Origin of the sequence: Flavobacterium sp. NKUCC04_CG, assembly GCF_019345525.1 — a bacterium.
Lineage (GTDB): Bacteria > Bacteroidota > Bacteroidia > Flavobacteriales > Flavobacteriaceae > Flavobacterium.
In genome coordinates, this window is record NZ_JAHKRA010000007.1 from 115,344 (window position 1) to 173,014 (window position 57,671).

General features: G+C 37.5%; 52 protein-coding genes and 1 tRNA gene (2 of these 53 cut by a window edge). 19 read left to right on the forward strand and 34 right to left on the reverse strand.

Going from position 1 to position 57,671, the window contains the following annotated elements:
• The 4 genes from KO524_RS07490 to KO524_RS07505 form a co-directional block, all read left to right on the forward strand.
• Positions 1-677, forward strand: partial view of a diphosphomevalonate/mevalonate 3,5-bisphosphate decarboxylase family protein gene (locus tag KO524_RS07490; RefSeq protein ID WP_219292532.1) — the 3' portion only. It extends 403 nt beyond the left edge of the window; the window shows 677 of its 1,080 coding nt (coding positions 404-1,080); the start codon falls outside the window, past its left edge; the stop codon is at positions 675-677.
• Between the two features lie 316 nt (positions 678-993).
• On the forward strand, positions 994-1,356 hold the full coding sequence (locus tag KO524_RS07495; protein WP_219292534.1) for a hypothetical protein: 363 nt from the start codon (positions 994-996) through the stop codon (positions 1,354-1,356).
• A 23-nt stretch (positions 1,357-1,379) separates the two neighbouring features.
• Positions 1,380-1,973 carry a penicillin-binding protein activator LpoB gene (locus KO524_RS07500; RefSeq protein WP_219292536.1) on the forward strand — a complete coding sequence of 198 codons (594 nt, stop codon included), beginning with the start codon at positions 1,380-1,382 and terminating at the stop codon, positions 1,971-1,973.
• Between the two features lie 11 nt (positions 1,974-1,984).
• Complete coding sequence (locus tag KO524_RS07505) at positions 1,985-3,418, forward strand: COG3014 family protein (protein ID WP_219292539.1); 1,434 nt, start codon at positions 1,985-1,987, stop codon at positions 3,416-3,418.
• A gap of 176 nt (positions 3,419-3,594) precedes the next feature.
• Here the strand turns inward: KO524_RS07505 and KO524_RS07510 are convergent, their stop codons facing one another.
• The 3 genes from KO524_RS07510 to KO524_RS07520 all read right to left on the reverse strand — a co-directional run bounded on the left by KO524_RS07510 (position 3,595) and on the right by KO524_RS07520 (position 6,166).
• Positions 3,595-4,230 carry a carbonic anhydrase gene (locus KO524_RS07510; RefSeq protein ID WP_219292541.1) on the reverse strand — a complete coding sequence of 212 codons (636 nt, stop codon included), beginning with the start codon at positions 4,228-4,230 and terminating at the stop codon, positions 3,595-3,597.
• A gap of 2 nt (positions 4,231-4,232) precedes the next feature.
• A complete protein-coding gene (locus KO524_RS07515) occupies positions 4,233-5,789 on the reverse strand; it encodes a SulP family inorganic anion transporter (RefSeq protein WP_219292543.1) in 1,557 nt (518 codons plus the stop codon).
• Positions 5,790-5,866: 77 nt separating this feature from the next.
• Positions 5,867-6,166 (reverse strand): hypothetical protein, encoded by a 300-nt coding sequence (locus tag KO524_RS07520; RefSeq protein ID WP_219292545.1) that lies wholly within the window; start codon positions 6,164-6,166, stop codon positions 5,867-5,869.
• A 280-nt stretch (positions 6,167-6,446) separates the two neighbouring features.
• On the opposite strand from KO524_RS07520, the gene KO524_RS07525 reads away from it, so the two are divergent.
• The 4 genes from KO524_RS07525 to KO524_RS07540 all read left to right on the forward strand — a co-directional run bounded on the left by KO524_RS07525 (position 6,447) and on the right by KO524_RS07540 (position 9,745).
• A complete protein-coding gene (locus KO524_RS07525) occupies positions 6,447-6,797 on the forward strand; it encodes a cysteine-rich CWC family protein (RefSeq protein ID WP_219292547.1) in 351 nt (116 codons plus the stop codon).
• A gap of 71 nt (positions 6,798-6,868) precedes the next feature.
• The gene (locus tag KO524_RS07530) at positions 6,869-7,807 is read left to right on the forward strand and encodes a mevalonate kinase (protein ID WP_219292549.1); all 939 of its coding nucleotides are present in this window, start codon (positions 6,869-6,871) and stop codon (positions 7,805-7,807) included.
• A 53-nt stretch (positions 7,808-7,860) separates the two neighbouring features.
• Positions 7,861-8,781: a geranylgeranylglycerol-phosphate geranylgeranyltransferase gene (locus tag KO524_RS07535; protein WP_219292551.1), complete on the forward strand. Its 921-nt coding sequence runs from the start codon at positions 7,861-7,863 to the stop codon at positions 8,779-8,781.
• Between the two features lie 91 nt (positions 8,782-8,872).
• A complete protein-coding gene (locus KO524_RS07540; RefSeq protein WP_219292553.1) occupies positions 8,873-9,745 on the forward strand; it encodes a pseudouridine synthase in 873 nt (290 codons plus the stop codon).
• A 78-nt stretch (positions 9,746-9,823) separates the two neighbouring features.
• Here the strand turns inward: KO524_RS07540 and KO524_RS07545 are convergent, their stop codons facing one another.
• From KO524_RS07545 to KO524_RS07565, 5 genes are all read right to left on the reverse strand, one after another.
• The gene (locus tag KO524_RS07545; RefSeq protein ID WP_219292555.1) at positions 9,824-10,585 is read right to left on the reverse strand and encodes a hypothetical protein; all 762 of its coding nucleotides are present in this window, start codon (positions 10,583-10,585) and stop codon (positions 9,824-9,826) included.
• 11 nt (positions 10,586-10,596) lie between these two features.
• Positions 10,597-11,262, reverse strand: a complete 666-nt coding sequence (locus KO524_RS07550; RefSeq protein WP_219292557.1) for a hypothetical protein — start codon at positions 11,260-11,262, stop codon at positions 10,597-10,599.
• A gap of 171 nt (positions 11,263-11,433) precedes the next feature.
• Positions 11,434-12,930, reverse strand: a complete 1,497-nt coding sequence (gene lnt / locus KO524_RS07555; RefSeq protein ID WP_219292559.1) for an apolipoprotein N-acyltransferase — start codon at positions 12,928-12,930, stop codon at positions 11,434-11,436.
• Between the two features lie 283 nt (positions 12,931-13,213).
• Entirely contained in the window at positions 13,214-15,355 is a 2,142-nt protein-coding gene (locus tag KO524_RS07560; RefSeq protein WP_219292561.1) for a M3 family metallopeptidase, read from the reverse strand.
• A gap of 42 nt (positions 15,356-15,397) precedes the next feature.
• Positions 15,398-16,993: a hypothetical protein gene (locus KO524_RS07565; RefSeq protein WP_219292563.1), complete on the reverse strand. Its 1,596-nt coding sequence runs from the start codon at positions 16,991-16,993 to the stop codon at positions 15,398-15,400.
• A 318-nt stretch (positions 16,994-17,311) separates the two neighbouring features.
• Between KO524_RS07565 and KO524_RS07570 the strand changes: the two genes are divergently transcribed.
• Positions 17,312-18,400 carry a hypothetical protein gene (locus KO524_RS07570; protein ID WP_219292565.1) on the forward strand — a complete coding sequence of 363 codons (1,089 nt, stop codon included), beginning with the start codon at positions 17,312-17,314 and terminating at the stop codon, positions 18,398-18,400.
• 113 nt (positions 18,401-18,513) lie between these two features.
• Here KO524_RS07570 and KO524_RS07575 read toward each other — a convergent pair whose 3' ends face one another.
• From KO524_RS07575 to KO524_RS07595, 5 genes are all read right to left on the reverse strand, one after another.
• Positions 18,514-19,044 carry a YceI family protein gene (locus tag KO524_RS07575; protein ID WP_219292567.1) on the reverse strand — a complete coding sequence of 177 codons (531 nt, stop codon included), beginning with the start codon at positions 19,042-19,044 and terminating at the stop codon, positions 18,514-18,516.
• 20 nt (positions 19,045-19,064) lie between these two features.
• The gene (locus tag KO524_RS07580) at positions 19,065-19,796 is read right to left on the reverse strand and encodes a pirin family protein (RefSeq protein WP_219292569.1); all 732 of its coding nucleotides are present in this window, start codon (positions 19,794-19,796) and stop codon (positions 19,065-19,067) included.
• Positions 19,797-19,989: 193 nt separating this feature from the next.
• Positions 19,990-20,568 carry a Crp/Fnr family transcriptional regulator gene (locus tag KO524_RS07585; RefSeq protein ID WP_219292571.1) on the reverse strand — a complete coding sequence of 193 codons (579 nt, stop codon included), beginning with the start codon at positions 20,566-20,568 and terminating at the stop codon, positions 19,990-19,992.
• Positions 20,569-20,579: 11 nt separating this feature from the next.
• Positions 20,580-21,746, reverse strand: a complete 1,167-nt coding sequence (purT, locus tag KO524_RS07590) for a formate-dependent phosphoribosylglycinamide formyltransferase (RefSeq protein WP_219292573.1) — start codon at positions 21,744-21,746, stop codon at positions 20,580-20,582.
• A gap of 138 nt (positions 21,747-21,884) precedes the next feature.
• On the reverse strand, positions 21,885-23,078 hold the full coding sequence (locus KO524_RS07595) for a pyridoxal phosphate-dependent aminotransferase (protein WP_219292574.1): 1,194 nt from the start codon (positions 23,076-23,078) through the stop codon (positions 21,885-21,887).
• A gap of 112 nt (positions 23,079-23,190) precedes the next feature.
• Here KO524_RS07595 and rsmG point away from each other — a divergent pair, with 112 nt between their 5' ends.
• Entirely contained in the window at positions 23,191-23,820 is a 630-nt protein-coding gene (gene rsmG / locus KO524_RS07600) for a 16S rRNA (guanine(527)-N(7))-methyltransferase RsmG (protein WP_219292576.1), read from the forward strand.
• 63 nt (positions 23,821-23,883) lie between these two features.
• On the opposite strand, the gene KO524_RS07605 is transcribed toward rsmG, so the two are convergent.
• The 8 genes from KO524_RS07605 to map form a co-directional block, all read right to left on the reverse strand.
• Positions 23,884-24,102, reverse strand: a complete 219-nt coding sequence (locus tag KO524_RS07605; protein ID WP_219292579.1) for a DUF5808 domain-containing protein — start codon at positions 24,100-24,102, stop codon at positions 23,884-23,886.
• 180 nt (positions 24,103-24,282) lie between these two features.
• The gene (locus tag KO524_RS07610; RefSeq protein ID WP_255555196.1) at positions 24,283-25,152 is read right to left on the reverse strand and encodes a universal stress protein; all 870 of its coding nucleotides are present in this window, start codon (positions 25,150-25,152) and stop codon (positions 24,283-24,285) included.
• A complete protein-coding gene (locus tag KO524_RS07615) occupies positions 25,152-26,747 on the reverse strand; it encodes a BCCT family transporter (protein WP_219292581.1) in 1,596 nt (531 codons plus the stop codon). The genes KO524_RS07610 and KO524_RS07615 overlap by 1 nt, the downstream gene beginning before the upstream one ends.
• A 331-nt stretch (positions 26,748-27,078) precedes the next feature.
• The gene (gene pruA, locus KO524_RS07620) at positions 27,079-28,704 is read right to left on the reverse strand and encodes an L-glutamate gamma-semialdehyde dehydrogenase (RefSeq protein WP_219292583.1); all 1,626 of its coding nucleotides are present in this window, start codon (positions 28,702-28,704) and stop codon (positions 27,079-27,081) included.
• Between the two features lie 112 nt (positions 28,705-28,816).
• A complete protein-coding gene (apaG, locus tag KO524_RS07625) occupies positions 28,817-29,203 on the reverse strand; it encodes a Co2+/Mg2+ efflux protein ApaG (RefSeq protein WP_219292585.1) in 387 nt (128 codons plus the stop codon).
• Positions 29,204-29,273: 70 nt separating this feature from the next.
• Positions 29,274-30,527: a DUF5103 domain-containing protein gene (locus tag KO524_RS07630; protein ID WP_219292587.1), complete on the reverse strand. Its 1,254-nt coding sequence runs from the start codon at positions 30,525-30,527 to the stop codon at positions 29,274-29,276.
• An 83-nt stretch (positions 30,528-30,610) separates the two neighbouring features.
• Positions 30,611-31,384, reverse strand: coding sequence for a class I SAM-dependent methyltransferase (locus KO524_RS07635; protein ID WP_219292589.1), 774 nt, complete (start codon positions 31,382-31,384; stop codon positions 30,611-30,613).
• 7 nt (positions 31,385-31,391) lie between these two features.
• A complete protein-coding gene (gene map, locus KO524_RS07640) occupies positions 31,392-32,210 on the reverse strand; it encodes a type I methionyl aminopeptidase (RefSeq protein WP_219292591.1) in 819 nt (272 codons plus the stop codon).
• Positions 32,211-32,510: 300 nt separating this feature from the next.
• Here map and KO524_RS07645 point away from each other — a divergent pair, with 300 nt between their 5' ends.
• Complete coding sequence (locus KO524_RS07645; RefSeq protein ID WP_219292593.1) at positions 32,511-33,776, forward strand: acetyl-CoA hydrolase/transferase family protein; 1,266 nt, start codon at positions 32,511-32,513, stop codon at positions 33,774-33,776.
• Between the two features lie 719 nt (positions 33,777-34,495).
• Here the strand turns inward: KO524_RS07645 and gpmI are convergent.
• Positions 34,496-36,016, reverse strand: a complete 1,521-nt coding sequence (gene gpmI / locus KO524_RS07650; RefSeq protein ID WP_219292595.1) for a 2,3-bisphosphoglycerate-independent phosphoglycerate mutase — start codon at positions 36,014-36,016, stop codon at positions 34,496-34,498.
• 166 nt (positions 36,017-36,182) lie between these two features.
• Between gpmI and KO524_RS07655 the strand changes: the two genes are divergently transcribed.
• Positions 36,183-36,929, forward strand: a complete 747-nt coding sequence (locus KO524_RS07655) for a murein L,D-transpeptidase catalytic domain family protein (RefSeq protein ID WP_219292597.1) — start codon at positions 36,183-36,185, stop codon at positions 36,927-36,929.
• Between the two features lie 110 nt (positions 36,930-37,039).
• Here KO524_RS07655 and KO524_RS07660 read toward each other — a convergent pair whose 3' ends face one another.
• Positions 37,040-38,620, reverse strand: a complete 1,581-nt coding sequence (locus tag KO524_RS07660) for a murein L,D-transpeptidase (protein ID WP_219292599.1) — start codon at positions 38,618-38,620, stop codon at positions 37,040-37,042.
• Between the two features lie 226 nt (positions 38,621-38,846).
• On the opposite strand from KO524_RS07660, the gene KO524_RS07665 reads away from it, so the two are divergent.
• Positions 38,847-40,715, forward strand: coding sequence for a TonB-dependent siderophore receptor (locus tag KO524_RS07665; RefSeq protein WP_219292601.1), 1,869 nt, complete (start codon positions 38,847-38,849; stop codon positions 40,713-40,715).
• A gap of 160 nt (positions 40,716-40,875) precedes the next feature.
• Here the strand turns inward: KO524_RS07665 and KO524_RS07670 are convergent, their stop codons facing one another.
• The 9 genes from KO524_RS07670 to KO524_RS07710 form a co-directional block, all read right to left on the reverse strand.
• Positions 40,876-42,120, reverse strand: coding sequence for a WG repeat-containing protein (locus KO524_RS07670; RefSeq protein ID WP_219292603.1), 1,245 nt, complete (start codon positions 42,118-42,120; stop codon positions 40,876-40,878).
• 75 nt (positions 42,121-42,195) lie between these two features.
• Positions 42,196-42,942 (reverse strand): SDR family NAD(P)-dependent oxidoreductase, encoded by a 747-nt coding sequence (locus KO524_RS07675; RefSeq protein WP_219292605.1) that lies wholly within the window; start codon positions 42,940-42,942, stop codon positions 42,196-42,198.
• 78 nt (positions 42,943-43,020) lie between these two features.
• Positions 43,021-45,318, reverse strand: coding sequence for a hypothetical protein (locus KO524_RS07680; RefSeq protein WP_219292607.1), 2,298 nt, complete (start codon positions 45,316-45,318; stop codon positions 43,021-43,023).
• A 110-nt stretch (positions 45,319-45,428) separates the two neighbouring features.
• Positions 45,429-46,001, reverse strand: coding sequence for a pentapeptide repeat-containing protein (locus tag KO524_RS07685; protein ID WP_219292609.1), 573 nt, complete (start codon positions 45,999-46,001; stop codon positions 45,429-45,431).
• A gap of 78 nt (positions 46,002-46,079) precedes the next feature.
• Positions 46,080-46,499 carry an SH3 domain-containing protein gene (locus KO524_RS07690; RefSeq protein ID WP_219292611.1) on the reverse strand — a complete coding sequence of 140 codons (420 nt, stop codon included), beginning with the start codon at positions 46,497-46,499 and terminating at the stop codon, positions 46,080-46,082.
• Positions 46,500-46,522: 23 nt separating this feature from the next.
• Positions 46,523-47,008 (reverse strand): BON domain-containing protein, encoded by a 486-nt coding sequence (locus tag KO524_RS07695; RefSeq protein WP_219292613.1) that lies wholly within the window; start codon positions 47,006-47,008, stop codon positions 46,523-46,525.
• 394 nt (positions 47,009-47,402) lie between these two features.
• Complete coding sequence (locus tag KO524_RS07700; protein WP_219292615.1) at positions 47,403-48,542, reverse strand: glutathionylspermidine synthase family protein; 1,140 nt, start codon at positions 48,540-48,542, stop codon at positions 47,403-47,405.
• An 8-nt stretch (positions 48,543-48,550) separates the two neighbouring features.
• Positions 48,551-48,907 (reverse strand): hypothetical protein, encoded by a 357-nt coding sequence (locus tag KO524_RS07705; protein ID WP_219292617.1) that lies wholly within the window; start codon positions 48,905-48,907, stop codon positions 48,551-48,553.
• Positions 48,907-49,206: a hypothetical protein gene (locus tag KO524_RS07710; protein WP_219292619.1), complete on the reverse strand. Its 300-nt coding sequence runs from the start codon at positions 49,204-49,206 to the stop codon at positions 48,907-48,909. The genes KO524_RS07705 and KO524_RS07710 overlap by 1 nt, the downstream gene beginning before the upstream one ends.
• Positions 49,207-49,372: 166 nt before the next feature.
• On the opposite strand from KO524_RS07710, the gene KO524_RS07715 reads away from it, so the two are divergent.
• The gene (locus tag KO524_RS07715) at positions 49,373-50,248 is read left to right on the forward strand and encodes an AraC family transcriptional regulator (RefSeq protein ID WP_219292621.1); all 876 of its coding nucleotides are present in this window, start codon (positions 49,373-49,375) and stop codon (positions 50,246-50,248) included.
• Positions 50,249-50,291: 43 nt separating this feature from the next.
• Here the strand turns inward: KO524_RS07715 and KO524_RS07720 are convergent.
• A tRNA-Trp gene (locus KO524_RS07720) sits at positions 50,292-50,362 on the reverse strand.
• Positions 50,363-50,408: 46 nt separating this feature from the next.
• Entirely contained in the window at positions 50,409-50,759 is a 351-nt protein-coding gene (locus KO524_RS07725) for a DUF983 domain-containing protein (protein ID WP_219292623.1), read from the reverse strand.
• 464 nt (positions 50,760-51,223) lie between these two features.
• Here KO524_RS07725 and KO524_RS07730 point away from each other — a divergent pair, with 464 nt between their 5' ends.
• From KO524_RS07730 to KO524_RS07750, 5 genes are all read left to right on the forward strand, one after another.
• Positions 51,224-52,090, forward strand: a complete 867-nt coding sequence (locus KO524_RS07730; RefSeq protein WP_219292625.1) for an AraC family transcriptional regulator — start codon at positions 51,224-51,226, stop codon at positions 52,088-52,090.
• Between the two features lie 93 nt (positions 52,091-52,183).
• Complete coding sequence (locus KO524_RS07735) at positions 52,184-54,124, forward strand: oleate hydratase (protein WP_219292627.1); 1,941 nt, start codon at positions 52,184-52,186, stop codon at positions 54,122-54,124.
• A 360-nt stretch (positions 54,125-54,484) separates the two neighbouring features.
• The gene (locus KO524_RS07740; protein ID WP_219292629.1) at positions 54,485-55,759 is read left to right on the forward strand and encodes a DNA cytosine methyltransferase; all 1,275 of its coding nucleotides are present in this window, start codon (positions 54,485-54,487) and stop codon (positions 55,757-55,759) included.
• Positions 55,760-55,874: 115 nt separating this feature from the next.
• The gene (locus KO524_RS07745; protein WP_219292631.1) at positions 55,875-57,251 is read left to right on the forward strand and encodes a Sau3AI family type II restriction endonuclease; all 1,377 of its coding nucleotides are present in this window, start codon (positions 55,875-55,877) and stop codon (positions 57,249-57,251) included.
• Between the two features lie 244 nt (positions 57,252-57,495).
• On the forward strand, positions 57,496-57,671 hold the 5' end (the start) of the coding sequence (locus KO524_RS07750; RefSeq protein ID WP_219292633.1) for a SulP family inorganic anion transporter. Its footprint extends 1,354 nt past the window's final position; the window shows 176 of its 1,530 coding nt (coding positions 1-176); the start codon lies at positions 57,496-57,498; the stop codon falls past the right edge of the window.

A 57,671-nucleotide genomic window follows, 5' to 3' on the forward strand; every position in this document is an offset into this window, starting at 1 on the left:
TAATGCAGTTGGAAAAGGCATTAAATCCAAACTTAACGGAAGAGTTCTTTAATCAAAAGGCTTCATTCTTGGCTCGTTTGGGCTCTGGAAGTGCTTGTAGAAGTATCTCCGGCGAGGTAGTCGTGTGGGGAACTCATCCTGAAATTTCCGGTAGTTCTGATTATTTCGGTGTGCCTTTTGACGGGCAGTTACATACTGTTTTTAAGAATTATCAAGATGTAATTTTATTAGTAGATAAAGGAGAGAAAAAGGTTTCAAGTACCGTAGGTCATGATTTAATGCATAATCATCCCTTTGCTCAACAACGGTTTGAGCAGGCTCCTGAGAATTTATCCAAATTAAAGAAAGCTCTTGAATCTGGTGATTTGGAGACTTTTATTGCCATAGTAGAAAGTGAGGCATTGACCTTGCATGCGATGATGATGACTTCGATGCCTTATTTTATTCTGATGAAACCGAATACGCTGCAGATTATTGAATGTATATGGAGTTTTAGAAGTCAATTTAAAGTGCCTCTGTGTTTTACATTAGATGCGGGTGCCAATGTTCATCTATTGTTTCCGAAGAAAGATTGTGAGAAGGTATTAGAATTTGTTGAAAATACCTTAGCTCCTTTATGTCAAAATGGGCATTATATAGTAGATGAGATGGGCTTTGGAGCCAAAAAAATGCTGTAGTCACTATTTTATTGAGTACTAAAGAGGCCTTGTTGTTCTCTAAATTAAAAGTGGTATTCTTTTTGTATTACTATATTATAGAAGGTTGGCAATTTTATCATTTTATTTTATTAAATTTGAGAGAGTGCCATAAGTAGTTTATCGGTATTTTGTTTTATATAATAAAGCGTTTGCTGGTAGGGTGTTGATTTGAAAGCGACGGTTGTCGAAAGGTTAATTAGTCGTTGTCAGGTCAAAGTTTATGGGTGTTTTTTGCAAGTCAATTCCTTGGAGATAAAATGCTAGCTTTAAAGCTTAATGAAAATAATATTTAGATATGAAACAGTTATTAAAAATTTTGGTTTTTTCTGTTACCGTCTTAAGTACAGTTTCTTTATTCGCTCAAGTTGCGGATCAAAATCCTAATTTTAGAGAAAGTGAGGATAAATATTTGCGCATCAATGATAGTCTTTCGGAAACTTTGGGTACGACATTACAACAGACTTATAAAGCGCGAGATTGGTATGATGAAAGAGAAGAGCGCAAAGCGTTAAGACGAACACGAAATCATGAGGCTCGAATGAATCGTACTTATTATTCGGATTATAATTCACCGTATTATTACAATTCGTGGAACAGTTGGAGAAGATATGTTCCCAATATCGGTTTTAGATCGGGAGATTTTTGGTTTTCATTTTAAAAATTTAATTTATAAATAAGATTATGCAGTTAAAACGTATCGCAATAGCAGCACTTATGGTTGCTTCAGGTGTATTTATTTCTTCTTGTGGAAGACAAGTAACTCGAGTTAGTACAGAAGAAACCATTGATATTAGTGGGCGCTGGAACAATACAGACTCTCGTGAGGTAGCTGAAGAAATGACTAATAAAATATTAAACGATCCTTGGATTGGAAATCATACGGAAGAACATCAAGGTAAAAAACCGGTGGTGATTGTCGGGATGGTATTGAATAAAAGTCATGAACATATCGATGCGGAAACATTTGTAAAAGATGTGGAGCGTACGTTTATACAATCGCAACGAGTGCGTTTGGTGCAAGGCGGAAAGAAAAGAGAAGAATTACGTGCAGAAAAAGCAGATCAGCAGACCAATGCATCGATTTCAACCATGAAGAAATTCGGTTTAGAAAACGGTGCGGATTATATACTTCAAGGGTCAATTAATTCTATAGTTGATTCGCATAAAAAGAAAAAAGTGGTTTATTATCAAGTTGATTTAGAATTGACTAATATTCAAACCGGTGAAGTGGTTTGGATTGGAGATAAAAAAATTGCGAAATACGTCAAAAACTAAACCTCATTTAAATGATTAATCATCGAGGTATAGCTCATATTAAGAGAACATCAACGCTTTTTGTGTTGATGTTTTTCGTATTTAGTTGTGCCACATATCACGAACGTATTGCGGAATATTACCAAAATGTAGCCTCAGGCGACATCAAACAAGCCGACAAAATATTAGAGAAAAACGCCTTACTGAAAAAGCCGCGTAACAAATTGTTGTATCTGATGGAGAAAGGGCGTGTGGCTCATTTGAACGGTGATTATGTCAATAGTAATCGGTATTTTAATGAGGCCGATTTGTTGATTGAAGTAGGGCTAAAGAGTACTTCTGATGCTTTGGTAGGAGCTGTGCTTAATCCGATGTCTCAAAATTATAAAGGAGAAGATTTTGAAATTTTTATGCTTCATTATTATAAGGCATTAAATTATTTGTACTTAGGACAAACTCAAGAAGCTATTGTCGAAGCAAGGCGTATTAGCTTGCAAAATCAAGCTCAAGGCGATAAGTTTAATGAAAAGAATACGCGCTATAGTAAAGATGCTTTTTCTTTAATCTTACAGGGTTTAATTTATGAACAAGATAAGGACTATAACAACGCATTTATAGCATATCGGAATGCTGTTGAGGTTTTTCAGGCTAGCGACGATAAAACTTATTATGGTGTAGTGTTGCCTGAAAACTTAAAATATGATGTGATGCGAATGGCTTCTAAAGTAGGTTTTACCAGCGAACTTCAAAAATTTGAAAAACAATTCAATCTGAGCTTTAAGGATTATGATGCTGGAGCAGCGGGAGAGTTGGTGGTTTTTTGGGAAAATGGTGTAGCACCAATCAAAATTCAGAAAGATTTGGTCTTTACACTTGTAAAAGGGTCTAACGGTAGCATGTTTTTTACCGATGTTGCAGGTGGATTAATCATTCCTTTTGATTTTAGTATCGGTGGTGGTGGATCCAGTTTGGATGCCGTTCACAGTTTAAGGGTTGCTTATCCAGAATATGTTTCTAGAGTGCCGCTTTATAATTCGGCAAAAATCACTTCAGCTGATGGGCAAACCTTTAGTTTTGAAAAAGTCGAAGATATTGACCAACTGGCAGTTCAAACTTTAAAAGAGCGATTTGGAAAAGAAATGGGACAAATATTGACGCGTTTGGCCATTAAGAAAGGGGCGGAATACGCTTTGAGTTCTTCGGCAAAATCAAGTGATGGAAATAATGCGGTTTTGGAAGGATTGGGCATTGGTGTGCAATTGTTTAATATGATTTCTGAAAAAGCCGATACCCGAAACTGGCAAACCCTTCCGTCGCAAATTAATTATGTTCGCGTTCCTCTAAAAGCAGGTAATAACGTTATTGAAATCGACTTAAGGAAGCATAATGGTGAGTTGGTTAAGGATCAAATACATGTCGAATCCAACGGTCAAATGCAGTTCTATAATTATACTACTCTAAAATAAGAGATTTAGAATACAGTCGTCTTGAACTCGCAAAAGTCAACGATATAAAAAAGGGGGTATCTGTACAGATAACCCCTTTTTTGATTAACGGTTTTTTTAAGTGCAGAGATTTCGTCAGCAATGTTTAGCTAGGAAGCGGTCTTTAGAACTCGCGAGTTCCAAGCTTCCATTCCGATTTAAATAAACTTCTGCGTCAGTATTTCTACTTTTCCGCTTGATACATCATAGTGTGCACCAACAATTCCGATTCGGTCTTGCTCCAATAAGGATTTTAATACCTCACTTTGTCTTGGAATCGCTCTTACAGACTGAATTATATGCTCTTTGGTGACTTCAGAAATCAATTCTTTTTCGGAATATTCTTCCCACTCCTCGCGTTGTTTGATCGTTTCTAAAGCTGGACTAATTTTAGCCAGTACATTGGTTAATTTACCTAACTTCTTTTCTTGGCAAGCTCCTGTGATAGCGCCACATTGGCTGTGACCTAGTACGAGAATTAATTTTGTTCCAACTAATTTACAGGCATACTCAAGGCTTCCAATAACCTCGTCTGTGACGATATTACCTGCGATACGGATACTAAAAATATCTCCGATTCCTTGGTCAAAAATGTGTTCAATAGGTGTACGGCTGTCCATACAACTCAATACGATAGCGTGCGGATGTTGTCCGTTTTTGGTCTCTTCAATTTGGCTTAAAAAATTACGATTGAATTTTAAGTTGCTTACAAAGCGATTATTTCCTTCGATTAAGATGTTTAAACTTTCTAAAGGTGATGTTTTGGCTAATATTTCTGCTGTTATGGTGTTCATAATTAGATGGATTTTCTATGTTGAAGAATAATGTTGTTTTTTGGGTTTTCGGCATGGTATTTCTTGTGAAAACCACTTATTTGAACTTTGATGTTCTTTTCTTTTGCGTGTGCATTGATAAAGTCTTCAATCAGTTCGACGATATCGATATGAATATAAACGGATTGTTTAGCATCGATATAAGCTACAGAGTTTTTCGGCAAGCTGTGTAAACGGGTTTTAATCGCAGACTTATTAAGGAAAGAAACCTCTTCTGCCAATTTGATATGGTGGAAAACAGGCGTATCTAGATCGTTTCTCTTTTCGTATTTAAAAGCTTTTTTTAAGTTTCCAAACAATAAAAAAGCAACGCTGGTGGCAAGTCCAACAGCAACACCGATTAAAAGATCAGATAGGACAACCATGGCAAAAGTAGCTGCAAACGGCACAAATTGCGTATATCCCTTTTTCCAAAAGTGAATAAACAATACGGGTTTGGCCAATTTATATCCCACCAATACCAATACAGCTGCTAGCGTAGCTAGCGGTATTAAGTTCAGTACAAAGGGTATAGCTAAAATGGCTAATAGTAAAAATACTCCGTGTATGATTGTACTGGTTTTGTAGACTCCTCCTGCATTGATATTGGCAGAAGATCGAACGACTACTGATGTCATGGGTATACCGCCAATTAAGGCACTTAATACATTTCCAATTCCTTGCGCTTTTAACTCTCTATTGGTGTCTGTGTTTCGCTTTAAAGGGTCCAAACGATCCGATGCTTCAATACACAATAGGGTTTCTATGGAAGCAACCAGTGCAATGGTACAGCCGATAATCCATACCGCTGGATTTAAAAACCCACTCCAATCGGGTAGTACTAGGATATTGGCGAGTTCCGAAGCATTTTGAAACGTTGGAATCGAAACCAGGTTAGAGCCGCTAATAGCAAAACTCGAGTTGGTTTGAATCCAGATAAAGTTAATCAAGATAGCTACGGCTACGGCTACTAAGGCCCCAGGGAGCATTTTGATTTTCTTTAAAAAGGGGTTTTTTTCCCAAAAGAGCAAAATACCCAGTGATATTACCGTGAGGATTACAGCTCCAAAATGAATTTGATTAAGGATGCTGCCATCGTTAAATAAGGTCGATAGGGAAGTAACTCCGAATATTAAAGGAATTTGTTTGATGATGATGATGACACCGATTCCGGCGAGCATTCCCTCAATGACATTACTCGGAAAAAAATTGGCTATAGTACCGGAGCGTAGGTAGCCGAGCACAACTTGAAGTACTCCAGCGATGATACCGGCACATAAAAACAATTGGAACGAACCCAAATCGGTAATGGCACTCAATATAATAGCAGATAAACCTGCTGCGGGTCCGGTTACGCTGATGTTGGAATTGCTTAAAAATCCGACAACGATACCACCGATAATCCCGCTGATAATTCCTGCAATAGGAGGTGCACCCGATGCTAAAGCAATTCCCAAACAAAGGGGTAGGGCCACTAAAAAAACGACAAGCCCGGGCGCAAAACTGGTTTTCAGTTTTGTAAATATATGTGTGTTATTCATTTTTTTTAGATAAAATTTGACAATAGGGGATTGTGTAAAAAAAATATTTTTTACAGCCTATAGAATACGGTCAAAGTTTATGCTAAGTCAGGAGGGGGATAGGGAATCTCACGTATATCTATACGAGGTAACCTATCGTTAGTATGTACAGTCGGTGCATTTTTTGCAGAGGCTGTGCGGTTTAAGGTAAGATCTGTTAAATGATCGAGTATGTTAAAAGGGTGATGCTCTTCTTCGGTATTGGTGATGGGCTTTTTGTTTTCTTCTGAAATACTGATCGTAGGAATGTTTAGGTCAATATCGAGCGCAACCGCAATAGTCGGCAATGCGAGGAAATTGATAAAGAAACCTAATACAAGTAAACTCAGTATTTTCATAAATGGGTATGCGACGTTTTTCGAGTGTAAAAGTGAAGTCTATTTCTTTTGTAGATTATGGATGAACACACAAAATTTAATAAACTCACTATTATTTGGGTGTAAAAATATATTTTTCATTGCTTTTTGACTGTTTTATTCTTGTTAAACTTAAATTAAATTTATAGGTGTGGTTTTTACAGCTGTTGTACTCAGTTAATTTTCTATTGTAATGTTAAATTGTTTTATGCTGTTGTATTATTGCAATATACTTGTAGTTTATTAAAAATAAGAGCAGCTATTGAAACCACAGATTTGTACCCATTGTAAAGCACCTATTGTTTGTGCGGCAGAAGAAATTGAAAATTGCGATTGTCAAAAACTGACTCTGCGCCCCGAAACCATTGCTTTTTTAGGAACCACTTTTCATAAGTGCTTGTGTAACTCCTGCTTAAAAAAAATGGATGAGATGGTCGCTTTTTCGCTGGTAAATGAATTTCCAAAACGCCGTAGTGAAATGGTAGAAGGGGTTCATTATTATATCGAAAACGAATATTTTGTGTTTACCGAACAGTATCATTTGATGAAAGGACAATGCTGCCAAAACGGCTGTAGGCATTGTGTATATGGTTTTAAAAGCCAGTTTCTATAAAAATCAGTTAATAAAGCGATTATCTTTTAAAAAATGCGTATTTTTGTATTCAAAATATCACTTTTACCGCTATGAAAGGACCATTATTTTATTCGAAAATATTACTATTTGGAGAGTACGGAATTATCAAAGATTCCAAAGGACTTTCCATCCCTTATAACTTCTATAAGGGAGCCTTGAAAATGGGTGATACACCTACTGAGGAGACTGAAAAATCCAATCAGAGTCTGCGTAATTTTGCAGCCTACTTAGAAGATTTACAAGAGAGCAAACCCGAATTGGTTGTTTTTAATTTGGAGGAATTGCACCTCGACCTTGCAAACGGTATGTACTTTGATTCCAGTATCCCACAGGGATATGGAGTAGGGAGTAGCGGTGCCTTGGTTGCTGCGATTTACGATCGTTATGCTCAAGATAAAATCACGGTTTTAGAGAATTTAACCCGTGAAAAATTGATACAGCTCAAAACGGTTTTTGCAGAAATGGAATCTTTTTTCCATGGAACCAGCTCTGGGTTAGATCCTTTAAATAGCTATCTGAGTTTGCCGATTTTGATTAATTCCAAAGACAATGTAGAGCCTACCGGATTACCTTCTCAAAGTACTCAGGGTAAGGGTGCTGTGTTTTTGTTGGATTCCGGTATTGTAGGAGAAACCGCTCCGATGATTACCATCTTTATGGAAAATCTAAAAGATCAAGGGTTTAGAAAAATGCTAAAAAATCAATTTGTAAAATATACCGATGCTTGTGTTGAAAGTTTTTTACATGGCGATATGAAAGCCCTTTTTTCAAATACTAAAAAATTGTCTAAAACGGTTTTAAACAATTTTAAACCGATGATTCCGGAACAATTCCATCAGATATGGGCACAGGGAATAGAGTCTAACGACTACTATCTTAAATTGTGCGGATCTGGAGGCGGCGGATATATACTTGGGTTTACTCAAGATTTAGAAAAAGCTAAAGCCTCTTTAAAAGACTATGAGCTTGAAGTGGTGTACCAATTTTAATTTTTTTATTTAACAACCTTAACCTTCGCTAAAGGCGAATAAACATTAAACTCATGCTTTCAAGGAAAACAAAATTGATATTGATGAAAATATTCAGTTTCTTTTCTGTAGTTCGTGGGTATAATATATTCGTTATAGTCGTAGCGCAATATTTGGCGTCTATATTTATTTTATCGCCGAATAAACGGGCTTTGGATGTGCTTTTGGATCCCCAATTGTTTATCATCATTTTTTGCTCCACCTTGGCGATAGCGTCGGGTTATATCATCAATAATTTCTACGACCAAGAGAAAGATCTTATCAATAGACCCAAAAAAAATATGTTGGATCGTTTGGTAAGTCAGAGAACTAAATTACGGGTTTACTTTTTTCTCAACTTTGTTTCTGTAGGACTGGTAACCGTGGTGTCTTGGCATGCTGGATTGTTCTTCTCAGCTTATATTTTTCTGTTGTGGTTTTATTCACATAAACTCAAAAGATACCCGATTATTGGGAACCTAACCGCCTCTTTTCTGGTTGTATTTCCTTTTTTTGGTATCTTGATGTATTTTAAAAACTATTACGAAGGTATTTTTTTACATGCGTTATTTCTATATCTTATAGTCTTGATTCGAGAAATAGTTAAGGATATGGAAAACATCAAAGGCGATTTGGCCAACGGATATCAAACCTTTCCAGTTCGATTTGGCGAAAATACGGCCAAGCGAGTGATCACTTATCTGGTGGTACTTACCGTGCTTCCCGTTTACTTTTTAGTAGAAGAGCATCAAGTGGGATACATGAGTATTTATTTTTATTTTAGTTTGATTGTTTTACTGTTTTTTACGTTTAAACTTTGGAAATCACAAACCATTCTACAATATCATCAGTTGCATATCAGTCTAAAACTGCTGATTTTATTGGGTGTTTTTTCTATAGTTTTAATCAATCCGAGTGTTGTAATTAACGGCAAACAGCTCTTTAACGGATTGTAAAGCAGTACAGTGTAAAAATTTTTATCGCAATTCGCGAAAAAACTAATTAATAGTAGTCTATTTAAATGGTATCTTTGCAAAAATAAGTAATATGAATAACGGTAAGGGAAGCGACAAAAACGCTAAGAAAAGCTCTAGTAAGAATAAGCCAAAGGGGAAAACTTTTAAAAAGGATGTTAAGAAATCAACATTCGTTAGTGCGAAACCGGTGGTTGAAAGAAAACCTAAACAGAAGAAAGTCACTTCTTTAGATGAAGATAGTATCCGATTAAATAAATATATTTCAAACTCAGGAGTTTGCTCAAGAAGAGAAGCAGACATCTACATTGTTTCTGGTAACGTAAAGGTTAACGGAGAGGTAATTGTAGAAATGGGGTTCCAAGTTAAACCGGGCGATGTCGTTAATTTTGATGGTGCAGTAATCAATCCGGAGAAAAAAGTCTATGTATTGTTGAATAAACCTAAAGGTTTTTCGACGATATCAGAAGAAATTGTTAGTCCAGAAAATGTATTGACTTTGGTGAAAGGAGCATCCAAAAGCATGTTGAGCCCAATCGGAAGAATGGACAAAACGACTTTGGGCTTGTTGTTGTTTACCAACGATACCGAAATGATTCAAAAGTTTACAACTGCCAACCAACGTTCTTCTAAAATGTATCAAGTTTCTTTAGATAAAAATCTAAAGTTTGAAGATTTAGAAAAATTGGAAAAGGGATTGACCCTGGATGGTCATAAAGTTTATATCGAAGAGATTAACTATGTGGACGATCAACCTAAAACGGAAATTGGAATCAAATTAAAAGCGACCAATGTAAAAACGGTACGTAATTTATTTGAATCATTAAGTTATAATGTACTGAAAGTAGACCGAGTGGTATTTGCTGGGTTAACCAAGTTCAACCTTCCAAGAGGAAAATGGAGAACTTTGACTACTCAAGAAATCATCAACTTGAAAAACGCATAAAACAAAAACTCGTTAGTGAAGACTAACGAGTTTTTTGTTTTTATGGAACAGGATAAAACGCTCTTTTTCTTTAAAGATTTATTTTTGGAGTAGGCATTCGGTTGATAGCATGGAGTAAACAATGACAGAGGGCTTTTTTAAACCGTTATAGGCAAAATTAGTACGCAGTATAAATAGATTTATTTGGGCACCATTAGGTAGCTTTTCTAGATTTTCTTCCGTAAATACATAAGAACCTTTGTCTTCTACAACCCAACCCTCCGTGATGTAATTTCTATTTTTCTCCATAATATCCCAACGCATTTGTGTGGTAGGTTTATAAGTAAGCCAGATCACAACTCCTTTCTCATTTTTTGCATCGGTATTCCAGGTTATTGTACTACCGGGCTTTAGAGCATAGTCCGGTTCTTTTACATACAACAACTGTGGCGTATATAAACTGTAACTCTTATTGTCGATAGCGTACTTTAAATGTTTGCCGTAAAGACGCTCAGTAAGTTGCGAATCAGTAGTATTGATGATGTCGAGAGGGCTTCCATTGTCGTCAAAAAAATGAATGGGATAAATAGGCGAATCAGCAGTTGCACTAATTATAATTCCTTTATCTTCTTCCTCAGGTTGTTGATAATATATAGTAGAATTATTTTGTATTAAAACCGTACCGGGTGCCATGGGTCTTGCCATCTCTGCGATATAGTCGTAATAAGTCATTAATCCTTCTTTGTAATTGGATTTCAATGGGTTGGTGTCTAATTGTTCATCCTGTGAGCAAGAAGAAAGGCTTAGTATATTTAAGAACACTAGTATTAAATATAGTAAATTTCTAAAGTGTGTTTTCATAGATAAAGAATTTATTTGTTTTGTTCGATTAATTGATTGATTCCCAATAGGTCGGGATTAATAGTTCCTTTGTAGCGGGGATCGTGGTTGAATCCGTCCAAATTAACAGTGAATTGTGTTGTTATGGTTCGTTCTGCTCTCATATTGACTATATCCGCTGTTTTTCTTCCGCCATTTATATTTATGGTGCCGACATATTTTACTCTAGTTGGGGAGTTAAAGTAGTCTCCTGGTCTAGGTTGGTTAAATTGCAAGCCTCCTTGAACTTCCCCCGTTTCATAATATTCTACTTGTACGGTAGCTATATAAGTTGGATGAGGCATCTTTATTTTCATATTATGGTTTGTTCTGTTTTCTGGAGCTAAAGCACCTTCCCAACTCCATGTTGGGCAATTAGGTGCAGTCACAGTGACCATGCAGTAAAAGTTATTTGTTTCTGTTAGCCAACGTGCTGGTATGTGGTTTGAAGAACTTGTTCTCAGATCAGGTGTTGGTATATAGTATTCGAAACCTGGATTCCGAAAATTGAAAGGACCGTTAGGTAGGCGAATCGTTATCGTTGCTTCTGAAGATCGTTCATTATGACATGGAGTTGAATTTAAATCGGGGCTTTTACCCGATATTAGCGTAACGATAATACCAGTAATTACAATCATTATAAAAAATGTTTTTTTCATCTTAAAATAAGTTTTTAGTTAATGGTTAATAGAGCGTTATATAATATAGACTTAGTATTTTTGAAAATATTACATTTTTAACACCATTATTTAGAAAAAAAACAAATTAGCATATAAATAAATGTGATTAATAGGAATTGTAGTGCTGCTAGAGCGATTGGTTTTGTGTATTCAATAGGGACTGAAATATTGTATCAGCAGATAAAATAAAAATTTAGAGACGTAATTGAATTTGTTGATTATATATTTCTTTAAAAAAAGAAAACACGTATATATCAGTAGTATTGAAAAAATATATCTATTGGTAAATTTGATGTAGAAAGTTCCATCATGAATAGGTTCTTTAGTGATTTTAAATATACCGATTTCATCTTTTGTCTTATGTATTACTTTTCCAGTTTTATTAATTAATAGAGAATGACCGTAATTGGAAGCTTTTAAAATAGGTAATCGATTTTCAATAGCTCTTAAGGCTAGAATATTATTATACTGATTCATTCCAAAGTTAGATTGTTGAAAAAAGCTTTCACTAGTTATCAGAAGTATGAGATTTGAATCCGATGAGTCGTTAGCAACGAAGTGAGAATATATGGACTCATAACATATTAATGGTGATGTTTTTAAATCTTTTTTTATAGATATTAATGAGTCAGAGATATTGGGATGAAAACTGGTTTTTCTTAAAGATTTCGATATTTTTTGGGGAAGATACTCCGTATAGGGAATCAGCTTTTTCTTTGTTTTAAGATAATGTTTGTCTTTATTGAAAGAAACGAATGCATTAACTATGGCGTTCGTATTATTAATCGCTGTTATCCCCATGTGGATTTCGGTCGTTGAGTGATTGTTTAATAAATCATTTAAGTAGGAATAGAAGAGCTCGTTATTTATCTTATCATATAAAATTCCTCGAAAAGTTTGCTCTGGAATAACGATTGCATCGGATTTTAAAAAGGACATAAGTTCTCTTATATAAAAAGCATGTTTGTTATTATCTTGATAAGGATTTTGTGCAAAGTATTTTTCGGAATTAAAGGTTATATAAGTAAAATTTTCATGATGTACCTTATTAGTTGATTTATTGTTATATAGGAGATAAAACGATATAAGTAAGGGAAGTAGTAGTACAAGAGTTATGTGTTTTTTGTGCATGTATAAAGAGTAAGTCACATACCAAAGCCAGAAGCTTCCTCCTAATACACCTGTATATTCAAACCATTGAATAAGGGATGTGTTGGTGGATAATACATTGCCGATGGTTAACCAAGGAAACGAAAAGGGACTCAATTCTGTGAGGTGTTCAAAAATCAACCATAAAGGGATAACTAAAAAAATATCGGATTTTATTCTATTTCGTATAAAGTATATTATAATAAAGAAGAGGAGATAATAAATTAGGTTACCTATAAAACCTAATATACCTTCACCATTTTCAATAGGAATCATCCAAAATAAAACGCCTAAGTGCCAGATTGTGAGTAGGATTATTGATTTTAGAACATATTGTGTAAACTTTTCGTCTTTAGCTTTATCAAAGTGCTTGAGTAGAAAGTATAGGTAAAGTATAAATAATAAGCCAAAGTAATTCCACGCAAGAAATACAATAATTAATAATAGGATATAGGTTATCCATTGTTTTTGGTTTGTGATTAGTTGTTTGATTTGCAAATTAAGGTATATTAATAAGTGACACGTATTGCTTTTATATTAAAGACGTGTTTTTTTTACAAATATTTCAGTTTTAACAGTTTTGATTTAAAATAGTTGCGTATTTGTTTGTTTCTTTCGATGTGTTGCAGTGAAAGTTTTAACCAAGTTCAACCTTCCAAGAGGAAAATGGAGAACTTTGACTACTCAAGAAATCATCAACTTGAAAAACGCATAAAACAAAAACTCGTTAGTGAAAACTAACGAGTTTTTTGTTTTTAAGTAGAAAAATATTCGAACCTATTTAATCATCTAAAGACGATAAAAGTCCTCTTTTAGCTAATAAGGCTTTCGGGTTGGGTTCGTGCCCTCTAAAGGAAGAATATAACTTTAGAGGGGCTTCTGTACCGCCTTTTTCCAAGATGTTTTTTCTAAAACTTTGCGCTGTTTTAGCATCAAACAAACCGTTGGTTTTAAAAACTTCAAACGCATCGGCATCCAAAACTTCAGACCAGATATAACTGTAGTAACCCGACGCATAACCTCCGGCGAACAAATGCATAAAATACGTACTGCGGTATCGTGGAATGATGGCGTTGGTCAATTTTAATTGTTGTGTCAATTTCGATTCAAAAGCATTGACATCTTCGTCTATCTCTTGTGTTTGTGTATGGTATTTCATATCCAATAAAGACGCTGCTAAATACTCTGTAGTAGCAAATCCCTGATTAAAAGTCTGTGCCTTTTGAAGTTTTTCTATCAAGGCAGTTGGAATGCTTTCGCCGGTTTTGTAATGCTTGGCAAATTGTTTTAATACGCTGGGTTGTGCTGCCCAGTTTTCTAAGATCTGCGAAGGCAATTCAACAAAGTCTCTAGGCACATTAGTGCCGGCAAGGCTTCTGTAGTTTACATTGGACAATAAGCCGTGTAAAGCATGTCCAAACTCGTGAAAAACCGTGGTGGTTTCTTCAAACGTCAATAGTGCAGGGGCGTTATCAGTTGATTTTGAAAAATTGCAAACGATAGAGATAATCGGAGCAATCCGCTTTCCGTCGTGAGTTTGTTGTTTGCGGAACGACGTCATCCAGGCACCTCCTTTTTTGTTTGATCTCGCGAAGAAATCAAGGTATAAAATACCCACTAGGGTTCCATCTTTTTCAGTAACCTGCCAAGTTGTAACATCTTTATGATATTTGGGAAGTTCGGGCAAGGCCGTAAACTGTAGTCCATAAAGTTTGGTAGCCACGTCAAAAACACCCTGCTGTACTTGAGGTAAACTCAAATACGGTTTAAGGGCTGTTTCGTCGAAGTCAAAACGGGATTTACGGATTTTTTCGGTGTAAAATCGCCAGTCATAAGGTTGGACATTCTCCGTGATACCGTCTTGATGCAGTAACCTCTGAATATCTTGTTCCTCTTGATTCGTTTTTACTTGAGCGGCATTCCATAACTTATCCAGTAACTGATAAACCGTTTCAGGATTCTTAGCCATGTTTTCCTCTAAGACATAAGAAGCGTGATTTTTATAACCCAATAATTGTGCGCGTTGCATTCTTAAATTGGCTAATTCGATTACCAGTTTCTTATTGTCGTATTTATTATCTTGATTAGCTCGGTTTTGGTAAGCCTCCCAAATCGTTTTTCTCAATGTTCTATTTTCGGCATATTGAAGAAAGGGAATCACGCTACCGTGGTTTAAAGTGAATACCCATTTGTTTTCTTTACCGCGGGCTTTGGCTTCTGCGGCAGCAGCTTCGACAAGATCTAGAGGTAATCCCGCCAATTCTTTTTTATCGGATACCTCCAGGGCATAGGCATTGCTGTCGGCTAACAGATTGTCGCCAAATTGAAGTGAAGCTAAAGCGAGTTGCTGATTAATCGCACGAAAATCCTTTTGTTCCTCTGTTTGTAGTAGAGCGCCATTTCGAACAAATTTTTTATAGGTTTTCTCCAATAAAGTCCGTTGTTCCTGATTTAGTTTTAGGGCCTCTCTAGCCTCCCATATCAATTGTATCCTTTTGAACAAAGCGGCATTTAGATAGATGTTGTCTTGATGTTCGGACAATATCGGAGCCATTTTTATAGCCGTGGCTTGTAAATCATCGTTGGTGTTTGCACTTAAAAGATTGTAGAAAACCGATGAGATTCGATCTAATAACAGACCGCTGTTTTCGAAGGCGACTATAGTATTCTCAAAAGTGAGCTTGGACTTGGATTTGGTGATTTCATCGATTTCTTCTTGTTGGTCTTTGATGCCTTCAGACAAGGCGGTTTCAAAATTTTTATTGTCAATTTCATCAAAAGGAGGAACTTCAAAAGGGGTTTCCCAAGTAGCCATAAGCGGATTGTTTTCTCCACTGCTGTACGCGGTATTTTCCCGTTTACACGACAAAGTACCTGTAGCAAGGAGGGTTAATATTATAATAGAACGAAAGCTCGTATTCATGATCATTAGTTAGGTTATGTAAACTTATAAAAAAGAAAATGATTAATCTTTGTCCTTGGACTGCTGTTTACTATTGGTTACTAAAAAAGTTTTCTTGAGCCCATCTGCTAAGCTGATCCACATAAAATTAAAAAACGATTTTTCCGGATTTCGCAGTTGCTCTATTTCTGCCTCATTAAAGGTGTTATCGGTGTCTTTATGCACAAATAAATTGCCAATTGCCGAAAGAAATTTGTTTTTCTTCTGCCCATTCTTTCGTAGAAATTCAATCTTAAAATCGTGGTATTTGATTTTAAAATCCCCTTTGGACTCCTTATTGTTGCCGTAAATATTAAAAAACACTTGTTCTAGAGTTCCCGTAGTAGTAGCATGTATCTGTGGGCGTAAAAAAGTATTGAGATTGGCTGTCGGCAAGTGGTGGATACTGCCCGAAAAGGTAAACTGGTCCGTGGTATTGTTAACGTCAAATCCCCAATTTACTTGTAGTGATGCGTTATTCATAAATTTACTGTGTACCTTAATCTTGGTTTTCTTCTTTATTTCCTTGGCGGCAATACCGCTTAGCAAATCGGTAATCTCGGCATTAAATGCATCAAATCTAATATGGCTGGCTTCGGTATTGAAATCGATCTGTTCGATGTATTCTATAGCACTATGTTTTACATTGATTGTATCTAGAGCTAAATAGAAGTTAAGATTCCGTAGCTTTTTTGAAAATAAGGGTTTGATTGAGGTGTCGTCAGCAACCGCTTTATTTCTATATACCACGGCGTCTAGACTATCCAATAGTAAATTTGAAGCGGAAAATTCTAAGTGCTCCTTTTTCATAGCCCATTTGATCTTGCTCAAATGCAGTTGGGAATTTTTAACCTCAAATAAATCGGTCTCCTTACTTATTTTCTTTTGAAAATCAGCGCGACTATACAGCGGTTTCAGGTGGATGTTTTTTACGTCTAAATTATCTTTGTCCAAAGAAGTTTTTAAGGTGCTTATAGTATAAAACGCATTGATTTTCGCATACAGACTGTCATAATGGATTTGGTAGTTCTCAAATCGGAACGGTATTTTGTCTTTTAAGGATGTGGAATCAACGGCTAGATTATGTAGGTCAAAATCGAGATTTTGTAAATATACTAAACTGTTGATGCCTGTGGAATCGCGTAATTGTATTGTACCGCCAGACAATTGCAAATGATCAATAGCAATCAATTGTTCGAAAGGCTTTTTGGCAAGGCTATCCGAATTTTTCGCAGCGCCTTTTTTTAATGTAATATGGGGGTTTTTAATATGAATTGCGTTTGCGGTAAATTTATTGCGGAATAAACCAAATAAGCCAATTCCCGAAATATCAAGCTCCTCAATTTGTGTTTCAATAATGCTGATACCGTTATTTAGCGTATCTGACTTTGGTTTAAATATCAAGTTTTTAAACGATGCTGTTCGTGCAATTAAACTTATATCATAATCCGTATAACTCATGGAATAGGATAGATTTGGATTTTCATTGACAGCAAGATTGATTTTTTTAGCTGTCCAAGGTTTTATAAATAGCCAACCCAAAATGATTATCAATAGTAAACAACCTACGATGGCTAAACCGATGTAGGCGACAATTTTGATTGTATTTTGCTTCTTCATAGGCTTGAATATTAAATGGAATAGACGGAGATTGTTCTTTTTGCTATCTCAATTTAAGCATTTTAATCTTTTGTAGCCGTTTAATTTTGTGAATAAATGGAATAGACATCGTGTTATAGCTGATTTTACCTCACAACAGCGGCCAGGTTGTTTTTAGAAACCGGTCGAAATGTAGGCAAATTGAATACGCTATAATCTCGGTAGTTAGGATGTTGTAGTTTGAAAATTCCTAAGGGATTTGACGCTTTGTAGGTTGAGCTGCTTTTATATTTTATGGAGTTCAATAAATTTATAAATTTGCAGCAAAAGCTAATTGAGATGCGAAAGAAAATGATATCAGCGGTTTTGGCTGCTGTGATAGTATTGATCAGCGGTTGTCAAGACAAACCGAAAAATGCAGAGGGTGTGAGCGACGGTGCTATACAAACTGAGGAAGCAGTTAGCCCAGTTAAGGGCGCAGCGGATGTTAGTGATTTTAAGGTGGTTGCGAATATCGATAGTCATATGGATGCGAAGTTTTCTATAAATGCATTAGAAGATTTCTTTGTATTATATACAGCGGAAGACCTGAATAGTAAATCCATAGCTATAGCCGTTTCATCTCAAAATCAATTTGGAAGTTTGTATGTTTTTGGCGAATCGGAAAAATTTTATCGCGTTCATTACCAATTGGTCAATGAGCCAAGAACAACTGTTCTGGCTTATGTTCCTAAAAACTTATTCACTAAGGATTCCCATCAGCAAATTAAAAGTACGGTTGATTTGAATACTGTTCGTTCCATCAGTATCAAGGGAAAGGATATCAATGCCAAGAGTTTTGAAAAATATGGAAGGGTTAGTTTTAGTGACGAAGGACTCTATAAACAGGCTATGGCAAAAATCCCTATGTTGACAGAACCTAACGATCAGGTTACTCAAAACAAAAAGGAAATTATAATTAATACTCCTAGTGGAAAGCACAGTTTAGAAAAGCATTCCTTTGATGATGAAGTGGAAACGCAACTTTCCTTAATAGGATACAGCGCTATTGCAAATAAAGTGATTATCAAGGAGGTTGTGGATATGCAGGAATATTATGCGTTTTACGATATAAACAAGCCTAAGGAATCAACGATTAATATGTCTGGTTTGCCAAGAATAGCCAGTGATAAAAAGCGTTTTGTCGCTTTACACAACGCCAACGACGTCGGTATTGACTTTAGTTTGTGGGTGATACACTCCGGTAATTTGGAATTGGATACGTATGTCAATTTTACGGAGTTCAAGCTTTTTGCCGAAGATTCTTATGCATGGTTAGACGACAAAACCATCATAGTCAAAGTGTTGCACAGCAATAGCCTTAACACGGTAATACAACGTCAGGAGACGGATTTAAAACCGCAGTTTATTAAAATTAAATTACAGTAATAAATAGCTGAGTAGAGCGGTAGATATTATAGTTGTTTTAAATAATTCGCTTGAAACCATAAAAAAAGCGTCGTATCCACAATCGGATACGACGCTTTTTTTGACTATAAAAATTAGGCCAATACAAATTGTAGTTCGGCTTCTAGTTTTACTTCTTCACTTACTAGTACACCTCCGGTTTCCAAAGCGGAATTCCAGTTTAGTCCCCAGTCCTTACGGTTGATTTTTCCGACTACGTTGATAGCTAATTTCGTATTTCCCCAAGGATCTTTCATTTCGCCTCCAAATTCCGTTTCCAAATGAATGATTTTAGATACGCCATGCATATTTAGTTCTCCTGTAATCGTGTAGTCATGTCCACTTTTTTTACTCACTTTGGTAGAGGTAAAAGTTACTTTTGGAAATTGTTCCGCATCAAAGAAATCAGCACTCATCAAGTGTTTATCACGATCTGCATTTTTGGTGTTGATTGAGGCAACTTCGGCAGTAAAGCTCAAAGTAGCACTTTCAAAGTCTCCTTCATTCATGGATATTTCACCCTTATAATCGGTAAAATTTCCTTTGATATTGGTAATCATCATGTGTTTGATCTTAAACTCAATACTTGAATGCGTGTTGTCGATAGTCCATTTTTGTTTGTTCATGGTATTTTTTGTTTTTTTAATTATTGATAAAAAGATGGTAGTTCTTCTGGAAATTCCATCAAGAGTAGTTGCGTATTTTCTTGGGCAATGATTTCAAATTTTTCCGTATCGGTAAAACCTATAGCATCTCTGCGATTGAGCTTTTGACCGTTGATTTCCAGAGAGCCAGAGATGACAAAAACGAAAAGGGCGTTAGCTGCTTTTTGCAATTGGTATTCCAATTTCTTTCCCGCATCCAAGTCGCTGAGGTAAAACCAGGCATCTTGATGAATCCAAACGGCATTTTCTGTTGGATTGGGAGTCAATACAGTTAATAACTGATTGTGCATAGCGCTTTTGTCCATCGTTTTTTGCTCGTATCGAGGTGTTACATTAAGTGTTTTGGGAAACAACCATAACTGTAAAATCTCTACGGGTTTGTCATCGTTGGCATTGTATTCACTATGCTCAATACCCGTACCTGCACTCATCACTTGGATGTCACCTTGGCGGATAATGGTGCCGTTACCCATACTGTCCTTATGGGCTAAATCGCCGGATAAGGGGATGGTGATGATCTCCATGTTTTGATGGGGATGCGTACCGAAACCCATACCAGAATCGATAAAATCATCGTTAAAAACGCGTAATACGCCAAAGTGAATACGTTCGGAATTGCGGTAATTGGCAAAACTGAAGGTATGATGAGATTTTAGCCAGCCGTGATCGGCATAACCTCTTGAGGAATCTGAAAATAAAATAAAATTGCTCATATACTTTGTTATTTAAATATAGTGATATAATCTTAAAAAATTAAATATTTATAATCTATATCCGTATTTATTATTATATAACAAATATATTAAGAATAAGTCTCGATCTACTTAATGTAGGTTAAGAAATAAAACAGGGGTTACCTTTCTGAAAAGATAACCCCTGTTTACGTTAATTATTCCTTATTGAGAATCAGTTGCCTTTTAATAATTTTCGCTTCATCTTGCTAAAGAACTCGGGTGTGACTCCCAAATACGATGCAATGTGTATTTGCGGTACTTTATCCTTTATAATAGGGTATTTTTCGCAAAAACGGTCGTAGCGTTCTTCAGCAGTTAAGCTGAGATTATCGATAATTCTTTGTTGGTTGGCAATTAAAGAATTCTCGATTAAAATTCTAAAGTACCGATCTATTTTGGGTATGCGGTCGAATAGGAGTTGTTGATCTTCCTTTCGCAAACACAATACCGTGGTGTTTTCAATGGCTTCTATATACAGTTGTCCGGGTTTACCGGATAGGAAACTATACATGTCGGCAATCCACCATCCGGTTGTAGCCAAACTTAAGGTATGCTTAACACCCTGTTCATCGATATTATAACTCTGTAATATGCCGTCGATTACAAAAAAGGATTGATGGCATATTTCATTTTCTTTTAATAAGAGTTCCTTCGCTTTAAAGGTTTTTTCAGTGACTTTTGAGCAGAGAAAATCTTTTTCCTCCTCGTTTAAATCCACGTGTTTTGCAATACTCTTAAGTAATAATTCCAATTTGACTTTATTTAGTTGATGACTTCGATATGATTTTTAAGTTGTATGGCTCTTTCTACCAAACTTTCTACAGCGGTTTGTGGAGTTCCATAAGTTAAAACGATACCCATTCTGCGGTAGGGTCTCGCAGTAGGTTTTCCGAAAATTCGAAAATCCGATTGGGGTTCTGCCGCAATATCTTCAAAACCGTGATAAGAAGGATTGTCCGAATGTCCCGTAGCCAGTATAACAGCACTTGCTGCGGCGCGCTCTAAGGTTATTTCTTTAATGGGCAAACCCAGTATTGCGCGAAGGTGTAATTCAAATTCGTTATAATTTTGAGAGCCTGCAAGAGTTACCATGCCCGTATCGTGTGGGCGCGGGGAGAGCTCTGAAAAGACAACACCTTCTTTAGTTATAAAAAATTCTACTCCAAATAATCCAGCGCCACCAAGGGCTTGGGTTACTTTTTGTGCCATATCCTGTGCCTCTAAAAGTTGGTTTGGAGATAATAGGGCCGGTTGCCAGCTCTCTTGATAATCGCCACGTTCTTGACGATGTCCAATAGGAGGGCAAAATAGGGTAGGCAGTCCGTGTTGCGTAACGGTTAGTAAGGTAATTTCGGATTCAAAAGCGACAAAGGCTTCCACAATCACTTCAATCACATCACCGCGAGAACCTTCAACGGCATAGTCCCATGCTTTTTGGATGTCTTCAGTCTTTTTTATAGTCGATTGTCCTTTTCCCGATGACGACATCAGTGGTTTTACCACACAAGGCATACCCACTTGTTCTACTGCTTGTAAAAGCTCTTCTCCAGAAGTAGCATAGCGGTAGTCGGCCGTTTTTATGCCAAGGGTTTTGGAGGCCAGGTCGCGAATCGCTTTGCGATTCATTGTGAAATTGGCTGCTTTTGCAGACGGTACTACGGTAATTCCTTGGGTTTCATAATCGTAAAAACGCTCGGTTCTAATGGCTTCGATTTCAGGTACTATAAAATCGGGCTGGTGTTTGGCTACAATGCGGTCCAAAGCAGAACCGTCTAGCATATTGATTACTTCAAAGGTATCTGCTACTTGCATGGCAGGTGCCTTTTCGTAACTGTCTACTGCGATAACATATTGGCCTAGACGTTGTGCTGCAATAGCAAATTCTTTGCCCAACTCTCCGGAACCTAATAATAAAATTTTTTTAATCATGGTGGTGTAATAAATAGTAGTTTATCGATGCTATGGTTGTTCGGAGAACAACTGATGTTATGTTCCTTAGCATTATACATCAGCTTTTCGACGATTTCAAATATACAAAAAAACCTCACTAGAGTGAGGTTTTAAGTATTAGTTCGTCAAGGTATCTTTAATTCGCTTCAGCGCTTCAGTCAACATATCTTCACTAGTAGCATATGAAATTCGAATGCAGTTTGGATTTCCAAAGGCTTCTCCAGTGACAGTAGCTACATGTGCTTTGTCTAAAAGTAAGAAAGAAAAGTCGTCGGCGTTTTTAATTTCGATTCCTTGGATGGTTTTTCCAAAGTAATAGGATACATCGGGAAATACATAAAAAGCACCTTCCGGAATATTTATTTTTAAATGAGGAATTTCTCTAATTAAACCAACCACTAAATCGCGGCGGTTTCTAAAAGCTTGTACCATTTCGCTGAGAACAGCAGGGTCGGCTTCTACTGCAGTAATCGTTGCTCTTTGTGCTATAGTATTGGCACCACTGGTCACTTGGCCCTGCATTTTTGTACAGGCCTTAGCTATAAATTCAGGTGCACCTATATATCCGATTCTCCATCCTGTCATTGCAAATGCTTTGGCAACACCATTAACGGTAATGGTACGCTCAATCATATTTCCAATAGAGGCTATACTGCAATGTTTGTCAGAAAAATTAATGTGTTCGTATATTTCATCGGAAACTACAAAAATATGGGGGTGTTGGTCCAAAACTGCAACCAATGCTTTTAGTTCCAATTCGCTATAAACCGATCCACTTGGGTTACAAGGAGAACTAAACCACATCATTTTGGTTTTGTCTGTGATTACCGCTTCCAGTTGTTGAGGAGTCATTTTAAAATCGTTTTCTATGGAGGTGGGAACCTCTATAGGAATTCCGCCCGACATCTTAATGATTTCGGCATAACTAACCCAATATGGCGCAGGCAAAATAACCTCGTCTCCTGGATTAATCATTACCTGACCGATATTGTACAACGATTGTTTGGCTCCGGTTGAAACTACAATTTGATTGGGTGTATAGGTAAGTTTATTATCTCTTTTGAATTTATGACAAATCGCTTCTTTAAGTTCAACATAACCGTCAACAGGAGGGTAGGAACTGTAGTTGTCGTGAATAGCTTGAATAGCAGCTTCTTTGATAAAATCAGGTGTGTTGAAATCAGGCTCGCCTAGACTCAAACTGATGATGTCAATTCCTTGCGCTTTCAGTTCTCTTGCCTTCGCTGCCATTGCCAAGGTTTGAGAAGTGGACAAGCTGTTTATTCGGTCTGATAATAAATTTGTGCTCATTTGGAATGAAAATTAATAATAATGATCAAAGGTAATTATTATAAAAGAGATAATAGAAGGGAATAAAACTTTTTCCACTGTAAAATGTTTACTTTTGCTAAAATTTTTGACCATGGAAGACATCCTAAAATATTTCCCCGATTTAACCGCAGAACAGATTGCTCAGTTCCAACAATTGGAGGAATTATATATCGATTGGAATGCTAAAATTAATGTTATTTCGAGAAAAGATATCCAAGAATTGTATCTGAAACACATACTACATTCTTTGGGTATTGCTAAGGTGATGTCGTTTTTGCCGGACTCTGATATTTTAGACGTTGGTACTGGGGGTGGATTTCCCGGTATTCCATTGGCGATTTTATTCCCTGAATCGCGATTTTATTTAATTGACGTTATCGCGAAAAAAATTAAAGTAGTCAATGAAGTCGTTACGGCTTTAGGACTTAAAAACGTAAAAGCCGAGCAAAAACGTGCCGAATTGGTAGAGGAAAAATTCGATTTTATTGTGAGCCGTGCTGTAACTAACATGCCTGATTTTGTAAATTGGATTCGCTATAAAACCAAAAAAGACAATCTCCATGATTTAGATAATGGTATTCTCTATCTCAAAGGAGGTGACCTGACTGAAGAATTAAAAGATTATCCTAGAGCTGTAGAATTCCCTATTGCCGATATCTTTGACAATGAATTTTTCGAAACTAAAAAAGTGGTTTATTTGCCGTTGAAATACAGAGGTTAATAACCGCTTTCACTATTTTATATATACCGTTCCCTCCTTTGTAGGCGGGGCCTTCGTTGATGCCTATTTGAGATATTCGATAAGGATTATGACGGCAATAACAATCGCTGTAATAACCAAAAAAGGGGTGGCATTTGCAAGGTTTATAGTCCAGCCCATCACCGGTATTCTCTTGGGGACGAAGATGCGTTTATCCTCGTGATTGTAATAGAAAATTCCCCATATCCAATTGGAGGAGTCGTTGTGTCCTTGCTGGTGTTTTCTTCTTCTATCTTCGTTCATCTTTCCGTTGTTTATATTATAAAAATAAGATTTACAGTTGATTGTTGCAAGGTTTAAAGTATTGTAAATGGAATTTTGCGATTTACAAAACCGCAAAGTTTTCATACCTGAAATAAAAAAACTTCTTAAAAAAAATGGTTCTGTATTTAGCAAAACCATTTTTTTAAGAAGAAACTAGATTCACTTCACAAAGAGTAAGGCTGTATTGGTGGACCTTTGAATGATATCATTAGCGACACTGCCTAGAAATAAATCTTTAAAACCAGTTCTACCCTTTACTCCGAGTATCATGATGTTGGCATTTAGACGTTCGCTTTGTTCTAAAAGCGATGTAGGGACGCTTTTTTCTCCAGCTGCAATAATTTCGATGTCGGAATAGTTTGCATATTTTTTATCCCAATCATTTTTGCGTTTGGCAATGTCTAAATCCGTTGCTTCCTTGATACCCTTGGCTGTTATTGTTGGTAAAAAAGCCCAATTGAATTTGGAAATATAAACGGCTTTATGATTGATTTTTTGTCCTTTAGCGTTGTTTGTAAATCGATCGGCCCAATTCATGATTGAGGTGGTGTATTTGGAAAAGTCGATCGCATCAATAATTGTGGTCAACGGACTGCGATAGGTTTCGGGTACCATCAAAATAGCCGAAGGAAAAACGCGAATCAACTTTTGTGCCAGTCCACCATTACCTACAAAACTCTGTTTATTGCCCAGCACTAGCAAATCAAAATGTTCGCTTTTAAAGAGATTCATAAAGGCCAGTTCGGAATAGTTTTCCATTTTTACGCGTATTTCAAACTCGTATTCCGGTTCGGTGTTTTGTATTTGATCTTGCAAGCGCTTGCTGATTTGGTTGGTGATGCGATCGGTGTTTTGTGGTGTTAAAAAGTCTTTGGGCAATTCACCCATCTTGAGGTTATGGATAAAAACCACCTTGTCCACAGTCAATATTTTATATAGTATTTTAACGTATTCAATCAAGAACGAATCCATGCTGGATAGATCTAGACCTATCAATAAATTAAGTTTTTTGTTTTTATCTATAGTCATTATATATCGTTGTTAGTTTGTTCATCAATGAGCTCGCTAATAATATCTTTATAACTGCGCTCTTGTTTGGATTTTAATTGTTTGTTTTGTCGCTGAAGCTCTTCATTAAGTCCTTTGTGTAGGCTGTAACACATTATAAGTATGATAACAGCAAAGGGGATACCGGTGATAATCACCGCGGTTTGTAAGGCGTTAAGTCCGCCTCCCCACAGTAAGATGATGGCGATAAAACCCTGTAGGAACGACCAAAATATTCGCTGCCATACCGGAGTGTACTCAGCATTTCCAGAAGTAATTCCGTTGACTACTAAGGAGCCGGAATCCGATGAGGTAATGAAAAATACGAAAATTAGGATGAGAGCTAGCACAGATAGAAAGCGCGTGAATGGGAAATTTTCTAGAAACACAAATAGTGCCGTTGACATATCGTCTTTTACTGCGGTGATCATAGTGAGGTCGCCATCGAGTATAAAGTGTAAAGCGGTTCCGCCAAATACATTCATCCATAAAAGGGTCACTAAGGACGGTATGATTAGTACGCCTAATATAAATTCTTTTACGGTACGTCCTTTGGAGATGATAGCGATAAAACTACCGACAAAAGGCGACCAAGCAATCCACCAGGCCCAATAAAATATCGTCCAGCGGTTTTGCCATCCGCTATTGCTAAAAGTGTCGTTCCACGTACTGATATCTATAAAATTTGCCAGATAAGATCCGGTGTTCTGAATATAACCTTTAAGAATAAACAAGGTCGGACCGAGTATAAATATCAGCGACATCAATATTAATGCTAAAATCATATTACCGGTACTGAGTAGTTTAACACCGCGATTTAATCCCGACACAACCGATATGGTGGCAAAGGATATGACAACCAAAATCATGATGGATTGGATCAGCGGTGAGATTTCCCAACCGAATAAAAAAGTAAAACCTGCACTGATTTGTGTAACGCCCAATCCGAGCGAGGTGGATAGTCCAAAGATCGTAGCTAATGCGGAAAGTATATCAATGCTGTGTCCGCGCCATCCGTGTATTTTCTCGCCCCAAAACGGATAGAACAAGGATCGGAACGACATGGGGAGGTTTCTGTTAAACGAGAAAAAAGCTAGGGCTAAACCGACGATGGCATAAATCGCCCAGGCGTGAAAACCCCAATGGAGGCTGGTGAAGTTCATTGCTTGAATAGCGGTTTGCACGGCATCACCCGCTGGGCGAGGGGCATCACTAAAATGCGATACGGGTTCGGCCACACTGTAGAACATGATTCCGATTCCCATCCCCGCGCTAAACAACATGGTAAACCACGAAGCGGTGGTGAATTCGGGTTCTGCCTGATCTCCTCCCAAACGTATTTTTCCAAATTTGCTAAAGGCGAGATAAATGCAGAATATCAATATAATATTTACGGCAATGACTAGGAACCAACCGAGATTTTCCGTTATCGAAAGTTGGGTTTTGGCAAACCATTGATCGATGGATTTTGAGAATAATAAACAAAGGGCTAAACTGATCGTGATCAGAATAATTGTGGTGAAAAAAACCGGCGGATTGACGACTAGTTTTTTGTTTTCGATGAGTTTTTTTAACAAGAGTTATATTTTTAAAGATTAAACGATATAACCCAGTACTTTTAATTTCTCGGGTTTATGTGTGGTTTTTTATGTAAATTACTGAAAAAACAGCACATATGTGTTAATTAAAAGGAGAAATAAATAAAATAGCTTTTTCGACGGCAATTATGAATCATATTGCGGTGATAAAAAAGTACTGAATAATTGGTGAATACGCATTAACGGATCGTTTGTTGGAAACAAACATTAGGAAGTTAAGGCGGTGTAAAATCGACGCTAAATAACCAATAGGGTCTGAGTAATTTATAAAAGATAACAGCCAGTTATTAGCTGGCTGTTAAGGAAAAGTTTATCCTAAAAACGGATATTTATAGTCAGTTGCTGGGATAAAAGTCTCTTTGATTGTTCTAGGAGATACCCAACGTATTAGATTTAAAATAGATCCAGCTTTATCATTGGTTCCCGAAGCTCTTGCTCCACCAAAAGGCTGTTGTCCAACTACGGCACCAGTAGGTTTGTCGTTGATGTAGAAGTTTCCTGCTGCATTGCTCAAGGCTTTAGTAGCCTGAACGATTGCATAACGATCTTGACTAAAAATCGCTCCTGTCAAGGCATAAGCAGAAGTACTGTCTACTAATTTAAGGGTTTCTTCCCATTTCGCATCTTCGTAAACATAGATGGTTAATACCGGTCCGAAAAGCTCAGTTTTTAAAGTTTCGTACTGTGGGTTAGTAGTCAAAATTACAGTTGGTTCAATAAAGTATCCAACAGATTTGTCATACTTACCTCCTAAGATTACTTCGGCATCGCTGTCTTTCTTAGCTTGTTCGATAAACGAAGCCAATTTGTCGAAAGAGCTTTCTGAGATTACTGAAGAGACAAAATTAGTTGGATCTTGTGGTGTTCCCATTTTGATGGTAGCCAAGTCCTGAGTCATTTTTTCTTTTACAGCACCCCATAGTGAAGCTGGAATATACGCTCTTGAAGCGGCAGAACATTTTTGTCCTTGGTATTCAAAAGAACCTCTTGTTAGTGCTACAGCTACTTCGATTGGATCAGAAGAAGGGTGTGCTACTACGAAGTCTTTACCACCCGTTTCTCCAACGATTCTTGGGTATGTTTTGTAGTTGTTGATGTTTTGTCCAATTTTAGTCCACATACTGTTGAAAACAGAAGTTGAACCGGTAAAGTGGATACCAGCAAAATCAGGGCTAGCTAATAAAGTATCCGTAATCATTGCTGAATCACCGTAAATCACGTTGATTACTCCGTCTGGAAGACCAGCTTTTTTGAAAACTTCAACGATTACATTCGCAGAGAAAATTTGAGTTGCGCTTGGTTTCCAAACAACAACATTCCCCATCATCGCTACAGATGCAGGTAAGTTACCTGAAATAGCAGTAAAGTTAAAAGGTGTAATAGCATATACAAACCCTTCCAATGGACGGTGCTCTAAACGGTTCCAAACGCCATCGGTAGAAGTAGGTTGTTCCGAATAAATCTGAGTCATAAATTCCACGTTAAAACGCAAGAAGTCAATAAACTCACAAGCCGCGTCAATCTCCGCTTGGTGCATCGTTTTTGCCTGAGCAATCATCGTAGCAGCATTGATTTTTGCGCGGTATGGACCAGCAAGTAATTCAGCAGCTTTTAAGAAGATTGAAGCACGGTGCTCCCAAGGCATTTCAGACCAATTTTTACGCGCTTCTAAAGCAGTAGAAATCGCTTTTTCTACATGGCTTTTTTCAGCTAAATGGTATTGACCTAAAAGGTGCTTATGATCGAAGGGTGGGTGAAGTGTTTTGGTTTTGCCCGTTTTGATTTGTTCACTACCTATAAATAGAGGAATATCTACCTGTTGGTTGTATTGTTCCGTGAATGATTCTAAAACAGCATCTCTTTCTTTAGTTCCTGGAGCATATGATTTAACGGGTTCGTTAAATGCTTTTGGAACATTATAAATTCCTTTAGGCATATGATAATAAATTTAATAGTATTAATAATATAGAATGCAAAGGTACGGATTTTAACTCAAAGCAGCCGTTATTCTACCGTAAATTACCAAAACCATAGGTGGTTGAAAAGGCTTAATTAAGTGCAAATGGAGCACTTAAACGAAAAGTGGGGATGTAAACTTTAAAGGAACGCGTAGTAGTAAAGTTAATCATTCCATAAAATCCTCTCATAGCTCCAAACGGAGAAGTGAGTAAACAACCGGATGAATATCGGTGCGACTCGCCGGGTTTTAAAACGGGTTTTTTACCAATAACGCCTTCTCCATCTACTTTTTCCATATCGTTTAAGGCATCAAAAATTTCCCAATGACGCGAGTGCAATTGCACCGAATCCTTGCTTTGATTTTCGATGGTAATTTCATAACTGAAGGCAAAATGAATCTTATGGTTTTTGAAATAGGTGCCTTCAAAATCAGTCTTTACAGAAATTTTAATTCCTTTTGTAATTTGTGAAACCATGGTGTTGAGTTTTTGAAAAAGTAGTACTACTCAAAAGTAGCAAATATTTAATTACGAGCCTATTAAAAGTTTAATATATTATATTTTCAGAATTCCCTTCGCCAAAACCGATGACGCGATCATATAAATCATTGTTGCCTTTGTAGTAAACCAAAATCTGATACTGGTTCTCTGTCTCCGCAAAATTACCATCAACGGATTCTTCTAAATCCAGTCGTTGATTAGTAACTGTGCTGTATTGGAAATTGGTGAATCCCTGTTTAATCATCAAGGCTTTTTCATAGGCTTTGAGTTGAGGGTTGTAGGTCATCAAGTTGTCGGAAGTAAATTCGTAATTGTTAAACATTCCGGTGATGTAGATTTGTCTTTTAGACAAGTTTTCCGAAGATGCTAAGGTAAAATACACCCAAGTATAATCCGCTTCAATAGCGGCATTTTCACGATTGATATTACGAGGGTAAAAACTCCCGTTGATATCGGGGAAAAAAGTATAGCCTTTATTGGCTCTAGGAATATTGGAGTAAAGGTGGGTATTGTAAATTTCGTCGGCGGTTACTTGTGCAATCATGTTGTTGTTTCCGCGGATGTCTTTATTGTCAAAATTTAAAAATTCATTACCGCCCCAAAATTGCGTTTCCTTATTGTATTTAAAAATTAAATCACTACCAATAGTATATTGGGGTTTAATGCCGGATATGGACGTGGCCCATTGACCGTTTTGGAAAATATAAACCTTAATGTTTTGAACCGGATTTTGATAGGTTTGCTCGCCGAGTTTAATGGTGAATTCAACGTTTTGTTTGCTCGTAATTGTTCCTAAGTCTCTAGAACGTTTAATTATAACGGGAACGTTGACCATTTCTTCATAAATGATAAACTTTCTACGAATGATAATTTCGTCTGCTCGATTCTTGATTTCCAATACATAGTTACCACTTTTTAGAATCTTGTATTTGGAGTTGGGAAGTCTCAGAGTATAATGAGAATACAATTGTAGGGTATTAAAGGAATTGGCATAATTGGATATTCTCTGGTCATCCATACCGTCCACATAGTCTATTTTACTCAATAGTGTTGGACTCCAGTCGTAGTTGTATTGCGTTATATTGTAATAGTAATCGGATTCTCCCGCGAGTAAGTCGTCAAATTCAAAATCAATAGCCGATCCCAATCTAAAAAAGGGAACTGCAGCCTGATTGTTTTTCATAAAAGCAGCAGACTTGATGTAGTTGGCCGTTTTCTCTTGTATGTTACTTTGACCTTGTGATTGAGCGACAAAAAGGAATAGGGCAAGTAGGGTTAATCTGATTTTGGAATATAACATATAATCTGGATTTAAAGCAGCTAATAATCACAAATATAGGTTATTTGTTGCGATTCAAAAACAGAAAAATAGCGGAAATTAAATTATGTTGAAGGTTTAAAACAGACCGGGATAATTTCGCCTTTAGCTAGGCAGTATCGTTCTATTTCACGAGGAGATAGTTTTGAGGTATAGTCCACTTCTTCAACTGTAAAGCCTATAGAACGGAGTTTGTCGAAATAGTCGCGTCCATAAATGCGAACATGGTCGTATTGCCCAAAAACGCGAGCGCGTTCTTTACGGTCAGTGATGCTGTTGTCTTCAAAAGTAGTACTGCGATTGAGATCTTGAGGAATTTGAAAAATTCCCATGCCACCCGGTTTAAGAATTCGGTACAATTCTTTCATAGCCTGAGTATCGTTTGGAATATGTTCCAATACGTGATTGCATAGAACTATGTCGAAAGTATTGTCGTTAAAGGGTAGGTTGCATATATCTGCCTTAACATCTGCTAAGGGCGATTCCAAATCGGTAGTAGTATAGTCGAGATTGACTTGTTTTCTAAAGCGTTTGTAAAAAGCTTGTTCCGGAGCAAAGTGCAAAACTTTTTTTGGTGTACTAAAAAAATCGGTTTCGCGATTTAGGTACAACCATAAAAGGCGGTGTCGCTCTAGAGATAAAGTACTTGGTGATAAAACGTTTTGGCGTTGTGTGGCATAACCATAAGGTAGAAATTCACGAAAGCTTTTTCCATCTATGGGGTCTGTAAAACGACTGCCTTTTAAATATAAGGCCAAAATCGGACGAACAACATAACTCAACCGAATCAAAATCGGTCGAGGTATGGTGTTCAATATACTTTTAAAAATGCTTTTCATCAGAGAATTAAAGAACTAAGGGCACCGCTCTAAATTCATCTTCTTCGTTGCTGGTTATACCCAATGCTTGATAAATATAAGCAAAGGTAGATAGTAGTTCTGGTTTTCCATTTACCAAAGCCACATCGTGCTCAAAATGGGCACTGGCTTTACCGTCTCTGGTTACTATAGTCCAACCGTCTTTTAATTGTTTGATGTTGCGACTACCCAAGTTAATCATCGGTTCAATAGCCACAGTCATTCCCTCAGCAAATTTTTTTCCTTTTCCGCGTTTTCCATAGTTAGGCATTTCGGGGCCTTCGTGCATTTTGCGTCCCAATCCGTGTCCAACTAACTCGCGAACCACACCGTAACCTTCGGCTTCTGTATATCGTTGAATCGCACTTCCAACATCTTCAACGCGGTTTCCGATACGGAATTCGCGAATGCCGACATAAAGGGATTCTTTGGTAACTTGTAAAAGTTTTTTAACCTCTGGCGCGACTTCGCCAATCTCAAAAGTATAGGCGTGGTCTCCGTAAAAACCATTCATAATCGCACCGCAATCAACAGAAACGATATCTCCTTCTTGAATAGGACGATTGGTCGGTAATCCATGAACGATTTGTTCGTTTACACTGGTTAAAAGGGTCGAAGGACAATCATACAATCCAAGAAAACCTGGAATGGCACCGTGATCGCGAATAAACGCTTCCGCCATTTTATCTAACTCTAGAGTCGTTACGCCAGGTTTAAGTTCCGTAGCCAACATTCCAAGTGTCTTGGAAACGATTAAAGCACTTTGACGCATCAACTCAATCTCTTCTGAAGTTTTTATAACAATCATATCGAAAATTTTTCTTAGTGCAAAAGTACAACTTTTAGTGTGAATTGAAAATGTTCTATATCAACTGTTTTTAGATGGAGTTTATCTTTTGAGAAATGTTTATCTTTGATAGGGAACACAGCTAAAATGACGTGTTTAGTTTGAACGGGATATGCAGTTGTAAAATGGGATTTTCGAAGTGGAACTGCCAGAGGTGTTTGATTGTAATACCGCGGAGTTTTATTTTCGATTTAATGAGAATTGGTGTCAAAAAAGTTGCGAGAAACGCAAAGTTGCATTAGGAATCAAAAAACAAAATATATGAAGTATGTATCAGCTACAGAGGCCGTACAAGTAGTGCGCTCTGGAGATCGAGTTTATGTTCACGCGGCGGCGGCAACACCAGTGATTTTAACTCAAGCCTTGACCGAACGCGCAGAGGAGCTGCGCGGCGTTGAGATGTGTCATATTCATACGGAGGGACCAGCGCCTTATGCCGATCCTAAGTATATCGAGAATTTTCATGTCAATTCTTTTTTTATCGGCAAAAATGTGCGACATACCATCGCAGCGGGGAATGGATCGTACACACCGGTATTTTTAAGTGAGATTCCACAACTTTTTAGAAAGGGGATTTTACCGTTGGATGTGGTTTTTATTCAGGTTTCACCGCCCGATTTACACGGATATTGTTCGTTAGGTGTCTCTGTTGAAGCTACTGTTGCGGCTATCGAATGTGCGCGTATCGTGATTGCACAGGTCAATTCATTTATGCCACGAACTTTTGGTGACGGGGTTATCCACAGTTCCAAAATTGATTATGGAGTAGTGCATAACAATCCTATTTTTGCTTCAGCCACACTGCCAATTAGTGAGGTGGAAAACCGTATAGGCGAACACGTTGCGGGATTGGTCGATGATAAAAGTACCTTGCAAATGGGCATCGGGTCCATACCCAACGCTGTGTTATCTAAATTAACCAGTCATAAAGGATTGGGGTTGCATACCGAAATGTTCTCCGATGGTGTCATTGATTTGATCGAAAATGGCGTAATCACTTGTGAAAATAAAGGGGTTATTAAAGGGAGAGTGGTTTCTACTTTTTTAATAGGTTCCGAACGTCTGTATCGTTTTGTCGATAACAATCCGTTTATTGAAATGAAAGAGGTTTCTTATGTAAACGATACTTCCGTAATTCGTCGAAATCCAAAGATGATTGCGATTAATTCGGCTATTGAAGTCGATGTAACCGGTCAGGTTTGTGCCGATTCTATCGGTTCGAAAATGTATTCTGGCGTTGGTGGTCAAATGGACTTTATTCGCGGTGCTTCGTTGAGTCAAGGGGGAAAAGCAATTATTGCCTTGCCATCCGTGACGGCTAAAGGAGAAAATAAAATTGTACCTTTTTTAAAACACGGTGCTGGAGTGGTAACCACACGTTCGCATATTCAATATGTGGTGACCGAATATGGAATTGCCGATTTATACGGAAAAACACTGTTGCAAAGGGTTAAAGCCATGGCAGAAATAGCACATCCAAATCATAGAGAGTCAATTTTAAAAAGCTATTTTGATCAAGTGAAATAGGTTTTTTTTTTACCTATACGCCTATACGCCTATACGCTGATGCGCCTATACGCTGATGCGCTGATGCGCTGATAGGCGAATGGGCATATAGGCTTTTAGTTGCTGATGTATCTATACTTGAGTGTGCGTATTCGCGTATGTGCGAATGGGCATATAGGCTTTTAGTTGCAAATGACATATAGACTTGTTCCTTTTTACGTGTTAGAGCGAATACGCGTATGTGCGAATGGGCATATAGGCTTTTAGTTGCAAATGACATATAGTCTTGTTCCTTTTTACGTGTTAGGGCGAATACGCGTATGTGCGAATGGGCATATAGGCTTTTGGTTGCTTATACGCTGATATGCCAATGGGCCAATGGGCGTATCAGCATATAGGCCTATAGTCTTGTTCCTTTTTACGTGTTAGGGCAAATACGCGTATGTGCGAATGGGCATATAGGCCTATAGTCTTGTTCCTTTTTACGTGTTAGGGCGAATACGCGTATGTGCGAATGGGCATATAGGCTTTTAGTTGCAAATGACATATAGAATTGTTCCTTTTTACGTGTTAGGGCAAATACGCGTATGTGCGAATGGGCATATAGGCCTATAGTCTTGTTCCTTTTTACGTGTTAGGGCGAATACACGTATGTGCGAATGGGCATATAGGCTTTTAGTTGCCTATACGCTGATATGCAAATGGGCGTATCAGCATATAGGCCTATGCCTATAGGCGTATCAGCCTAACAAAGAATGTCTCGTCATTACCGCTGGTTTTTCCAATCCCATCAAATCCAATATGGTAGGAGCGAGATCGCCCAATACACCGTCTTGAATGTGTTTGATGTCGTTGTCAATTAAAATAATCGGCACGGGGTTGGTGGTATGTGCGGTGTTTGGACTTCCATCAGCATTATACATGGTTTCGCAATTGCCGTGATCGGCTAAGACAATGGTTGTATATCCGTTTCTTATAGCGGCTTCCACAACGCCTTCTACGCATTTATCAACGGCCTCACAGGCCTTAATTGCCGCTTCCATAATACCGGTATGGCCAACCATATCGCCATTGGCAAAATTTAGACATACAAAGTCTACTTCGCCTTTGTCCAATTCGGGGATTAAAGCGTTTTTGAGGTCGTAGGCGCTCATTTCGGGTTGCAAATCGTAAGTAGCAACTTTGGGTGAGGGACATAAAATACGTTGTTCTCCTTCAAAGGGTACTTCTCTTCCTCCCGAAAAGAAAAAAGTTACATGAGGGTATTTTTCCGTTTCGGCAATTCGAATCTGTTTTTTGTGGTTGCGTTCGAGTATTTCTCCGAGCGTTTCCGTTAGATTGTCTTTGTCGTACACCACATGGATGTTTTTAAAACTGTCGTCATAATTGGTAAGCGTTACAAAATACAGCGGCAGTTTGGTCATTCCAAATTCCTTGTAATCTTGTTGCGACAGTACTGCGGTTAATTCTCTTCCGCGATCGGTTCTAAAATTAAAAAACAAAACTACATCTCCTTCTTGTATGGTGGCAACGGGCTTGTCGAACTCATTCGTCATGATGAGGGGTTCTAAGAACTCGTCTGTAATGTTGTTGGCATAACTGTCTTGAATGCTTAACACGGCATTTTTACAGGGCATTCCGATGCCTAAGGTAAGCAAGTCATAAGCTTTTTTTACGCGTTCCCATCGCTTATCTCGGTCCATGGCGTAGTACCTTCCTATTACAGAGGCCAGTTGTCCAGTGGATTTATCCATATGACGCAACAATTCGGCTATATGATGCGCACCCGACTTGGGGTCCACATCGCGTCCGTCGGTAAAAGCATGTACGAATACATCCTTTAAACCGGCTTCATTTGCCGCGTCGAGTAGTCCGTATAAGTGTTTCTCATGCGAATGAACCCCACCGTCGGAAACCAATCCAAGTAAATGTACCTTTTTTTGATTTTCCTTCGCATATCGAAAGGCGTCTTGAAGTACGGGTTCTTTTGCAATTGAACCGCTTTCCACGGCCAAATTTATTTTCACTAAATCTTGATAAACAATACGACCTGCTCCCAGATTCATGTGACCCACTTCTGAATTTCCCATTTGTCCTACAGGTAAACCTACGTTTAGACCGTCGGTCATGATCGAGGCATTGGGATATTTGGTATACAAGCTATCTATAAAGGGAGTGTGTGCTTTTTCAATGGCAGAAACCTTGGGGTCTGGTGATTTTCCCCAGCCATCGAGAATCATTAAAATTACTTTTTTATTCATGTTGTTGGAAAACTAGTAGTTAGTGAATACAAAAATACGCAACCTAAAGTAATTATACTTAATTAAATATTAGAATGTTAAAAAAACGAAAATCTATGTTATTTATAGTGGTTGGTATTGATTTGTTTTTATATTTACGTTTTTAAAACTAAATGCAAAGGATAGAATGACAACGTATTACAGACTTTTACCACTAGCTTTGGTGGTTGTATTCGCTTTTAAATGGATGGATACCGACAAGCTAAAAAACAGCGCAGGCGCAATAAACACAGTAAAAAATAAGGTTGAACATATAGAAAATAAAGAGGTTACTTTTGATGAGGTTGCCCTTTCGGCTTACCATACTTTAAATACTAAAACATTTTCTGCTCCTTCATTAGAAAGTTTTAAAGAAGCCTTAAGAGGTTTTAAAAAAATGAAGAAAGAGGGGATCATCAAAAAAGATGTGTTGACAATTATTGATTTTAGTTTATCATCAACTCAAAAACGCATGTGGATTATCGATATGGTAACCAATGAAGTTTTGTTGCAAACCGTGGTTTCTCACGGTAAAAATAGCGGTTCAGAGTTTGCACAAAAATTCTCTAATGCCACCAATTCCTTTATGAGCAGTATTGGTTTTTATAAAACTGGCGAGTCTTATACTGGAAAACACGGATTTTCACTGCGATTAGACGGTTTGGAAAAAGGGGTTAACGATAATGCTCGAAACAGAGCTGTCGTAATTCACGGTGCCGATTACGCCTCGGAAAATTTAGCCAAACAACAAGGTCGATTGGGAAGGAGTTTAGGATGTCCGGCTGTTCCTTTGGAACTGAGAACTCAAATCATCAATTTGATTAAAGAGGAGTCTTGTTTGTTTATTTATTATCCGAACCAAGATTATCTCAAACAGTCCTCTTTTTTGATCTAAAAAGAAAAGTAAATAAAACCATAATGTAGTGTTTTTAATGTGAATACCCCAGCCTATTACTCGTTATAGACTGGGGTATTCTTATTTGAAATCGTTAGTTTTAAAAAAGATTAATTTAATTTTGCCGCTAATTCATCGTCAAGTTTATAGATGTCGGAACGAAACTGTATGCCGTCTTTAGTGTTCCAGGCCGTCCAATAAAACTGATGAATTTGTATGGTTTTCTTCAATGGAATATGCTGTGTTTTTTCCGTTTTTACAATAGCTTCTATCTTGGATTTATTGTAAGCATTATTTTCTGTTTTAAGGATATAGTCTGCCAAATCAAAAGGATTTTGTACTCGAATACAACCCGAACTCAAATCCCGATCGTCTTTATTAAAGTTGTTGGTATTGTTGGTATCGTGTAAATAAACCATATGATTGTTTTTAAAGTCAAATTTGATACGACCTAAAGAATTGGATTTACCTGGTTTTTGCACATAACGATAACTCGAAGCGCGTTCGGGATTCCAATCTTGAGCGCTCACCTCATTGCCTTTGTTGTCGTAAATGGTAAAACCTCGACTGGCAAAATAACCTCTGTTTTTGGTGGCAGCTGGGGTCAAATCGTTTTTTAATATCGTCGGTGGTACCGTCCACGTTGGATTGATGACCAATCCGCTGAATTTAGACGATAAAACCGGTGTTCTTCTAGCCGATTTACCCACAATCACTTTGTGTCGCTGTATAGTGTCTCCATTGGAAACAGCCACTAAACTGTAATCGGGAATATTAACCAAAACATAGTCCGTCCCCAAATCGCGTGGATACCATCTCCAACGTTCTAAATTGGCCAGTATTTGATTGATGTTTTGCGTTTTAGTATGGTTTAAGGCCAAGACAGTTTCTTTGTCCAATAAACCGGTTTCGTCTAATCCGTTTCTACTTTGAAAACGCTTAAGACCCGCTTCGGCTTCCGCATTAAAGCGTGCACTGGCTTCTTCGGGTTTTAAGTCGCCCCAGTAAATCAATCGTTTTTTTAACTCTGCAACTTCCGGTAGCGAATCGTTGAGTTTGATTTTTCTGCCCGTTCCAAATTCGTCAAACGACTCGTCTGGCAAGGCTCTTAAAGTGCTTAAAGCCGTTCTTAATCCGTTGTAAATGGTGTTTTTTGGGCGTAAACTATCAAGCGATTGTGCTATGGCATTATTCTCCAAGGCCAAGTGCATAGTAGCTCCGGTGTTTATTTTCTTAGGGTCAATATCCCAGTCGTTATACAATTTGCGCGGATCCAATCGTCCGTTGTATAAATCGTTTGAGACCTTAAAAAAACTTTCGGAAAATAAGATGTCCGTTTGCACTTTTTCAGGGTCTGTTATCTTTGCATAGACACCGTTGTTTTTTCGTAATGTTGGTAAATCATAAGGCGTGTCATTCAAACCATCTTCATGTATCTTTTCAATCGATTCAATTAAAGCTTCTCGGTTAGACACTTCGGCCCAAACGGTTTTAAATTGATTATATCTGTAAAAACGTTGTAGCTCCGCCGATTTGTCTTTTAATAAAAGACTGTCAAAGGCTATTGCCGCTACAGCATCAATAGGCGACAACTCTATGCTGTCGTTGGTAACTACACTAACGGGGTGTTTTATTTTTTGGCAACTGATTAAACTAAAATACGTAAAACTTAGAATCATAAAATATTTCATAGACACGTCATTTTTTATCTAAAATAATCAAAAAATCCGAATAATAAGCTATGTTGTGTTTGAAATTTTGTGTATTTAACGTCATTTATGTGAAATAACTATTGTAAATTTCAGTTCGGTGCTATTCCTATTTTGGAAATCGATCACCAACCGTTTGTTAAAAAATAATAAGTATTTGATAGCTGTATAGAATCGTTTAGTTTTGCAACTTCAATTATTGATTTTCATGCAAAAAAAATACCTTTTAGTACTGAGTTTATGGAGTAGTTGCTGTGCTTTTGCTCAGGAAAAACCAACGCGTATTGCTGTTGATACTGCGGCTATTTCAGAGATAGTAATCTATGAAACGCGACTTCAATTATCGAGTTCTTTAAAGAATCGAAATCTTCAAATCGTAGATAAGGAGCAAATCAAAAAATTACCCGTTCGGTCTTTAAACGAATTGCTGGCCTATGTAGCCGGTGTAGATATCCGTCAACGAGGCCCTTTTGGAACCCAAGCGGACTTGAGTATTGATGGCGGTAGTTTTGAGCAAAACCTCGTCTTGCTAAACGGTCAAAAAATTAGCGACCCTCAAACCGGACACAACAGTTTAAATATTCCTGTTCCCATGGAGGCTATTGAGCGCATTGAGGTAGTTCGAGGACCTTCGGCACGGCTATATGGTGTTAATAGTTTAACTGGTGTCGTGAATATTGTGACTAAAAACCCACAAAAAAATGGACTATTTGCCCATGTATATGGCGGAAGTAGTTTTGAGAAAGATAGCGAAACCGGACAAGACGACTACTTTAATGGTCGCGGTTTTCAGTTGGGTGGTTCCTGGGTAGAAAAAAAGCACAATCATCTGATTTTTGGAAGCCAAGAATCGGGTAATGGTTACCGATACAATACCGATTTTCACAACAGTAAATTGTTTTATCAGGGGAATATTCAGCCCAACGATCACAATACCTTGATGGTTTTAGGCGGATTGGTTCGCAGTTCGTTCGGGGCCAATGGCTTTTATGCTGCGCCCATAGATAAAGAAGCCAAAGAAATTGTCAATACCTATTTGCTGTCGTTGAGTTCTAAACACTTATTGTCCGATGCCTTAACCTTGTCGCCGAGTATTGCGTACCGATATAACTACGACGACTATCGCTTTTATAGAAACGATTTAAGCAAAGCGAGAAGTCAGCACTATTCCAATGCATTAACAGCAGATGTAAAAACCAATTATCAAACCGAATACGGTGTGCTTGCAATGGGAGCAGAGATGCGTTATGAAGAAATCAATTCAAGTAATATTGGAGAGCACAGCCGTTCTAACTACGGTTTGTTTGCCGAATTCAAACGCGAATTTTTTAATCGGTTAGACGTGAATGCCGGTGTTTATGTCAATTATAATTCGGCATTCGGTTGGCAAGTTTTTCCGGGTGTCGATGCCAGCTATCGACTAAGCGAACAGTGGCAAGCGCTTTTTAGTTTTGGAAGCAGTCAGCGCATACCGTCGTTTACCGATTTGTATCTAAATCAAAAACCCAATTTGGGAAACCCACATTTAAAACCGGAATCTGCGTATCAAGTTGAAGGGGGAGTCCGATTTAAAGCGAATAATTTCTCGGCAAATGCCTTTTTATTTTATAGAGATATCGATCAATTTATCGACTGGGTTCGTGCAGATGAAACCCTATCTTGGCAAACCGATAATGCCAGCTCCAACAGAACTACAGGATTCAATACTTCGGCAAAGTACCGTTGGAATCGGGCGGTAGCCACTTGGGATTTTGGATTGGGATACACCTACCTTTCCCCGAAAATAGCAGCACCCTCTGGATTGTCTAAATATACGGTCGAGAGTTTTAAGCATCAGATTGTAACCACCATTAACTACAGCCATAAAAAATGGTCGGTCATGTTGGCGAATCGCTATAACGAACGCTTATCGTATAAAAGCTACTTTTTAACCGATGCTCGCGTTGGATTTGATCTTAAGAAATATCAGCTTTATCTCGATGCACAAAACATTTTTGACGTTACTTATGTAGAAGCCGGAGCAGTACCCATGCCGGGACGCTGGTTTACGCTAGGTGTTAAATTCAATACCATGTAAACTTGTTTTGGGCGCGTCTGCATCAGGGGACTTATGCAGTCCCATGATGCAGTCGGGCTCTGTGTTTCAATCTTTTTTACGCCCGCTTCAAAAAGGATTTCCACGGCGATCCCTCGCGCAAATGCATGTCTATAATAAACTGTATAAGGGATTGGTGTGTTTAGTCGCGTATGCGAATACCGCGCTTATTAATGGAGAAATTCTTATAGTCGATTTCGACCTGGGCTTCCCCATCTTCAAAACTACTGGCGTAGTCAAATTGTAGCGGAATCACCACCTTGCCTGTATTGTTGATGTATCCAAATTTTTCACCGTTGGAAACCAAAGCAAGTCCTTCAGAAAAATCGCCGACATAGTTATAAGTAGCGGGAATTACTTTAGTTCCCAACACATTGAAAAATCCCCATTTGTGCAATTCCATAAAGGGAATCATTCCCTCATTACTCGTGTGGAGTTCGTCGTATATATAGGGAATAATCAATTGCCCCTTGTCGTTAATAGCGCCTTGTTGTTGTTTGTAACTCACTATCGCTATACCATCGGAAAAAGATTCAATTTGGAAAAAAGACGGTTCAATAATGATTTTATCCAAAGTATCGCGTATACCAAATAGGCCTAGTTTTTGATCTTGATACCAATGATAACCGTTGCTAAATGCAAAGGCAGGGTCGTTTTGTACGTCGATAACCTCTTGCTCGTCTAGAAATTCGTCTTCATTATATTCGAGTATTTGGTAATTCAGCGGAATCTTAAAAATACTTAGTGGAACTTGGATTTCGCTAATAATTTTGGCTTGAATACCCATTTCTTGTTCAAAATTGGAGGTAATCTCTAGGGCAGCACCCGGAATACGGTCCAGATAAGAGTATTGTCCCCAAACAATACTGGGTAGTGTTTCATCATACCAAATGTTGATGCCTATTGTTTCTGTATTGTCAAACGTTATGGATGCTCGTTTGCAAGTGCGTCCGGCTATGATTTTGGTGTCGGCGAAAAAAGCTATTTTTAAATGTTCGTTATTGGTGTCGGTTTCTTCTAGTGTGTTGATACTGTGTGATTTTACAGGATAACTCGGATAGGCATTTTGTGCCAAACTATCAATGATATAAGCCGTGTTTTCTATATAATTAGATATATAAACCCTTTTGAGGAATCCATTTTCTTCGACTCTCAAATAATTTTTATTTGCGTAAACAGTCATTAAAAAATTATTCTCATTTTGGCTAAAAGCCTCGAGTGCCTGGTTTAAAAGTGCTTGGTCACCTTTGACATCAATTTCAGAACTATTTGTGTTATTTCGATAAAAAGAGTAGTCGATTTTGACGACTTTCTCTTTAGGATCTAAAGGACCTGCCATGATCCAAATAGGGGTAAAAACGAGCAATATTATTACACGTAAATTCATTCGAAATAAGGAGTTGTAAAAGTGAGTTTCAGCTGGCAAATGTAGTTGATAATTTCATACAAAAGCCAGCTGGTTTTAATTTTTTTTAATCATTGTTGCTGCAGCTTGTGATTTGGGAAAAAGGGTTATATCAGCCAGTTGAACATGCTCGGGTTGTGAGAGCGCATAAAAAATAGCGTTGCCAATATCCTCTGGCGTCAACGGTATATATCCCTGATAAACTTGAGCCGCTCGTTGCTCGTCTCCCTTAAAACGCACGGCTGAAAATGCGGTTTCCACTGCACCTGGAGCCACGTTAGTCACCTTAATTCCCCGTTCCAGTAAATCCATTCGCAATCCTTTGCTGATGGCTTCAACTGCTGCCTTGGAGGCACAATAAACCGTGCCGTTGAGATAGGTTTCTTTACCTGCTATTGATGACAAATTCACAATATGTGCATCATGGCTGTGTTCCATTAAAGGCAGTACCGCTTTGGTAACATAGATAAGCCCTTTGATATTGATGTCAATCATCGCATCAAAATCGTCGAGGTCGGCATCTTGAAAACGGTCTAAACCGTGTGCGTTACCGGCATTGTTAATCAAAACATCAATCGTTTGCCACTGTTGAGGTAGCGAAGCTATGGCACTAAAAACGGCCTTTCTGTCGCTTACGTCAAAGGACAGGGTATGAATTTCTGTAAAACGGCCGAGTTCTTGCTTTATTTTTTCTAGTTGTTCGGTTCTTCGACCACATAAAATCAGTCGGTAGTCTTGGGCAAGTATTCTTGCTGTTGCAGCGCCAATTCCTGAAGTTGCGCCGGTAATCAATGCGGTTTTCATAATATTAGATTGTTTTAAAAAGCCTTTAGGTAGCTTTAAATTACCCAGTGTTGTTGTGCGATAAAAAGTATTGGGAGTTTACAATACGGTCTGTCTTAAACCTTGTAGTAAACACAACCAAAGATAATTGAAAAAAGAGGATTCTTTCATTCTGTCGACTTGTTTAATCTGGGTTTCTTTGGTTACTCCCTTGGTGTCGTTTCGGATCACCAAATTGCCTAAAGCCGATAGTAATTTTCGTTTTTTCTCACCATCTTTTTTGTATAAAGTCATCTTTAAATCGCTGTATTTCATACCGAAATCGCCTATGGCGTAGTCGTCGTTACCGCTAAAATTAAAAGTAACCAAGTCTAGGGTTCCTTCTGCAGAAGCTTTGACATAAGGTTTTAAAAAGGCATTCATTGAAATTGCAGGGAAATTGGTTATTTTTCCTTGTATATTAAATCGTTCCCTACGGTTCATAATATCAAAAGTCCACACTACATGTAGCGGAGCCGCTTTCATAAAAATAGCATCGACAACAATTTCCGTTTTCGGTGTTTTGGTACGGCCATAACCGCTATAGACATTTTTGATATTTGCATTAAAATTGCTAAAGGTCAATTTGCCCGGAGCTATGGCTTTATCATCAACTTCTTCGTATTCGATTTGTGCACGAACAATTTGTATTTGTGGTATTTCTAAACCAAATTTCAAATCGCGTAGCTTTTTGCTATACATTTTACTCGGACTCATGTCGGGTGGAGGAACGGTATTTCTAAATATATTGGCAAATACCTCGTTTAAAACCACTTTTTCCGTTTTTAAATAAAAGGTTTCTTTGGCGTCAAATCCCCAATCGAAGTTTTTAAGTAGTATTTTTTTAGTGTGAATCGTATAAATATCATCGGCTAACTTAAACATTTTTACATGTTGCGCTCTAGAATACTTCGACTTCATATCGATGTTGGCAATTTCTAGATTTTTATCTACTATTTTTATTCCATTGGAATACACATCGTAAAAGCGGCCGGTATTGTAATGAATTTTTCCCGTCGATAATCGCGGTGATTGGTAGGTAAACGGCACTTTGTTTTTTACGGTTTTATCATCAATGCGAATTTGACTTAAAGACATATTGAAGTCGGCCACTTCCAAGGTGTTTTTTTTGCCTTGTAGGTCTTTCATCGCATACTGTGCATTTTCAATCTTAAGGGATTCAATTTCTATGACGTCGTCCAAAATTTCCAATCGATTTTCCTGTGAGGGTTGGTTACTACCTTTCTTTGGAAAATGAGTGAAAACAGGATTTTTTAAAAGTACTTCTTCAATGTGTAAATGTTGAAATTCGCGATTAGATATTTTTGAAATTTGAATATTGACATTTTGTACATCAAGAATCTTAAGTGAGTTAAACGACGATTTTTCGATTTGGATTTGATCGATATCCACTCGAAAAGGAATCAACGGTTGTATCACTTGCTCAGCCTGTTTTTTAGCTGCTTGAAACACCGTTTGTTTCTTTTGATCTAAGATTTTAAAATTGATGGAATCGATTTGGATATTGCCAATTTTTAAAAAGAATTTGTTGTCTAGATATCCCCAGTCTGTGCCGGTTAATCGCAATTTGGGTACTACTACGTCCATACGTGTATTTGATGAAGTAGTTTGGTTTTTAAACGTTGTTCGGTCGATATCGGGTATGATTCGAAATTGATCCAGATCTAAGTGAGTTGGATCAACCGTAATCGCTTGGGTTTTGATGTGCTGAAATTCATTGAGTTTGCTAAATACCGAATCACAGCGAATTTTAAAGTTGGTATAAGTAAATGGTATGTCTTTGTCTTGAGTGTATTTGCCGAGATGGACGCCATCAACTTCAAGATTGATGTTATAGAGTTCCTGAAGGCGCTCTTGTCCGTCGGTCGTCATCATTTTCAGGTGAGCGTTTTTTAAGCTGATTCGACTGATGTCGATCACGCTTCCTAATTTCGATTTGGTTTTGGTGGTATCGCGTTGTTCGGGTTTGAATACGGTGATGTCCGGCCCAATGATAGCGATTGTAGATGCTTTTAAATTGCGGTTTTGAAAAAGCTCCTTAAAATTTACGCCAATCAAACTGATTTTGTCGACAGTACCTAAGAAGTCGATGTCTTTTTTGATGCTTACTCCAGGTTTGGGAGTCACTTCGATGTCCTCGATGCTTAGGCTGTTGTTGAAAATCGAAAAACTGAGATTGCCATATTTAAAGTCGTATGCCGTGTCATTTCGCGATTCTATAATTCGAGGTAATTGTGTTTTTATAAATACATTCACACCAAAGTGAATCAGTAAAACAAACGCGAATATACCTCCAACTATATAAACTGTTTTTTTTAAGCTGTTTGACATCTTCATAAGGTGCGACGATTAGGGAAAGGGTAATTAATGTTTTATTAAATGCACTTAAATATCGTGATAATTTTTAATATAAAGATTGTTTTATTACCGATTTGATTGTTGTCGAATTAACGAATAACCAATTTGTATTTCTGTAATAATCCTTGAAGCCCTTTTTGTGAGAATATAGCTTTCTCTAGTTTTGTTTTTTCGGGATCGATGGTATAGTTGTAGCTGCTAAAAAAATCGGCTTTATTGGCGATGGACTCGGTAAAAACAGCTAAGTGTAAGTCGCAATGGTCAAACAATACTTCTGTCAGATCTGTTTTCATGAAATCGGCACTGATTAAGCTGCAATTGATAAACGTCATGCGTTTCATTTTAAGACCGTAAAATTGCGTGAAATCCATATTGCAGTCGGTAAAGCGGTAGTCATATAAAACTTGGTCTGTCATGGCAAAATTAACACTGGTCAATTGACAACCGATAAAATCGCAATTTCTAAGCGCAACATAATTGATTTTCGCTTCGGTAAAATTGCAACGAGTAAAGGTACAATCGCTAAATACGACACCGAGGTATTCACAACGACTTAAATCGCAATTTTCAAAAGTGCAATTTTCAAATTCCTTAAATTGTATTTCGCCTTCGGTAAAGTGGTGGTTTTTGTAATTTTGGTCGTAAATATAGTCGGTCAGCATTTTTTTATACAAAGATAAGTTTATAAAACAAAAAAACCGCCTCCTGATATAGAGACGGTGTATAAACTGAACGAATAACTAGATTTGTGTTAAGTATTGTGAGGCAGAATAACCTTCGACCCCTTGTTCATTTCGAATTAAATACCAATCGTTATCGTATTTACTCAATAGCGTAACTATGGAATTGTGTGCCGATTTACCCAATAACGGTTGGTCTTTTCCCGGTCCTTTGCGAATGTTTAAGTTCGAATTGGCCGTAGTGACCTTTAATTGGGTAGCATGGGGATCAACCCCAACATTGACGTTCAAGATTAAATCACCGGATCGGAAATCGGGATCAATTTCATTATAGAGGTTCCATAATTTATCTTTGGTTGCGCCAGTACTCGCTTCACCGTCAATATATAAAACGGCATCTTGTTCGCGTACCTGCAAGTTACGTACAGATTCCGACTGTGCAGCCTGAATTAATTTCGCATATTTTTCTTGTAGACTCATAAGTTCTCGATTGAAGGTTTGTTCTATTTAATCTGCAATTGATTTTCAACCTTTTTAGGATGAGTAGCATTTACAGCTTGCATCAATTCGGGCAATACTTTTCTTTCAACCGAACCGGTTAAAGTGACAATTCCATCTTTTACTGTAGCATGTACATTTGGAAAGCTGCTTAACACGGTTTTTAAATCGCTGTTTAATTGGTCGTCTGCATGTATAATAATCGCCTCTGGCGAAGGTATAGCTGGTGCTTGTGCAAGGCTCGTTTGATCGTCAACTGATTTGATTCCCGCAGTTGCCTTGATGTCTTTTAATGTTTTTTCACGCGCGGCTTCATCTGTGAATACACCGCTTATTGTGGCAACACCGTCTTTAACCATAACGTTTACACCGGCATCCAACGTCTTTTCAATCGTCATTTTTGCCGCTGCATCTTTCTCTGTCGAAGATTTACATGAGGTTGCTATAGCCGCAACCATCAATAGTCCGATACTTAATTTTTTTGCATTCATAGGAGTTTCTTTTTGGTTAGTTTTTATCTAATTTAATAAAAAAAAGAATTTATTGTAAAAAACGTCTTAAAAATTAACAATTATTTAATGTATCAAAGAGGGCTTTTAAGGCTAAAAATAAGCAGGATAGCGTGAGAATGTTTAGTCTTATAAGGGATGACTGTTATTGTTTTTAATCGTTGTTGCGGTGTATTGGGTTTAAGATGCAAGACAATGCCTAAATGGTAAAGCGGCGGTAAATAGAATGGGGATGTAACTGGATTTTATAAACTGACCGATTTATGATTGGAGGGTACAAATGCGAACTACAGTAAAAATAATCAAGCTGTCGATAAATCGAAAAGGAGGTGTAAAAATAACAGGACCGGAATAAACCGATCCTGTTTGTAATTTTTTATTCGATAATATGCGGTACAAATCGGCTTTTATCGGTGGTAATCATGCGGTCGCTTTCGCGAAAAGTGATTCCACAAGCTTCTTGACCAATAATCCAACTTCCAATTATGGAATAACCGGAGTGTTCTTTGTGAAGCGATGCTAATTCTTGACAGATATAACCCTCTTCACCATAATCACCGGGTGTGGCTTCGATAATTTTACCGTTTATATACAAGGTTACGTTGGCGCCTTCTCTTGAAAGCAATGGTTTTTTAACGTAGTTAACGAGGTTTTTAGGCTCGTCTATATAGGTTTCTAAAAGCAATGGGTGATTGGGGAAAAGTTCCCATAAAATCGCTAAAATCGCTTTGTTTGACAAGATCATTTTCCAGGACGGTTCAATCCAATTGGCCTGATCAACATCGTTTGGAATATGTAATGCAAAGGCTTCTTGTGTCATCCATTCCCATGGATATAGCTTAAAGATGTCGGTGATGGTTTCTTCTTCTAAATCGACAAAATTAAGACCGTTCCAGCCCAAGTCGTCCAAATAAATCAATTTGGTTTTAATACCGGCTTGTATAGCACAGTCGCGTAAGTATTCCAAATTGGTTAAATCTTCTAAGGTTTCTCTAAGGCAAGTGAAATGTAGGGTATGGCCTTTGAGATACGGTTTTAGCTCCTTCCATGTTGCAATTAATCGATCGTGAACCGAGTTGAATTGGTCGGCTTTTTTACCAAAATAATGTTGCATCCAATGCCATTGAATAACACCAGTTTCAAAAAGTGAAGTAGGGGTGTCGGCATTGAATTCGAGTACCTTTAATTGTTTTTTAATATCGTCATAGGCAAAATCGAAACGACCATATATACTCGGAGCATCATTTTCCCAGCCTTGTTCAATATGTTCGTGCATAAAGATGGGAATATGGAAATGGTGATATAAGCGGTTGCTAATGACGTGGTCAACCGCTTTCAGGCACATATTCCATAGGGTATTTGTAGCTTCGGCAATTTCATCTGCCAAGGCTGGACTAATCGAGTAGTAATAGTTTTCAACCCAATACGTTTGATCACCGTCGGTATGGTATCCGAAGCCTGTTTTTTCCAAACGTTCTTGCCAGTGACTATCAGCACTGATATGTTTTATTTTCATAGTGTTTTTTATGAAGAAGCCGAAGATTTGGCCGATGAACCAAATCCACCTCTAGCGGTTTGGGCTTTCATGGCGTTGTTTTTGGCTGTATTGGTACCCACATTGGATTTGGCTGCAATACCGTTGCTCATATAGCCGTTTCCTCCCATCATCGGACGAAAAGCCATATACCACAATAGGGCACTACCCATTCCAAAGTTACTGTTGTTTTTAGAATATTCTTGGGTAACCTCCGTATAAGGCGCAGAACTATCTGCCCTCATATAGACTTTTTGTTTCTCTTCTTGTTGCGGTTTGGAACAAGAGGCTAAAGCTGAAGTAATCAGGATTAGCGAAACCATTTTGCTGCTTTTTCTTGTGCTCATTATTCTACAGTTACATAAATAGGGGTTTTGGTCATATCGATACCCTCGTTCGCAGCATCATTACTCCAACTACTTACTTTGGTAGCCGTTTTAATAGTGTCTATTCGTGTGGCGATAATTTCGTTGTTCGCCCATATCTTTTGACTGCTGATATGTAGGGTAGTATCTCCGGCAACAACCGTTTTTAAAACGACTTCGCGGGCAGCGGATTTATCTAGTGATTCCAATTTGTCTTCACCAGCATTATTACAGGCTGTTAAGGTTAATCCCAAAAGGAAAAAGGCGTATATATTCTTCATTGTCTGATAAATAAAAAGTGTTTTTATAAAAACTGGAACAAAGTTTGAAATTTTTTTTAAAGAATCCAATAAAAAACCACTAGAACAAGTGCTTTTTAGCACTAAATAAAACTTAAAATTATCCGTATCACCTAAATAAACGTATTTTTGAGGCAAAGCTTCTTTTATGGATAGAATTGCGATTTTGAAAATTGATGAGTTAAATGAAAATAATTTGGGTAATGATTTTTACGCCAATACCATTCCCAATCATTTAATCAGTAATCACAGCCGCATTGAGAAACCGCATAAACACAATTTTTATGCTACTATACTCTTTACCAAAGGTACGGGCGTACATGAAATCGATTTTAGCGTTTATGACGTCCGACCCGGAAGTGTTTTTTTACTAGCACCCGGTCAAACCCACAGTTGGGAATTATCAGAAGATATAGACGGCTTTATATTTTTCCATACTCAAGAGTTTTTCGATATGGTTTTTGTGCGCGAGCGCATTCGAGAGTACCCGATTTACACATCGGTATACCATTCTTCGGCAATTTATATTTCGGGTTCTTTTTTACAACACATTTCGCAATTGTTTGAACAAATCCTATTGGAATATAAAAGCAGCCAATGGAAAAAACATCAATTGATTTTGAATATTTCTTCTCAGCTGTATATTGAACTCAACCGTTTTGCTATAGCAGAGGAAGATTTCCCAAGCGCACACTTTAGTCAGTATAATTTTCGTTTTTTGGAATTTGAAGACTTGTTGGAAACCCACTTTTTAAAGGTTAAGTCTCCAGCTCAATATGCAGATTGGTTACATATTACCCCAAAGCACCTCAACCGCATCACTCGGAGTTTGGTCAACAAAACGACTACCGATATCATTTTGGAAAGAGTCGTACTCGAAGCCAAACGCATGTTGATCTATACCGGTAAAAGTTTTAATGAAATTGCCAGTTTACTCGGCTATGAGGATTATTCCTATTTCTCAAAATTGTTTAAAAAACGCTCTGGCGAAACACCACGCGATTTTTTAAAGCGATACGAATAGTTATAAGTAAAAAAGCTATCTAAGAGATAGCTTTTTTTTAATGCACGGGTGGAGGGATTCGAACCCCCATCAACGGTTTTGGAGACCGCTATTCTACCCTTGAACTACACCCGTTTCTGTTTTTCAGTGGGCAAATATAATAAATTTAATACGACAATTCCTACTCTTCTTTGTAAAAGACATTAAGCCACATAATGCGCGACATCTTGTAATTAAAGGCAGAGAGCAAGAAAGCAACTATACAAATGCTGATAAAGATTTGAATAAAAGTCAGTTTAAATATTAGACCTAAGACAATTACGCTAACCATTTCTGCTACGGTTAAAGCATAACTCATATACATAGCACCTACATAAAAACCGGTTTCCCTGTGAAAAGAATAGTCACAATTATCACATTTCGGTTTCATTTTAGGCATCTTGAACAAGAAGGGATTCCCATTATCAGTAAACAATTTTGTTTTACCACAATTGGGACAGGTACCGCTGATTACTTTTTTTAAATAGGACATACTGTATATTTTTATGCAAATTTCGGGATTTATTATGGATATAGCTAGTATTTAATGTTGCACGTTTTGGTCTTATTCGGACATTTTTATATAATGGTGTTTTTCGGGTTTGCCATAATTGGGTTTTGATTCTAGTGAAATAAAGAAGCTAAAGTGTTTGTGGAAACGATCGCCCTTTCTAATTTAATATCCGTTTTTTCAGCGTTTAGGTATGGGTCGATATCAAACGATACAGCAAGTTAGTAAAAATGTTAGTCTTGCAGTCGGCTAAATAAAATTAAGACGATTCCGTGTTCTAAATTTATTGGCTTTGGATGGGACTTCTAATCTTTAAGGGCAGCTTATTTTGTTCTATTAGGCGTTTTTCTTGTTTATTTTTGTTAACTTAGTTGATTGATATCTAAGTAAATAAGTTTAAATGATAACTGTATCTTTAAGTTGCCTTTACTGTTGAAATTAGAATTATGAGCTGCGAAAATTTACAAGAAACCCTATCTTTTTACGGTGTCCATTGCCAGGAGCCATATTATATATCGTCAGAAAATCCGATATCTCAATTTCAGAAACATCCTTTCCGGATGGATTTTTATGCTATTTGTTTGTGTACACGAGGAAGTATTCAAATAAATGTTGATAGTAAGCAATACCGAATTAGTGCAAAAGGTTTATTGATATCGGCTCCTTCTACAGTTATTAGATTCTTAAATAGCACTAAGGATTTTAGAATGCAATTGCTTTTTTTTGATAAAAATTTTTTGCTAAAAAATATAACAAATCCCTTTTTCATCGAAAAATTAGACTTATTTCAAAACACCTCCTTTAGCGTAATTCAATGCTCAGAAATTAATTCGAATAGACTTTCAAAACTATTTGACTATTTATTGGAAACCGCGCGTAGAACCGGACATTTTATCGATGATTTAGTACGAACTGTCATTTTTAATTTGTTATTGGAATTGGCACAAGTTGTTGGCGGAGAACTGGAGTCAGACCGGGGTTCTTGCAATGGAAATAATTTGTTTTTAAAGTTTAAACAATTGGTACAAGAAGATGTCGGAGGACATAAGGATGTGACCTATTATGCTGAACAATTGTTTATTACTAATAAATACCTTATTAAAGTGGTAAAAGCTGCATCAGGTAAAACGCCTCATCAAATCATTGATGAACAACTGCTTAAGGAAGCATTTGTGCTGTTGAGTAATCCTGAACTCAATTTTACAGCCGTAGCCTATCAGCTTAACTTCAGTTCTGTTTCTGCTTTTGGGCGTTTTTTCCGTAAGTATGCGGCTTGCTCTCCCTCTCAATATAGGAAACAACAGCACTTGTGAACAAGTGAAATTAAGTAGCATTTAGGCGAGTTTGAGTTTGTTTTAATTGTCTGATTATCAGTAAATTTAATTATTAACTCAAAAGCTAAAGTTATGAAAAAGGTCACTGAAAAATTCGAGAAAATTTTAAAGACATCTCCAGAATATGGACATGTAAATCACCAACCAGACTCTAATAAAGAAAGGCAACTGAATACTCCGAAAAAGGCGATGCCCTTTGCAGATCAAATTGGAAATTACCAGCGCAATAAGGGAATTCCGTCAAAATCTTATGAAAACAGTAAAATATATATTGTAGGAACAGGTATTGCCGCTATGTCTGCCGCTTACTATTTTATTAGAGATGGTCAGGTTCCTGGCAAAAACATCATTTTTTTAGAGCAATTGCAAGTTGACGGTGGTTCATTAGATGGCGCTGGGAATACAGAAGAGGGCTATATCATTCGCGGTGGTCGGGAAATGGACATGACCTATGAAAATTTATGGGATATATTTCAGGATATTCCCGCTTTAGAAATGCCGGCTCCTTATAGTGTATTAGACGAATATCGTATATTAAATGACAACGACTCCAATTATTCTATCGCTCGTTTGATTCACAACAAGGGAGAGGTAAAGGATTTTAGCAAATTTGGTCTCAGCAAACGCGATCAGATGGCTATAATTAAACTCTTGCTCAAGAAAAAGGAGGAACTAGATGATATTACCATTGAAGATTATTTTCAAGAATCTTTTTTAAAAAGTAATTTTTGGACGTTTTGGCGCACGATGTTTGCCTTTGAAAATTGGCATAGTTTATTGGAATTTAAACAATATATGCACCGTTTTTTACATGCGATCGACGGATTAAATGATCTTTCGGCTTTGGTGTTTCCAAAATACAATCAATACGATACCTTCGTTACGCCGCTCCGTAATTTTTTAAAGAAAAAAGGAGTGAGAATAGAGCTGGATGTGTTAGTCAAAGATTTGGATATCCATATGGATAGTAACGGGAAAACAGTGAAGGGAATTCTTATAGAAGAAAGGGGAAAAGATACCGTGATTCCGATAACAGCAAATGATTTTGTAGTGGTAACTACGGGTTCCATGACCGAAGATACTTTTTATGGTGACAACAAAAAAGCACCGCTTATTGCTATTGACAACAGCAGTAGTGGAAAAAGTGCGGGATGGATGTTGTGGAAAAATTTGGCAGCCAAGTCAGAGGTTTTTGGTAAGCCCGAAAAATTTTGTGGAAATATTGAAAAATCCGCTTGGGAATCGGCAACACTTACCTGTAAACCATCGGCTTTGATCAATCGATTAAAGGATTATTCGGTTAATGATCCCTATTCGGGGAAAACCGTTACAGGAGGAATCATTACCATCACCGATTCGAATTGGTTAATGAGCTTTACTTGTAATAGACAACCGCATTTTCCAGAACAACCCGACGATGTCTTAGTGTTATGGGTGTATTCTTTACTCATGGACAAAGAGGGGAATTACATCAAAAAATTTATGCCGGCTTGTACTGGTAATGAAATTCTAGCAGAGTTATGTTATCATTTGGGGATTATAGACCAATTGGACAATGTGGTTGAAAACACTATAGTCCGCTCAACCTTTATGCCATATATCACTTCAATGTTTATGCCAAGAGCAAAGGGAGACAGGCCTAAAATTGTTCCAAATGGATGTAGTAATTTAGGCTTGGTTGGACAATTTGTCGAAACCAATAATGATGTGGTTTTTACTATGGAAAGCGCCATTAGAACGGGAAGAATAGCGGTGTATGAATTGTTAAATCTCAACAAACAAGTGCCCGATATCAATCCCTTACAATACGATATTCGTCAGTTGCTGAAAGCAGCGCGAACCTTAAACGACGACAAGCCGTTTGCCGGAGAGGGACTGCTACGCCGCGTGCTCAAAGGCTCGTATTATGAACATATACTTCCAGTAGATGTAACTGAAAATCAGGATCAAGATTCGTTTTTATTGGATCAAATCAGCCGATTTAAGGATTGGCTCAAAGGAATTATCGGTTAAGATCGTCACAAAAAAATGGTGACGGGATTAATCGGGATTATATATAAACAGGTTGGAATCTTTTTAGAGTTCAACCTGTTTTTTTTAGAGACGTCATTGATTGCGCTTTTCCCATTACCCATTGTACAAAAGGTTGCTTGTTTTTTAAACTGCTGTAAGGATTGGAACTGTATATAATCACAGCAACTATTTTTACTTATTTTCTGAATGAAAACTAAAGTCATGAATGATTTTTAAGCTAAAAATCATATTAAAAATATGTACTTTTGCATCACTTGGATTTCAAGTGTTGGTCTTTAAATGAGTTGTTTTAATACGATGAAGTTGCCACACTTGTAGAGTGAAAAAGAAGAACTACCTATGGAAAACATTAAAGTTGTAGAATTATTTGCAGGAGTTGGAGGATTTCGTTTGGGATTGGAAGGATGGAAAAACTTATCTTCTACTTCCAATTATACAAAAAATTTAGATTCCCCTTATCAAGTGATTTGGAGTAATCAATGGGAGCCTTCTACCAAGATTCAGCACGCCTCTATGGTTTATGAATCGCGTTGGGATTCCCAAAATCACAGTAACGAAAATATCGAAGAGGTAGTTAAAGATTGTACGGTGATTCCCGATTGTGATATGTTGGTTGGTGGTTTTCCTTGTCAAGATTATTCCGTAGCTACCACTTTAAAGAATTCCAAGGGTTTGTTGGGGAAAAAGGGAGTGCTTTGGTGGTCTATTCATAAAATTCTTTCCGACAAAGAACAAAAACCAAAATATTTGTTTTTAGAAAATGTTGATCGATTGTTGAATTCGCCGTCCAAACAACGCGGTCGCGATTTTGCCATTATTTTACAGAGTTTAAACGAGTTGGGATATATCGTTGAATGGCGCGTTATCAATGCGGCAGATTACGGATTTCCGCAACGTCGAAGAAGAACGTTTATCCTGGCTTACCATCATACCACTTCCATTTACAAAAAAATCAAAGCGGGTTCGCCTTCTCAATGGATATTAGACAAAGGAACTATAGCCGATGTTTTTCCGGTTGTGCAAGCTGCAAAGACCAATACGACTGAATTTAAGCTAGAAGAAGATATCGTGGCTGTTTCTGAGGGATTTAATCCTAGTGGTAAAAAAACGCCTTTTGAAAATACGGGTATTATGATTGATGGTGTGGTTACTTCTATGAAAACCGTTTCGAATTACGATGGTGAATATGTTTTACTGAAAGATGTGGTTATCGATGTGAAAAACGTTCCAGCACCGTACTTTATAGCTGAAGAAGATTTGCCTAAATGGAATTATTTAAAAGGTGCAAAAAAAGAAATTCGAAAAAATGCAACCGGTTTTGAATATAATTACAGTGAAGGCGGAATGATATTTCCCGATCCATTAGAAAAAGCATCTAGAACAATCATCACGGGAGAAGGAGGGAAGTCGGCTTCGCGATTTAAACACGTGATTACTACTCCAAAGGGATTGCGTAGGCTTACTCCCATAGAATTAGAACGTTTGAATATGTTTCCAGATGAGCATACTTATATCGATAAAATGACCGATACCAAAAGAGCCTTTTTTATGGGCAATGCGTTGGTCGTGGGGGTTATAGAAGAAATAGGAAAATCATTACTGAATAAAATATAAGTAAAAGGGCGTTTGTAACGCTCTTTTTTATTTGAAAAAATCCAGACCACAACTCCTTTTTTTTTGAAAATAAAATAGGGTATTTGGCTTATATTTACTGTATTAACAATTTAACATGTACAATCCTTCCGATAAAAACAGCATCGTATCTTTTGCGCAAAAATTGCTCAACCGCTGCCTATTGGACTGTATCGAAAAAACCGCAGCTGAAGACTTATACAAGGGTAAAGGCAGTTTTGGTCAAATATTGGAAAAACACTATTTTGGATACGATTTAAATTCCGATTCCGAACCCGATTTCCCTACTGCGGGATTGGAGCTGAAAACTGCGCCACTAAAAACTTTAAAATCGAAACAGTATCGTTCCAAGGAGCGCTTGGTATTAAATATAATCAATTATATAGATGTCGTTGAGGAAAGCTTTGAAACGAGTTCGTTTTTAAAAAAGAATGCGCAGATTTTACTGGTCTTTTATTTGCACGAACCCGAAAAAACGGTATTGGAATACCAAGTCAAATTAGTAGGTGAGTGGAGTTTTCCGCAAACCGATTTGGAAATTATTCGCAACGATTGGAATTTTATAGTAGAAAAAATTAGAGCGGGTAAGGCTCATGAATTATCCGAGGGCGACACCTTTTATTTAGGGGCTAGTACCAAAGGAGCCAATGCCAGTTCGTTGAGAGCGCAACCCTTTAATGAAAAACGCGCTATGCAAAGGGCATTTTCGTTTAAGCAAGGTTATGTCAATCACGTCATTGCTACTTTAGCGGGAGAATCCAAACCCCAATACGGAAAATTGTTAACAGCACTTGCCGCTAAGACCAAAACCATTGAGGCGGTTGTTTTGGGCCGCTTACAGCCTTATTACGGTAAGACTATTGCTAAAATCATAGCAGAGACTGGAGTGGCACTCAATGTTACAGCCAAAAATTTCACAGCTAGTTTTACGAATCTCTTATTGGGTATAGAACTGGACAAACAAATAGAAGAATTCGAAAAAGCCGAAATCATCGTTAAAACACTGCGATTAGATGAGCGTAATTTACCTAAAGAATCCATGTCTTTTCCCAATTTTAAATATGAGGAAATCATCCATTTGCATTGGGATAATTGCGACTTTAAACAGATTTTAGAGCATAAGTTTCTATTGGTGTTCGTCAAATACAACGGCGACGAATTGTATTTCGATAAGGCAGTTTTTTGGAACATGGAACAGCTTCATATTCGGGAAGCTCAACGGGTGTGGTTGGCAACCCAAGCATTGGTTAGCGAGGGTTCGATTGTTAAAGAAATTAAAGGGGGAAGGCGATATACCCATTTTCCGACTAAAGCTTTTAGTGCGGTAGCGCATGTGAGGCCTCATGCTTTAAATGCAGACGATACCTATCCTTTGCCCGTTCCCGATCGACAAACAGGACTAACCGCCTATACCAAACATTGTTTTTGGCTCAACAACGATTTTATTAGAGACGAGATTTATTTAAAATCATAAATTCAGTAAGCGCTATTTTTAATCTGTGCTGTGGCGAATCGGAAGGTTTATGAATATACGACGGTGGTTTGACATTAAAAAAGCATTTGTTTTTCTAAAAGGAATACCTTTGCGCGCATAAATGCAAGCGATATCGTTAACCATAAAATAATTGGACAACAGTCGGTTGCTATTACGGTTTTTTTAAATGCTAAATTGAGCTAAATCTGACCCGCGTTCAAAACGTTTTTTACTTAAAAAATTTATGAGAGAATCACTTTTGCAGTTCCGAAAAACAATCAATATAAAAAATGAATTGCTGGCAGGACTCACTGTGGCCATGACCATGATTCCGGAATCTTTGTCGTTTGCTATCTTGGCAGGTTTGTCTCCATTAACAGGATTGTATGCTGCTTTTCTGATGGGTATCGTTACGGCAAT

Excerpts from the sequence above, each read along its gene's own strand:
- KO524_RS07495 (WP_219292534.1), top strand. The coding sequence starts at position 994 with ATGAAACAGTTATTAAAAATTTTGGTTTTTTCTGTTACCGTCTTAAGT.
- KO524_RS07500 (WP_219292536.1), top strand. The coding sequence starts at position 1,380 with ATGCAGTTAAAACGTATCGCAATAGCAGCACTTATGGTTGCTTCAGGT.
- KO524_RS07505 (WP_219292539.1), top strand. The coding sequence starts at position 1,985 with ATGATTAATCATCGAGGTATAGCTCATATTAAGAGAACATCAACGCTT.
- KO524_RS07510 (WP_219292541.1), bottom strand. The coding sequence starts at position 4,230 with ATGAACACCATAACAGCAGAAATATTAGCCAAAACATCACCTTTAGAA.
- KO524_RS07515 (WP_219292543.1), bottom strand. The coding sequence starts at position 5,789 with ATGAATAACACACATATATTTACAAAACTGAAAACCAGTTTTGCGCCC.
- KO524_RS07520 (WP_219292545.1), bottom strand. The coding sequence starts at position 6,166 with ATGAAAATACTGAGTTTACTTGTATTAGGTTTCTTTATCAATTTCCTC.
- KO524_RS07530 (WP_219292549.1), top strand. The coding sequence starts at position 6,869 with ATGAAAGGACCATTATTTTATTCGAAAATATTACTATTTGGAGAGTAC.
- KO524_RS07535 (WP_219292551.1), top strand. The coding sequence starts at position 7,861 with ATGCTTTCAAGGAAAACAAAATTGATATTGATGAAAATATTCAGTTTC.
- KO524_RS07540 (WP_219292553.1), top strand. The coding sequence starts at position 8,873 with ATGAATAACGGTAAGGGAAGCGACAAAAACGCTAAGAAAAGCTCTAGT.
- KO524_RS07545 (WP_219292555.1), bottom strand. The coding sequence starts at position 10,585 with ATGAAAACACACTTTAGAAATTTACTATATTTAATACTAGTGTTCTTA.
- KO524_RS07550 (WP_219292557.1), bottom strand. The coding sequence starts at position 11,262 with ATGAAAAAAACATTTTTTATAATGATTGTAATTACTGGTATTATCGTT.
- KO524_RS07560 (WP_219292561.1), bottom strand. The coding sequence starts at position 15,355 with ATGAATACGAGCTTTCGTTCTATTATAATATTAACCCTCCTTGCTACA.
- KO524_RS07565 (WP_219292563.1), bottom strand. The coding sequence starts at position 16,993 with ATGAAGAAGCAAAATACAATCAAAATTGTCGCCTACATCGGTTTAGCC.
- KO524_RS07570 (WP_219292565.1), top strand. The coding sequence starts at position 17,312 with ATGCGAAAGAAAATGATATCAGCGGTTTTGGCTGCTGTGATAGTATTG.
- KO524_RS07575 (WP_219292567.1), bottom strand. The coding sequence starts at position 19,044 with ATGAACAAACAAAAATGGACTATCGACAACACGCATTCAAGTATTGAG.
- KO524_RS07580 (WP_219292569.1), bottom strand. The coding sequence starts at position 19,796 with ATGAGCAATTTTATTTTATTTTCAGATTCCTCAAGAGGTTATGCCGAT.
- purT (WP_219292573.1), bottom strand. The coding sequence starts at position 21,746 with ATGATTAAAAAAATTTTATTATTAGGTTCCGGAGAGTTGGGCAAAGAA.
- KO524_RS07595 (WP_219292574.1), bottom strand. The coding sequence starts at position 23,078 with ATGAGCACAAATTTATTATCAGACCGAATAAACAGCTTGTCCACTTCT.
- rsmG (WP_219292576.1), top strand. The coding sequence starts at position 23,191 with ATGGAAGACATCCTAAAATATTTCCCCGATTTAACCGCAGAACAGATT.
- KO524_RS07605 (WP_219292579.1), bottom strand. The coding sequence starts at position 24,102 with ATGAACGAAGATAGAAGAAGAAAACACCAGCAAGGACACAACGACTCC.
- KO524_RS07610 (WP_255555196.1), bottom strand. The coding sequence starts at position 25,152 with ATGACTATAGATAAAAACAAAAAACTTAATTTATTGATAGGTCTAGAT.
- pruA (WP_219292583.1), bottom strand. The coding sequence starts at position 28,704 with ATGCCTAAAGGAATTTATAATGTTCCAAAAGCATTTAACGAACCCGTT.
- apaG (WP_219292585.1), bottom strand. The coding sequence starts at position 29,203 with ATGGTTTCACAAATTACAAAAGGAATTAAAATTTCTGTAAAGACTGAT.
- KO524_RS07630 (WP_219292587.1), bottom strand. The coding sequence starts at position 30,527 with ATGTTATATTCCAAAATCAGATTAACCCTACTTGCCCTATTCCTTTTT.
- KO524_RS07635 (WP_219292589.1), bottom strand. The coding sequence starts at position 31,384 with ATGAAAAGCATTTTTAAAAGTATATTGAACACCATACCTCGACCGATT.
- map (WP_219292591.1), bottom strand. The coding sequence starts at position 32,210 with ATGATTGTTATAAAAACTTCAGAAGAGATTGAGTTGATGCGTCAAAGT.
- KO524_RS07645 (WP_219292593.1), top strand. The coding sequence starts at position 32,511 with ATGAAGTATGTATCAGCTACAGAGGCCGTACAAGTAGTGCGCTCTGGA.
- gpmI (WP_219292595.1), bottom strand. The coding sequence starts at position 36,016 with ATGAATAAAAAAGTAATTTTAATGATTCTCGATGGCTGGGGAAAATCA.
- KO524_RS07655 (WP_219292597.1), top strand. The coding sequence starts at position 36,183 with ATGACAACGTATTACAGACTTTTACCACTAGCTTTGGTGGTTGTATTC.
- KO524_RS07660 (WP_219292599.1), bottom strand. The coding sequence starts at position 38,620 with ATGAAATATTTTATGATTCTAAGTTTTACGTATTTTAGTTTAATCAGT.
- KO524_RS07665 (WP_219292601.1), top strand. The coding sequence starts at position 38,847 with ATGCAAAAAAAATACCTTTTAGTACTGAGTTTATGGAGTAGTTGCTGT.
- KO524_RS07670 (WP_219292603.1), bottom strand. The coding sequence starts at position 42,120 with ATGAATTTACGTGTAATAATATTGCTCGTTTTTACCCCTATTTGGATC.
- KO524_RS07675 (WP_219292605.1), bottom strand. The coding sequence starts at position 42,942 with ATGAAAACCGCATTGATTACCGGCGCAACTTCAGGAATTGGCGCTGCA.
- KO524_RS07680 (WP_219292607.1), bottom strand. The coding sequence starts at position 45,318 with ATGAAGATGTCAAACAGCTTAAAAAAAACAGTTTATATAGTTGGAGGT.
- KO524_RS07685 (WP_219292609.1), bottom strand. The coding sequence starts at position 46,001 with ATGCTGACCGACTATATTTACGACCAAAATTACAAAAACCACCACTTT.
- KO524_RS07690 (WP_219292611.1), bottom strand. The coding sequence starts at position 46,499 with ATGAGTCTACAAGAAAAATATGCGAAATTAATTCAGGCTGCACAGTCG.
- KO524_RS07695 (WP_219292613.1), bottom strand. The coding sequence starts at position 47,008 with ATGAATGCAAAAAAATTAAGTATCGGACTATTGATGGTTGCGGCTATA.
- KO524_RS07700 (WP_219292615.1), bottom strand. The coding sequence starts at position 48,542 with ATGAAAATAAAACATATCAGTGCTGATAGTCACTGGCAAGAACGTTTG.
- KO524_RS07705 (WP_219292617.1), bottom strand. The coding sequence starts at position 48,907 with ATGAGCACAAGAAAAAGCAGCAAAATGGTTTCGCTAATCCTGATTACT.
- KO524_RS07710 (WP_219292619.1), bottom strand. The coding sequence starts at position 49,206 with ATGAAGAATATATACGCCTTTTTCCTTTTGGGATTAACCTTAACAGCC.
- KO524_RS07715 (WP_219292621.1), top strand. The coding sequence starts at position 49,373 with ATGGATAGAATTGCGATTTTGAAAATTGATGAGTTAAATGAAAATAAT.
- KO524_RS07725 (WP_219292623.1), bottom strand. The coding sequence starts at position 50,759 with ATGTCCTATTTAAAAAAAGTAATCAGCGGTACCTGTCCCAATTGTGGT.
- KO524_RS07730 (WP_219292625.1), top strand. The coding sequence starts at position 51,224 with ATGAGCTGCGAAAATTTACAAGAAACCCTATCTTTTTACGGTGTCCAT.
- KO524_RS07735 (WP_219292627.1), top strand. The coding sequence starts at position 52,184 with ATGAAAAAGGTCACTGAAAAATTCGAGAAAATTTTAAAGACATCTCCA.
- KO524_RS07740 (WP_219292629.1), top strand. The coding sequence starts at position 54,485 with ATGGAAAACATTAAAGTTGTAGAATTATTTGCAGGAGTTGGAGGATTT.
- KO524_RS07745 (WP_219292631.1), top strand. The coding sequence starts at position 55,875 with ATGTACAATCCTTCCGATAAAAACAGCATCGTATCTTTTGCGCAAAAA.